The following is a 56,768-nucleotide window of genomic DNA, read 5'->3' on the forward strand; positions in this document are numbered from 1 at the left end:
CCGGATGCGGTGAGAGCCGCACGTCCGGTTCGGCGGGCGGCCAAGGGAAACGGATTCGGAGCAATCCGGACACCGCGCCCTTGGCCGACCCGACTGTACTTACAGCCCTGACCTACCGGACCTCATCGACCACCACCGGGTAGCCCAGTTCGTAGAACTTGGGTGCGGATTGCCGCACACACCCAACATCCACGACATCGCCGCGGACCGCATCGACTCCGCCCGCACGCTCTACATCGACAACGACCCGATCACAACAACTCAGAAGGAGCCCCGTGCCCATCGAGCACGAAGCGAAAATCCTCGACATCGACCCCGACATCATCGACCGTCACATCCTGGACAAAGGCGGCCGCAAGCTCGGCGAGCGATTCATGCGCCGCTACGTCTACGACGTCACCCCCGGTGTCAATGGCAAGTGGATCAGGCTGCGCGACAACGGAAAACGGACGACGCTCGCGGTCAAAGAGATCGCCAGCGACGCCATCGACGGCACACATGAGGTGGAGGTGAGCGTCGACGACTTCGCCGCTACCAACGCCCTGCTCGAGATGATGGGATTCTCTGCGAAGTCGTACCAGGAAACCAAGCGGATCAGCTACACGCTCGACGGCGCAGAGCTCGAACTCGATAACTGGCCCAGGATCCCGTCGTATCTCGAGATCGAAGCCGCCACCAAAGCCGACGTCATCCGTGTCGCCGAACTGCTCGGCTACACCGAAGCAGACCTCACCGGCGAGAACACGATAAAAACCTACGCACGCCACGGAATCGACCTCAACACGATACGAGAACTGCGCTTCTGACGCTGTCCATACCTCGCCGCGAGCTGCCCGAACAGCAGAACAACGCCAAGGTGATCGGTGCGGGCATGGCGCAACCTCGTCACCGACCGCACGGACCTCGTCAGCGCCGAGCAACCCAGATGGCGGGATTACAGTTCAGTGGATGAGTTTCAGAATCGCGGCCTACGCCGTCTGCCTCGAACGGGGGCGGGTGCTGCTCACTCGTCACGTGGCTGCAAGCGGCGAAACCACGTGGACACTTCCAGGCGGTGGGGTCGAGCATGCGGAGGATCCCTTCGATGCGGTGATCAGGGAGCTCTCCGAGGAAACCGGCTACAGCGGGGTTGTCGAACGCCTGCTGGGGGTGGATTCGAGGGTGATTTCCGCGGCCGTTGCCCATGCGGGAGTCGAGCATCAGAATGTCGGAATCTTCTACCGCGTCCGAGTCACCGGCGGTCGGCTTCGAGCCGAACTGGACGGGGCAACTGTCGAGCCCACCTGGACTCCGATCGGTGAGGTGGCTTCTCTGCGCCGATCATCGCTTGTCGAAAACGGCCTGGCTCTGGCACAGACACTTCCGGCAACCGGTCACGTCACGACCACTCCCGTCGGCGGTTTGATCCAGCACTGAATACCGGCGGCACGGCCTCGAGCCCATCGAGCGATACAACGACCACGGTGGCGGCCAGGTGGTTGATCACAGCGCAGCGGTCGGTGTCACTCTCCCCCGGTCGGCGCCGTCGCGGCGACACGGCCGACGATGCCCTTGGCGATGGAGGCGGTGACCCGGTCTGTCACCGCGCTCGTCGAGCGCAACAGCAGTTGCAGGGGCTGTTTGCCCTCTACGGCGAAGGTCCATGTCAGCCGGGTTCCTGTGGCGGTCGGGGCCAGTTCGATGTCCTCGGCGAAGCGACGGAGCCCGGGGATCGAGGCGAAGTCGACGGTAAAGGTCATGCGCTGCTGGTCTTCCCAGCGGTAGAAGCGTTCGGTCAGGGCGGCGATGCGCCCGAGGGTGACGACGCGGACCGCGCCGACGCCGAAGGGTCGCGGCGAGGTCCACCGCATTCCGGTGACCAGCCCGGACCACGACACAAGTGCGTCGTCGGCGGTCAGGGCCGCCCAGACCTCCGACGGCGGGGCGGGAATGTCGAGGATGTGGACGAAGCGGTTCGATGCGCTCGCGAGGAATTCGTCGTCGGATTCGATCAAGGCGAATGACTGAGCCATGGTTATCGGTGTTCTTCCTGTTGTCGATCCACTGTCGATAGTCCGTTCCAGCACAGGGCGGACGCGGTGTCGACCGCGTCCTTCTTCGGGATCGGCCGCCCGGCCTCCAGCCAGTGGCCTGCCGCGAGGCGGCTGAGGCCGACCAGTCCCCAGGCGTGGATGTCGGCCCTGTTCGCGTCCACACCCGCTGCCCTCAGTTCAGCGCTCACTGAGACGGCGCATTCGCGCATCGCGTTGCGCACCCGCCATTCGACGCACGGTTCGCTCGGCACCGCCGATTCGAACACCAGCACATACCCGCCCAGGTCGTGTTCGACGAAATCGAAATAGGCCTGCACCGCCCCACGCACCCGGTTTCGTGGCTCGGTGCCCGCAGCGAGAGCCGCGCGGACCCCGTCGACCATCCGGTCCAGATGAAGTTGCAGCACAACGAGATACAGATCCAGCTTGCTCGCGAAATGATCGTAGAGCACCGGCTTGCTGATCCCGGACCTGGCGCTGATCTCGTCCATCCTGGCGCCGTGGTATCCGTTGGCGACGAAGACCTCTTGCGCGGCGACCAGCATCGTCTGCCGCCGGTGGGCCCGCGCGACGGGCCCCCGAAGGTCGGCGGCAGAGGTGGCCGATCCCCCGGCACCCGGGGTCACCGGGTGCCGGGTGTCGCCGCGCATCGTCGTCATCGGAAACCGGTGCTCAACCGAGCGTTTCGCCTGCTGCGGCCTTGGTGCGCAACGACTCCGGGACCTCGAAGCGGGCGCCGTAGGCCGCGCGTAGCTGGTCGGCCCGCGCGACGAATCCGGCGAGGCCGCCCTCGTACTGGTTGATGTACTGGATCACACCACCGGTCCAGGCGGGGAAACCGATGCCGAAGATCGATCCGATGTTCGCGTCCGGCACAGTGCGGAGCACACCCTCGTCGAAACACCGCACGGTGTCGAGGGATTCGGCGAACAGCATCCGTTCCTGCATGTCGATGAACGGGATGCCGTGGTCGCGGGTGTACTTCTCGGCCAGTCCCGGCCAAAGGCCGAGCTTCTTGCCGTCGGCGTCGTAGTCGTAGAAGCCGCGGCCCTCGAGCCTGCCCGGCCGGTCGAAGTCGTCGACCATCGCGTCGACGAGCGGGTAGGCCTTCGAATCGGTCCAGTCGCGGCCCTCGGCGAGCAGGTTCTCCTTCAGGCTGCGCCGGATCTTCTGGGCCAGTTTCATATTGATCTCGTCGGCCAGCGCGAGCGCGCCGACCGGGTAGCCCGCCTGGGTGGCGGCCTGTTCGACGCTGGCGGGGTGCACGCCCTCGGCGACCAGCGCGATGGCCTCGTCCATGAACTGGCCGATGACCCGGCTGGTGAAGAAGCCGCGGCTGTCGTTGACCACGATCGGGGTCTTCTTGATGGCGAGGGTGTAGTCGATGGCGCGGGCGATCGCTTCGTCGCTGGTCTGGTCGCCGACGATGATCTCGACCAGCGGCATCTTGTCCACGGGCGAGAAGAAGTGCAGACCGATGAAGTCCGCGGGTCGCTGTACGCCGGTGGCCAGGTCGGTGATAGGCAGAGTGGAGGTGTTGGAGCCGAGCAGGGCATCCGGGTTCACCAGCGCCTCGATCTCGCCGAACACCTTCTTCTTCAGGCCCGGGTCCTCGAACACCGCCTCGACGACGAAGTCGCAGCCCGCGGCGTCGGCCGGATCGGCGCTCGGGTGGATGCGGCCGAGGATCTCGTCGTACTTGTCCTGGGTCACGGCACCCTTGCTCAGCGCCTTGTCCAGCAGCTTGGCCGAGTAGGCCTTACCGCGCTCGGCCGCCTCGATGGTGACGTCTTTGAGCACGACCTGCATACCGGCGCGGGCCTGCACATAGGCGATGCCCGCGCCCATCATGCCCGCGCCGAGCACGAGGACCTTCTCCGGCGTGCGCACGGGGAAGCCTTCGGGGCGGCTGCCGCCCTTATTGATCGTCCCCAGATCGAAGAACAGGGACTTGATCATGTTGGTGGAGACCTGACCGCAGATCAGGTTGGTGCAGTAGCGGGTCTCGATGGCGAACGCGGTGTCGATGTCGACCTGCGCGCCCTCGACCGCCGTCGCCAGCACCGCGATCGGCGCGGGCATCGGCGCGCCCTTGAGCTGCTTGCGCACATTGGCGGGGAACGCGGGCAGGTTGGCTGCCAGCGCCGGGCTCGACGGGAGGCCGCCGGGGATCTTGTAGCCCTTGACATCCCACGGCTGGGCCGCTTCGGGGTTGGCCGCGATCCAGGCGCGGGCCTGCGCGAACATCTCCTCGCGGGTGGCGGCGACCTCGTGGATGATCCCGACCTGCAACGCCTTTGCGGGTTTCATCCGCTGGCCCTGCCCGACGACATTGAGCACGGCGTTGGTGATGCCGAGCAGCCGGACGGTCCGGGTGACGCCACCCGCGCCGGGCAGCAGCCCGAAGGTGACCTCCGGCAGGCCGAGCAGGCTGCCCTTGGCGTCGAGCGCGATCCGGTGGTGGGCGGCGAGCGCGACCTCGAAGCCGCCGCCGAGCGCGGTGCCGTTGATCGCGGCGGCCACCGGCTTGCCCAGCGTCTCGAGGCGACGGAACGCGGCCTTGTAGGTGTCGAGGCCGAGCGCGATCTGCGGCGCGGTCTCCGGTGTCGCGTTCATCAGCAGGTTCAGGTCGCCACCGGCGAAGAACGTGTCCTTGCCCGAGGTGAGGATGACGCCGTCGAAGGTGTCCTTCTCCGCTTCGAGCCGGTCGACGGTCGCGGTGAGGTCGCGCGCGAACGCCTCGGTCATGGTGTTCGTCGACTGGTTCGGGTCGTCGATGGTGAGCACGAGCACCCGGTCGGTGCCCAGCTCCCAGGCAATCATGTTCTCGCTCATGGTCTTTCCTCTGTATCCGGGTCCGGCGCTCAGACGCGCTCGATGATGGTGGCGATACCCATGCCGCCGCCGATGCACAGCGTGATCAGCGCGCGGCGCGCTCCCCGGCGCTCCAGCTCGTCGACCATGGTCCCGGTGATCATGGCGCCGGTGGCGCCCAGCGGGTGGCCCATGGCGATGGCGCCGCCGTTGACGTTGATCTTCTCGTCGGGCACGCCGAGCTTCTTCTGGAAGTTCAGCACCACCGAGGCGAAGGCCTCGTTGAGTTCGAACAGGTCGATGTCGTCGACGGTGAGACCCGCGACGGCGAGCGCCTTCTCGGTCGCCGGGACCGGTCCGGTCAGCATGATCGTGGAGTCGCTGCCGCTCACCGCGGAGGCGATGATCCTGGCGCGCGGGGTGAGACCGGCTGCGCTGCCCGCGGATTCGCTGCCGATGAGCACCAGCGCCGAACCGTCGACGATGCCGGAGGAGTTACCGGCGTGGTGCACGTGGTTGATCTTCTCGATGTGGTGGTAGCGCTGCAGGGCGACCGCGTCGAAGCCACCCATCTCCCCCATCGCCGCGAACGACGGTGTCAGCCCGGCCAGGCTGTCCACGGTGGTGCCCGGCCGCATGAACTCGTCGTGGTCGAGCAGCACCGCGCCGTTGATATCACGCACCGGAACAACCGATTTGGCGAAGTAGCCGCCCGACCAAGCCGCTGCCGCCTTCTGCTGTGACCGGACCGCGAAGGCGTCGACGTCCTCGCGGGTGAAACCCTCGATCGTGGCGATCAGGTCGGCGCTGACGCCCTGCGGCACGAAGTAGGACTGGTAGTTCGTGATCGGGTCGAGCGCCACGCGCCGCCGTCGGAGCCGAGCGGAATCCGCGACATCGACTCCACGCCACCGGCGATGACGAGCTGCTCCCAGCCCGACCGCACCTTCTGCGCGGCGGTGTTGACCGCTTCCAGGCCCGAACCGCAGAACCGGTTGAGCTGCACGCCGGCGACGGTGTCTGGCAGTCCGGCCGCGATCGCGGCGGTCTTGGCGATGTCGGCGCCCTGGTCGCCCACCGGCGACACCACGCCGAGCACGATGTCATCGATCGCGGCGGGATCGAGGTCGGGATGGCGGGTCTTCAGTTCATCGATGAGCCCGACCACCAGGTCGAGCGGCTTGACGCCGTGCAGGGCGCCGGTCTTCTTGCCGCGGCCGCGCGGGGTGCGGATCGCGTCGTAGATGTATGCCTCGGTCATGGTTCCTCGAAAAGTGTGTGGGGTGATGCCGGGTCAGCGATGGGTGAAGTTCGGTGGCCGCTTGTCGACGAAGGCGTTCATGCCCTCGGTCTGGTCCTCGATCGCGAACAGCGAGTGGAAGACGCGGCGCTCGAAGCGGATTCCCTCGGCGAGGGTGGTCTCGAAGGACCGGTTCACTGCTTCCTTGGCGATCATGGTGACCGGCAGCGACTTCGCCGCGATGGTCTCGGCCACCTCGGCCGTGACGTCGAGCAGGTCGTCGGCGGCCACGATGCGCGAGACGAGGCCGGCGCGTTCGGCTTCCTCGGCGCCGATGGTGCGTCCGGTCAGCACCATGTCCATCGCCTTGGCCTTACCCACCGCGCGGGTGAGTCGCTGGGAGCCACCGATGCCGGGGATCACGCCGAGCTTGATCTCGGGCTGGCCGAATTGCGCGGTGTCGGCGGCGATCAGGATGTCGCAGAGCATGGCGAGCTCGCAGCCGCCGCCCAGGGCGTATCCCGCGACCGCGGCGATGGTGGGCTTGCGGAACTGCGCGAGCCGGTCCCAGCGGGCGAAGAAATCGTCCATGAACATGTCCATGTACGACTTGGGCGCCATCTCCTTGATGTCGGCGCCCGCCGCGAATGCCTTGGCGGAGCCGGTGATCACGACGGCGCCGACCTCGTCGTCACGCCCGAGTTCGTCGAGCGCGGCGACGATGTCGTCGAGCACCCCGGTGTTGAGTGCGTTGAGGGCCTTTGGCCGGTTCAGCGTGATCCAGCCGACGCGGTTCTTGGTCTCGACCAGGATGGTTTCGTAGTCGTTCACGCGGTGGCCTCGCCGGATCGGTCGCGGATGTCGGTGACGATGGCGGAGAAGTCGCGGTGTGCGTCGGTCTGGTTGAACCGCGCGTAGATCGCGGCGGCGAGTTCGCCGAGCTGTCCGTCGATCCCGTTGGCCTGCAACGCGTTCGCGGCCAGGGTGAGGTCCTTCGACATCAGCGCGGTGGCGAAGCCGGGCAGGTAGTCGTTGTTGGCAGGGCTGGCGGGCACCGGGCCGGGCACCGGGCAGTAGCTGGTCAGCGCCCAGCTCTGGCCCGATGCGGTGGACACCACGTCGAAGAACGACTGGTGGCTCAGGCCGAGTCGCTCACCGAGCACCAGCGCCTCCGACAGCCCGATCATGGAGATCCCGAGCAGCATGTTGTTGCAGATCTTGGCGGCCTGACCGACCCCGGCGTCACCACAGTGCACCACCTTGCCGCCCATCACCCCGAGCACCTCGCTCGCGTCGGCGAAGTCGGCTGCCGCGCCACCCACCATGAAGGTGAGGGTGCCCGCGGTGGCCCCGGCGACACCACCGGAGACCGGCGCGTCCAGCGGGCGGTGACCCGCCGTGACGGCCAGTGCCGCAGCTGCTTTCGCGTCGGCGACGTCGATGGTGGAACAGTCGATGAACAGCGTGCCCGGCGTGGCGGCGGGCAGCAGCTCGGCGTAGACGTCGAGGACGAGTTTGCCGTTGGGCAGCATGGTGATCACCACGTCACGGTCGGCGGCAGCCGCGGCGGCGGTGTCCACCACGGTCGCGCCGTCGGTGCGGGCCTGTTCCTGCGCGGCGGGCACCGGGTCGTAGGCGAGCACTTCGTAGCCCGCCCGCACCAGGTTCGCCGCCATCGGGCCGCCCATGTGTCCGAGCCCGAGGAAACCGATCTTCTTGCTCATCGCTGCGCCTTCGCTGTCGTCGAACCCAGTTCCGCCGCACCGAGATCGGCGAAGTAGGCCGCCACCTGGTCGTCGGTTACCTCGGCGAGCGTTGCCGGCCGCCACTGGGGATTGCGGTCCTTGTCGATCACCTGGGCGCGGATGCCCTCGACCAGGTCGTGTGAGCCGAGCGCGGCGATCGAGACCCGGTATTCCTGGTCGAGCACCGCCTCGAGGCTGGTCAGTTCGCGCGCCGCGCGCAGCGACCGCAGCGTGACCTTCAGCGCCACCAGCGATTTGGCCAGCAGGTCGTCGGCGGCCTTCGCGGCATCGGGTGACTCGTGGGCCCGCAACCTTGCCGCGATCTCCTCGACGGTGTCCGCGCTGTAGCAGGCATCGATCCAGCTCTGCTGGGCGAGCAACTCCGAAGCCGGTGCGGCCGTGGCGAACTGCGCGATCGCCTCGTCGGCATTCGCCGTGCGCAGCGCGTCGAGCAGGCCGTCGAGATCGCCGGAAGGCACGTAGTAGTCGGCGAATCCGGCCGCGATCGCATCGCCCGCGCCCATGCGGGCGGTGGTCAACGCGACGTGCGTGCCGAGCTCACCGGGCGCCCGCGAGAGCAGGTAGGTGCCGCCGACGTCGGGGATGAAACCGATACCGACCTCGGGCATCCCGATCTTGGACCGCTCGGTGACGACGCGGTGGCTGCCGTGCCCGGACAGACCGACCCCGCCGCCCATCACGATGCCGTCCATGATCACCACATACGGCTTGGGATAGCTGCCGATCAGCGCGTTGAGATGGTACTCGTCGCGCCAGAACCGCCCGGTCGGCGAATCAGCGCCGGCCGTACCGCCTTTCGCGTCGGCGTGGATGGCGACGATGTCGCCGCCCGCGCAGAGCCCGCGCTCGCCCGCGCCGGTGAGCACGACGGTGCGCACCGCGTCGTCGTCGGCCCAGGACCGCAGTGCGTCGGTGATGGCAAGGGTCATCGCGTGATTGAGCGCGTTGATGGCCTTGGGCCGGTTCAGGGTGATCAGGCCGAGACCGTCACGGACGGTGATCAGGACTTCGGGCTCGTCGGTCATGCTGCTCCGATCAGTGAGCGGGCGACGACCACCCGCATGATTTCGTTGGTGCCCTCGAGGATCTGGTGCACTCGCAGGTCGCGCACGATCTTCTCCAGGCCGTATTCGTGCAGGTAGCCGTAGCCGCCGTGCAATTGCAGTGCCTTGTTGGCGACCTCGAAACCGGTGTCGGTGGCGAATCGCTTCGCCATCGCGCACAGGGATACCTTGTCCGGTGCGTCGGCGTCCAGCGCGGCGGCGGCCCGCCACAGCAGGGTCCGTGCCGCCTCCAGCTCGGTGCCCATGTCGGCCAGCTCGAACTGCAGAGCCTCGTTGCGCACCAGCGGTTTACCGAAGGCGTGGCGTTCGGTGAGGTAGCGGACCGTCTTGTCGAGCGCGGCCTGCGCGCCGCCGATCGAGCAGGCGGCGATATTGAGCCGCCCGCCGTTGAGGCCGTTCATCGCGATCGAGAAGCCGTCGCCCTCGGCCCCGAGGCGGTTGGCGACCGGCACCCGGGCGCCGTCGAGCAGGACCTGACGGGTCGGCTGGGCATTCCAGCCCATCTTCTTCTCATTGGGACCGACCGTCAGACCCGGTGTGTCGGCCGGGACGATCAGCGCCGAGATACCGCGCGGGCCGTCCCCGCCGGTGCGCACCATCATCACGTACACGTCATTGGCGCCCGCGCCGGAGATGAACTGCTTGGCGCCGGTGAGGATGTAGTCCTCGCCGTCGCGAACGGCCTTGGTACTCAAGGCCGCCGCGTCGGAGCCGATGCCCGGCTCGGTCAGGGCATAGCTGCCGAGCAGCTCCATCGACGCCATCCCCGGCACCCACCGCTGCCGCTGCTGCTCGGTGCCGTAGGCATCGATCATCCAGGTCGCCATGTTGTGGATCGAGATGTACGCCGCCACCGAGGGGCACCCGGTCGAGAGCTGTTCGAAGATCCGGACCGCGTCCAGCCTGCGCAGTTCGGAGCCGCCGACGTCGCCGCGCACCGAGATGCCGCCGAGCCCGAGGGGGCCTGCCTTGCGCAGCACATCGACCGGGAAGTGTTTGCGCTCATCCCAATCCAGCGCGTTCGGCGCCAGGAACTCGTCGGCGAACTGGCGCGCGGTCTCACCGATCGCGCGCTCGTCCTCATCGAGGGTGAACATCACCGCATCAGTCCATCGTCGGGATGACGAACGCGTTGGACTCCTTGAGTCCGGCAGGCCAACGCTGGGTGACAGTCTTGGTCTTGGTGTAGAACCGGATCGAGTCCGGGCCGTGCTGGTTGAGGTCGCCGAAGCCCGAGCCCTTCCAGCCACCGAAGGTGAAGTAGGCGATCGGCACCGGGATCGGCACGTTCACGCCGACCATGCCGACCTGCACGCGGGCGGAGAAGTCGCGGGCCGTGTCACCGTCGCGGGTGAAGATCGCGACACCGTTGCCGTATTCGTGCTCGTCGACCAGCCGCAGCGCCTCTTCGTAGTCCCCCGCGCGCACCACGGTGAGCACCGGGCCGAAGATCTCTTCTTTGTAGATCCGCATGTCGGCGGTGACGTTGTCGAACAGGCTCGCACCGACGAAGAAGCCGTCCTCGGCGCCGTCGACGGTCAGTCCGCGACCGTCGACCAGCAGCTGCGCGCCCTCGTCGACACCGATCTGCACGTAGTCGTTGACCCGGTTCACACCGTCGAGCCCGACCAGCGGACCGAAGTCGGCGCCCGGGTCGTCGGAGCGGCCGACATTGAGCTTGTGCACGCGCTCGGTGAGCTTCGCGACCAGCCGATCCGCGGTCTCCTGACCCACCGGCACGGCCACCGACAGCGCCATGCAGCGCTCACCCGCCGAGCCGTACGCCGCGCCGATGAGCTGATCGGCGACATCGTCGAGGTCGGCGTCGGGCATCACGACGGCGTGGTTCTTGGCTCCGCCGAAGCACTGCGCGCGCTTGCCGTTGGCGGTCGCGGTCTCGTAGATGTACTGGGCGATCGGGGTCGAGCCGACGAAGCCGACCGCCTTGATCCGCGGGTCGTGCAGGATCGCGTCGACGGCTTCCTTACCGCCGTTGACCACGTTGAACACGCCCGGCGGCAGACCCGCCTCGAGGAACAGCTCGGCCAGGCGCAGCGGCACCGAGGGATCACGCTCGGACGGCTTGAGCACGAAGGCGTTGCCGCAGGCCAGCGCCGGGCCCGCCTTCCACAGCGGGATCATCGCCGGGAAGTTGAACGGGGTGATCCCGGCGACGACACCGAGCGGCTGACGCATCGAGTACACGTCGATGCCGGTGCCCGCGCTGTCGCTGTACTCGCCCTTGAGCAGGTGCGGAATGCCGATGGCGAACTCGATGACCTCGAGTCCGCGCTGGATGTCGCCCTTGGCGTCGGCGATGGTCTTGCCGTGCTCGGCCGAGAGCAGCGCGGCCAGGCTGTCCATCTCGTCGTTGACCAGGTTCACGAACTTCATCAGCACCCTGGCGCGCTTCTGGGGGTTGAACGCCGCCCACCCCCGCTGGGCCTCGGCCGCGTTCGCGATCACCGCGGCCACCTCGGCGGTGTTCGCCAGCGGAACCCTGGCCTGGACCTGTCCGAGGTTGGGATCGAAGACGTCGCCGAAGGCGCCGGAAGTGCCGGTGACGTGCTTGCCGCCGATGAAGTGCGTGAGTTCGCGAACCATGCCAGTCCTACTCCGTTGATGTCGGTTGCGCGGTGCGCGCAGTTGGAGGTTATCCAATAGTTGGATGTCCAAGCAATTGGAACCTTCGCAGTACGGTTGATGTTTGTCAATGCCCTACCCTCACTATTGACAGATTGCCAACAGAGTGTCCACTCTGGTGCGCAGTCCATCGAAACAAGGAGAGGAACTCGATGAGCACCGTCGACACCGACGCCGAGTCGGAGCTGCAGGGCCTGGCCGAGCTGGCCCGCAACTTCTTCGTCAACACCGTCGCGCCGCACCGCGAGGAGTTCGCCGCGCAGGGTTACCCCAGCCGTGAGGTCTACCGGCAGGCCGGTGAGCTGGGCCTGCTGTGCATGTCGGTTCCCGAGGAATACGGCGGCGGCGGTGGCACTTTCGCGCACGAGGCCGTGCCGTTCACCGAGCAGGTCAAAGGCGGCGACTCCGCGATGCAGCTGGGTGTGCACACCGGCATCGTGCCGCACTACATCCTGTCCTACGCCTCGGAGGAGAACAAGAAGCGCTGGCTGCCCAAGCTCGCCTCCGGCGAGTGGATCGGCGCCATCGCCATGACCGAGCCGGGCACCGGCTCCGACCTGCAGAACATCGCGACCAAGGCGGTGAAGGACGGCGACGACTACGTGATCAGCGGCGCCAAGACCTTCATCTCCAACGGCCGCAACTGCGATCTGCTGATCATCGCCGTCAAGACCGACCCCAGCCTCGGCGCCAAGGGCGTGTCGCTGGTGGTCGCCGAGGTCGCCGACGACACCCCCGGATTCGAGCGCGGCAGACTGCTGAAGAAGGTCGGCCAGAAGGGCCAGGACACCACCGAGCTGTTCTTCGACGGGCTCCGGGTGCCGCAGGCGAACCTGCTCGGCGACGCCGAGGGCCAGGGCTTCATCCAGCTCATGCAGCAACTGCCACAGGAACGGCTGATCTGCGGGGTCGCCGCCGCGGCCGCGATCGAGGCCGCCGTCGACGAGACGCTCGCCTATGTCAAGCAGCGCAACGCATTCGGCAAGCCGCTGTTCGCCCTGCAGAACACCCGCTTCGAGCTGGCCGACTGCGCGACGATCGCGACCGTCGTGCGCACCTTCGTCGACGACGCGGTGGCCAAGCACCTGCGCGGCGCACTGGATGTGAAGACCGCCGCGATGATCAAGTACTGGACCACCGATCAGCAGTCCCAGGTGATCGACCGGTGCGTCCAGCTGCACGGCGGCTACGGCTACATGGAGGAGTACCCGATCGCGCGCCTGTGGATCGACGGGCGCATCTCACGCATCTACGCGGGCGCCAACGAGGTCATGAAGGACCTGATCGCCCGCTTCCTCTGACGCGTCGGCCCGCGTCTACGAGCCGGTCACCAGAATCGGGACCACGTAGGCGCGGGCGAACGCCGCCAAGGCCTGCTCCGAGCCGGTATCGATGGTGCCGACCGGCTGCAGGATCAGCGAGTGCACCACCCGGCAGACCACTTCGACGCGCGCGCTGAGATCGGGGATGTCGGGGAATCGATTGCCCTCGAGCACCTTTCGGATGATCTCCGTGGATGCGGCGACCGAGAGCAGGAAGAACGACGCGCCGTCGACGGTGAGCTGCGGCAGCAGCCGGTCGGCCTCCAGGGTCAGCAGCCGCTCGACCAGTGGGTGCGCCCGCCAGCGCGTGATCACGGTGGTGAAGATGTCGACGACGATGTCGTCGAAGGTGTCGTGGCGCGCCGGGATCTCCCCCAGGTCGGCGAGCAGCCTGCGCACCTCTCGTTCGAACGCCGCGCTCACCACGTCATCGCGCGACCCGATGCGCCGGTAGACGGTGGCGCGGTCGACGTCGGCGGCCCTTGCGATGTCCTCGATCGTCGTCTTGCGCACGCCGACCCGCTCGAACTGCACGAGGGCGGCATCGAGAATTCGTTCTTCGACCGAGTCGGCGGTGGGCGAATTCCCCGAGGTCGCGGCGGTAGAGAGCACGGTTCGACGGTAGCAGGCGCGGCGAGCCACGGTCACAGACGTGGATCAGGTCACTCTGCAACATTGCGAAGATATTTGTTGCACTGTACGGTCTCTATATGGCTGATAACGGTGCAACGGCGCGCTCCTATCAGGAAGAAGCGCACGCAATTCACGCGCGGGATGTGCATTTCGACTTCACGTCGGTGCCCATGCACTACATCCCGGGCGAAGTACTCGCGACACATGTCACCAATGTGATGCATCTCGTACTTCCCGAGGGCGAACGAGCGATGGCCACGTGCCTCGCCGAGGCCCTGCCCTATATCCAGGACGAGCGGCTGCGGGAGGAGGTCACCGGGTTCATCGGCCAGGAGTCGATGCACGCCAGCAGCCACGAAGGCGCGCGGCGGCACCTGCAGTCGATCGGGCTCGATGTCGAGTCCTATGTCGCCAAGATCGCCTGGATGGTCGATCGGATCCTCGGCGACCAGGGCCTCACCGGCCGCGCCAAGGAGGAATGGCTCAAGGAACGCCTCGGCCTGTTCGCCGGGATGGAACACTTCACCGCCGTCATCGGCGAATGGCTGCTGGAATCGGATGTGCTGGCCGAGCTCGGGATGGACCCGACGATGCTCGACCTGGTGCGCTGGCACGGCGCCGAGGAGGTCGAGCATCGCAGCGTGGTGTTCGACGCGTACATGCACGTCGACGGCGGTTACGCCCGGCGGCTGCGCACCGGGCTGCTCGCCAGTGGCACCCTGCTACCGCTGTTCATCGTCTCGACCGCCTACCTGTATCGCCAGGACCCCAGCAAGAACAAGGGACGCTCCTGGGCCAGGCAGTTCGTGAGCGCGACGGTGCGCGGGGTGATCCCGAACTTCACCACCTTCGTCACCGAGATGCCGCGCTACCTGCGGCCGGGTTTCCACCCCTCGCAGCTGGGTTCGATGGACAACGCCCTGCGGTACCTGGCGCATTCGCCGGCGGCGCGCGCGTGAACCCTGTCGCCGATGTCGCGACGCCGAGCCTGCGAGCGCTCGGCGCCGCCGTCGACATCTACAAGAAGGTGTTCACCCAGCCCACGCTGTCGCCACCACATCCGGTGCGGCACAACGGCTTCGACCTCGATGTCCGGGTGGAAGCGGTGCACGCCGAGGCCACCGATGTGGTGAGCCTGACCCTGGCCCACACCGAAGGCGCGACCCTGCCGTCGTGGCGGCCGGGTTCCCACATCGACGTCTTCCTCGCCTCGGGCCGCCAACGCCAGTACTCCCTGTGCGGCGACCCGCGCGACCGGCACCGCTACCGCATCGCGGTGCGCCGTCTCGCGGACGGCGACGGCGGATCGCGGGAGATGCACGCCCTGCGCTCGGGGGACGTGCTCCGTATCCGCGGCCCGCGCAACGCTTTCACCTTCGTCGAGACCGCACCGTCGTACCTGTTCATCGCCGCCGGGATCGGGATCACCCCGATCCTGCCGATGGCGCACGCGGCCGGTTCTCGCGGACGGCTGGTCTACCTCGGTCGGTCGCGGGAAACCATGCCGTTCCTCGGCGAACTCCCCGCGGGCACCGAGCTGCGCCCCGACGACGAGACCGGCACACCCGACATCTCCGCGCTGCTCGCCACCGCGGCTCCCGGCGCGGCGGTGTACGTGTGCGGCCCTCCCCCGGTCCTCGATGCCGCCCAGCGCGGCCTGTTCGCGCGCAATCCCACCGCCTCGCTGCACACCGAACTGTTCTCGGCGCGGCCGGTGACCGACGGCAAGGAATTCGACATCACCCTCGCCCGCAGCGGGGAGACCGTGCGGGTGGGCAGCACCGAGACCGCCCTCGACGCGATTCGCCGGGCGCGCCCCGATGTCGCCTTCTCCTGCAGGCAGGGCTTCTGCGGCAGCTGCAAGACCAAGGTCATCGCGGGCGAGATCGACCACCGCGACCGACTGCTCCCCCCGGGCGAGCGCGCCGATCACCTCCTCACCTGCGTATCCCGTTCCGCCGGTGGCGCACTCACGCTGGACCTCTGACCGCGAAAGGCATGGTCCCATGACCACCTCCCTCACCTTCGACGTCCACAGTCCCGCGACCGGCGCCCTGGTCGGTTCCTATCCCCACCACGACGAGATCGGCGTCGAGGCCGCCGTCGAGCGGGCCCACGGTGCCGCGACCTGGTGGCGCACAGTGGGTTTCGACGAACGCGCCCGTCGCCTCGATCGCTGGCGCACCGAGATCACCCGCGGCCGCGACGAACTCGCCCGCATCATCGGCGCGGAGATGGGCAAACCGCACTCCGACGCCGCACTCGAGATCGTGATGGCGCTCGAGCACCTGAAATGGGCCGCCCACAACGCGAAAGACGTGCTCGGACCGCGCTCGGTCGCGCCGAGTCTGCTCACCGTCAACCAGGCCTGCCGGGTCGAATACCGCCCCTTCGGCGTGGTCGGGGTGATCGGCCCGTGGAACTATCCGGTGTTCACCCCGCTCAGCTCGATCTCGTTCGCTCTAGCCGCCGGCAACGCGGTGGTGTTCAAACCCAGTGAGTACACCCCCGGCGTCGGCGTCTGGCTCGCCGAGGCGTTCGCCCGCGTGGTACCCGAACAGCCTGTGCTGCAGGTGATCACCGGCGGCGGCGAGACCGGTGCGGCGCTGTGCCGCAGCCGGGTCGGCAAGATCGGGTTCACCGGTTCCACCGAGACCGGCAAGCGCGTGATGGCCACCTGCGCGCAACGCCTCACGCCGGTCCTCATGGAATGTGGCGGCAAGGACGCACTGATCGTCGACGCCGACGCCGACCTCGGCGCCGCGGCCGACGCCACGCTGTGGGGCGGCATGGCCAATGCGGGACAGACCTGCCTCGGCGTGGAACGGGTCTACGTGCACACCGACGTCTACGATACGTTCCTCACCGAATTGCTCGATCGGGCAGGCGATCTGCGTGCCGGGCAGGGCGCCGCGAAGATCGGTCCGATCACCATGCCCAAACAGCTCGCGGTGATCCAGCGCCACATCGAGGACGCCATCGCACGCGGCGGCCGGGCACTACTGGGCGGGCTCGACGCCATCGACGGCCAGTTCGTGCAGCCGACCATCCTGGTCGACGTGCCGCACGATTCGGCCGCGGTCACCGAGGAGACCTTCGGCCCGACGCTGGTCGTCACCCGGGTCGATTCCATGGACGAGGCGATCGAGCGGGTCAACGACTCCGAGTACGGGCTCGGCGCCACCGTGTTCGCCCGCCGCGACGGCGACGCGATCGCCGACCGCATCAACGCGGGCGGTACCTCGATCAACGCGTTCATCGCGCACGCCACCATCCCGGCGCTGCCGCTGGGCGGGGTCGGGGCCTCCGGCTTCGGCCGGGTGCACGGACCCGACGGCCTGCGCGAGTTCACCTACGCCAAAGCGACCACCCGGCAACGGTTCTCCTCGCCGCTGGCGCTCACGACATTCACCCGCAGCGCCACGATCGACAACGTCGTCGATCGCCTGGTGTCGGTGCTGCACGGAAGGATCGGCTGACCCATGCCCACAGAACACACGCACATCGTCGTGCTCGGCGCCGGATTCGGTGGGATCGGGCTGACGATCAAACTCCGCGAAGCCGGCTTCGACGACATCGTCGTGCTGGAACGCGCCGATGACCTCGGCGGCACCTGGCAGGCCAACACCTACCCCGGCTGCGCCTGCGATGTGCCCTCCCAGCTCTACAGCTACTCCTTCGCACCCAACGCGGAGTGGTCGCGCACCTACGGCAAGCAGGCCGAGATCCTCGATTACCTGCGCACCGTCGCCGAGGACAACGACGTGATCCGGCATGTGCGCCTCGGCACCGAACTGCTGGACGCGCGCTGGGACGGCGAGCAGTCACTGTGGCGGATCGAGACCTCGCGCGGCGAGCTCACCGCGGACTACTTCCTCTCCGCGGCAGGCATTTTCGCCGAGGCCAAGTATCCGTCACTGCCCGGTCTCGAGACCTTCGAAGGCACGGCCTTCCACTCGCTGCACTGGGATCACGACCACGATCTGACCGGCAAGCGCGTCGCGGTGATCGGCACCGGCGCCTCCGCGGTCCAGTTCGTGCCGGAGATCCAGCCCGAGGTCGCCGCGATGACGGTGTTCCAGCGGTCGGCGCCGTGGATCGTGCCGCGGCTCGACCGGCCGACGATCGGGCTCGAGCGTCGGCTGCTGCGCCAGATCCCGTTGGCGCAGAAGGCCGTTCGCGGCACCTGGTACTCGCTGATCGAGAGCTTCGGCCTGGTCGGTTTCGTCGACAACCGGTTCCGCCATCCCTACGAGCTGCTCGGCCGGATCCAGCTGCGCCGCCAGATCCGCGACCCGAAGCTGCGCGCCAAGGTGACCCCGGACTACATGCTCGGCTGTAAGCGGGCGATCTTCTCCGACGCCTACCTGCCCGCCCTCGACAAGGACAACGTCGATGTGGTGACCGACGGCATCGCCGAGGTCCGCGCGCGCTTCATCGTCACCCGCGCCGGGGTCGAGATCCCCGTGGACACCATCATCTACGGCACCGGCTTCACCTCCACGCCGAGTGTGTTCGACCGCATCATCGGCCGCGACGGGCACTCGATCGCCCAGCTCTACCGGAAGCGGCCGCAGACCTACCTCGGTGCGGCGGTCGCCGGATTCCCGAACTTCTTCTGCACACTCGGCCCGTTCGGTGCGGTGGGCAACCAGTCGGCGGTCTTCATGATCGAGTCGCAGATCGCCTACATCGTCGACGCGCTGACCACGCTGCGGGCCCGCGGCGAGACCCGCGTCGAGGTCCGCCCGCAGGTGCAGGAGGATTTCGTCGAGGAGATGCGCGTGCGCAGCACCGACACCGTCTGGCTGACCGGCGGTTGCGACAGCTACTACACCACCGCCGAGGGCGGCAACGCCGGGCTGTACCCGAGCTGGAGCTTCGAATACAGGCGCCGCACCCGTCGATTCGACATCGAGTCCTACGAGGTGTCGGCATGATGCGCCTGCCCGATCTCACACCGGCCGGCTGGTTCGCCCCCTCCTACGACGTGGCGGGCAAGGTCGTCCTGATCACCGGTGCGGGCCAGGGCATCGGCCGTGAGCTGGCCGCGATCCTGTCCCGCCGCGGCGCGCAGGTCGTCGTGATCGACATCGACGCCGCCGCGGCCCGCCGGGCAGCCGACGAGTTGGGAGGCGACGCCCATGGCATCGGCGCCGATGTCGCCGACCGGGCACAGATGTCGGCGGCGGTCGAGGAGGTGGTGCAGCGGTTCGGCACGCTCGACGTGGTCGTGGCCAACGCGGGTGTGACCCCGGTGCCCGCCACCGTGCGCACGATGGATCCGGCGGACTTCGACCGGGTGATCGGGATCAACCTCACCGGTGTTTTCAACACCGTGCATCCGGCGCTCGACCATATCGTCCGCGCGCGCGGACATGTCGTCGTCGTATCGTCGTGCGCGGCGTTCGCGCCGGGGATGGGCGGTTCGCCGTACATGGTGAGCAAGGCCGCGGTCGAGCAGTTGGGCCGGGCACTGCGCGTGGAACTCGCCGCGAGCGGGGCCAGCGCGGGCGTCGCCTACTTCGGCATCGTCGACACCGCGATGACCCACGACATGCTCGACGTCGACGACCTGGGCAAAGAGCTCGACGGAATGCTGCCGTGGCCGCTCAATGTGCGGATCACCGCCGAGTACGCCGCCCGCACGATCGCCGACGGCATCGCCCGCCGCGCGCCGCGGACCATCGCGCCCAGCGGCTGGGAGCCCTACGCGCTGTTGCGCGGCGCGATCAATGTCGTCCTCGATCACCGGCTCGCCGCCGACTCCACGGTGCACGCGCTGATCCGGTCGATCGAGCAACGCCGGTGACCATCGAACGCGGGTCGCTGCGGGCCCGCACCGTTCGGCAGGTGTCGGCGTTCACCGTGGGCCAGCTGGCCGCGCTCACGCCGGTGAACGCCTACACACTGCCGCCGTCGCGGCTGCTCATAGAACAGGCACTGCGGGCGGGCGCGCCACCGTTGCGCGCGACGACCACCGAGCCGGTGGACGAGGACGGGATCCGCGGCGAGTGGGTGCGTGGGCCGCGCGCCGACCGTTGCGACGCGGTCGTGCTCTACATCCACGGCGGCGGGTTCGTCGCGGGCTCGGCCCTCGGGTACCGCGGCGTCGCCTCCCGGTTGTCCACCGCGACCAGACTTCCGGTGTTCACCCTGGATTATCGACTCGCCCCCGAGCACCCGTTCCCCGCCGCTCCCGCCGATGTCGCCGCCGCGTTCCGGTGGCTGACCCGGCGCTATCGCGCCGACCGGATCGTCGTCGCCGGTGATTCGGCCGGTGGCTTCCTCGCGGCGCATCTGGCCGTCGAGAACGCCCGCGCCGGGCTGCCCGAACCGGGTGCGCTGGTGCTGTTCTCCCCGATGGCCGACCTGAGTCTCGCCATCGCCATCGGCCACGAGAACGAGCACCGCGACGGACTGCTGTCCACCCAGATCGCCAGGCAGGCGATCGCCGCCTTCACCAGCGAACCGTTCGAACTGCGGCCCGTCCCCGGAATGCGGTTGCCGCCCAACCTGATCCACGCCAGCGACACCGAGTACTTCGGCGCCGACGCGACCGTGCTGGCGAGTCGCTGGCGCGACACCGGAGCGCACTGCGAACTGCAGGTGTGGCCGGATCAGATGCATGCCTTCCAGACGCTGCCCATCGTCGTCCCCGAGTCCAGAACGGCCTATCGAGCGGCGGCTCGCTTCGTCGCCGCTCATCTCGACACCGCACCCGCGGTCATGACCCAGAAAGTGCCTGCCTCGTGAGCATTCCCCGTTTCGACACCCTGCCCGCAGCTTTCCAGCACACCGCATCGATCGACCCCGCGGCGGTCGCTCTGCGTACCCCCGGTGACGCCAAGACGATCACCTGGGGCGAGTACGCGGCCCAGGTCCGCGCGGTCGCCGCCGGACTGGCCGGTCTCGGCGTGCGCCGCGGCGACACCGTCGCGTTGATGATGAGCAACCGGGTGGAGTTCTATCCTCTGGAAGTCGGCGCGCAGCATCTGGGCGCCACCTCGTTCTCGGTGTACAACACCCTCTCCCCCGAACAGCTCGCCTACGTGCTCGGCAATGCCGAAGCGCGCGTGGTGATCTGCGAGCCGCAGTACGCCAAGCTGATCGCCTCGTCCGGTGTCGAACTCGATCACATCGTCTGTGTGGACGAGGCACCCGAGGGCACGCTGTCGGTGGCCGATCTGGTCGAAGCGGGCCGCGACGATTTCGACTTCGACGCCGCTTGGCGTGCGGTGCGCGGCGATGATGTCGCGACCCTGATCTACACCTCGGGCACCACCGGCGCGCCCAAGGGCGTCGAGACCACCCATGCCGCGCTGCTGTTCCAGGTGCACGGCATCGCCGGCATCCTCGGCATCGAATTCGGTGACACCATCACCTCGTTCATGCCGACGGCCCATATCGCCGACCGGCTCACCGCGCTCTATGTCCAGGAGGTGCTCGGCACCCAGGTGACCTGTGTCGGCGACCCCAAGCAGATCGCCCCCGCCCTCGCCGACCTGCATCCGACCATCTGGGGCGCGGTACCGCGAGTGTGGGAAAAGCTCAAGGCCGCCATCGAATTCAAGGTCGCGGCCGAACCCGACGAGACCCGCCGCCAGGGTATGGCGTGGGCCATGTCGGTCGCCGCGGCGCGCAGCGCCCACCAGCTGGCCGACGAACCGGTGCCCGCCGAGCTCGCCGCCGAATGGGCGCGGGCCGACGACCTGGTGCTCAGCAAGCTGCGCGCGGCCCTCGGCCTGGACCGGGTGCGGTGGGCCATGTCGGGTGCTGCCCCGATCCCGCCCCAGACGCTGGCCTTCTTCGCCGGTCTCGGCATCCCGATCGCCGAGATCTGGGGCATGTCGGAGCTGTCGTGCATCTGTAGCGTCAGCCATCCCAGCGAAGCCAAGCTCGGCGCGGTCGGAAAGTTGTTGCCCGGCATGGAGTCCCGGCTCTCCGACGACGGTGAACTGCACGTGCGCGGGCCACTGGTGATGAAGGGCTACCGCGGCCTGCCCGAGCAGACCGCCGAGGCGGTCGACGCCGAGGGCTGGCTGCACACCGGTGACATCGTCAACATCGATGACCAGGGTTACCTCCGCGTCGTCGACCGTAAGAAGGAGATGATCATCAACGCGGCGGGCAAGAACATGTCGCCCACCAACATCGAGAACGCGATCAAGGCCGCCACCCCGCTGATCGGCGCCATGGCCGTCCTCGGCGACGGCAGGTCCTACAACACCGCCTTGATCGTGCTCGACGCCGAATCCGTCGAGCCCTACGCTCGCGAGCACGGCTTGTCCGACGCCTCCGCCGCCGCGCTGGCCGTCGATGCCACGGTGCTCGCCGCGATCGAAGCCGGTGTGGCCGTGGGCAACAGCAAGCTCTCGCGAGTGGAGCAGGTCAAGCGCTTCCGCGTCCTGCCCACGTTCTGGGAGGCGGGCGGCGACGAGGTCACGCTCACCTTGAAGCTCGAGCGCAAGGTCATCGCCGAGAAGTACACCGCGCAGATCGATGAGCTCTACGCCGAGAACCCACCCGCCCACATCGTCAACGCCGGGTAACGCGTCACCTCAGCCGAAGAACGAACAACCCCAGCCGATCCCAGCTGGGGCTGTTTCGGTCACTGTTTCACACCGACGAACAAGCCGAGGCCGAACGGCTCCGGCCGTACGAACTCCGCCGGACACCCCGCAGCCGCGAACGCCGCGAGGTACTGCTCGCGGGTGAAGAGCGCCAGCCGATGTCGGTCGGTGAGGTGGCGGATTCCGCGCTCCGGAGTCGCGACCAGGTAGTGCACGGTCATCACGACCGCGTCTTCTTCCCGCACGGCATGGGAGAAGCGGGTTACCGCACCTTCGTCGTTCTGAATCAGATCCGTGGCCAGGTCGTCGACAGCGACAGAGTCCGGGAACGCCCACGGCTCGATCACCAACACTCCGCCGGGGTCGAGGTGCCGCCCCAGAGTGGCCAGCGCCCGCACCAGGTCGGGGTAGTCGTCCGTGTAGGCGATGCAGCTGTACATCACCGTGACGACGTCGAACGTGCGCCCGAGATCGAAGTTCCGCATGTCACCCTGGTGCATGGTGATCTCGGGTATGTGCCGCTCGGCCACCGCGATCATTTCCGGCGACTGGTCCAAGCCGGCCGCGTCCGGGAAGTCCGCACGTAGATAACGCAGGTGGCTACCGGTCCCTGAGGCAACGTCCAGTACGGACTCTGCCTCGGGGTTGCGGGCCCGGACGAGATCCGCGACAAGCCGGGCCTCACCCGCATAGTCCTTGCCTCGGTCCGCCTGGACGCAGTCGTAGATTTCGGCGAGCTCGCCCTCGTACATCTCGGCGTTCCTCTCGATAGGCGTCGACCAGCGAGAACAAGTCGGTCCGGTCCGGCTACTGCTTCCCAGTAGCCGGACCGGACCCGCAGATATCGGGACTGCTAGAGACAGCCCTCGAGTTCGGCTGCTGCTGTCGCCGAGAGTTCGGTGCTCCCGCCCAGATTGCGGGTCAATTCGACAATCGTTTCATTGGACACGCCTGCTTCGAAAGCGCAACCCAATAGTTCACCGGTCACCTCGACGGTGGCGGCCTGCGCCATTCCCGCCCCGAAAACCGACACAGCGGCAAAGGCGACAGCGAAAGCACTTGTCTTGACGAACCGCATGTAATGCTCCTCAAATTCGTAGTCGTGTACTACATTTCGGAGACTGCATACTTGCGGCATAAACTTAACACGATGCCGAATAGGGTCAGCTCCTATTTTCTGTGAATTTCTGGCCACATAGACATAACGTAGCGAACAATGAAAACATCCACGACTCCATTCCTGGCGGCATAACCGACGAAGTGGCCGAAATTCGGCCGAAATCCTCACCAATCGACCGGGATTGCGGCGGGCATGATCGCCATCCGGTTGGGATGCCATGGCACCTCCGACACCGGCACCGTCAGCCGGATGCCGGGCAGGCGGTCGAGCAGGACCCGGAATGCCGTGCCGGATTGGCAGCGGACCAAATGCGCACCCGGACAGTGATGACGGCCGTAACCGAAGCGCAGATGCGGGTTGGGCGAGCGCGTCGCGTCGAAGACGCCGGGATCGGCGAACGCGGCCGGGTCGACGTTGACCGCGTCCAGCGACAACAACACCAGGTCGCCTTCCTCGACGGACACCGAACCCAACTCCGCGTCCCGGGTGACGTAGCGCGGGATCGCATTGCCCAGCACGACGCTGTACCGCAGCAGTTCCTCCACGCACTGCGGCATTGTCTCCGGTCGGGCCCGTACCGCCCCGATCACCTCGGGCCGCTGCAGGAGGTTGAGCGCCCCTACTCCCAGAAAGCCCGCGAAATCCTCATAGCCGCTGACGAACAGGACCACGACGATGTTCGACAACTGGCGATCGGTCAGCCCGTGCTGTCGGGCGTTGAGATCGGCGAGGCGGTCCGCCAGGCCGCGCGGCTCGCCGGGGCGGCGGGCGGCCATGTGCGCCTGCATATAGGCGCGGATCTCCTCCCAGTTGCGGGCGAGCTCCTCCTGGGAATACGTCACCATCGTCAGGTCCGTGTCGGCTCGTTCGGCGAGCCACCTGTGGTCCTCGAAGGGCAGGCCGAGCAGTCGGCACAGGCACTGCCCGGCGACCCACTCCGCGAAGTAGCGCTGCAGATCGCCCGGAGGGCCCTCCTCGACCATGGCTTCCAAGCCGTCCCTGGTGATCTCGGCGACCCAGGCGGCGGGTAGATCGGGCTGGTTGCGGCCGAGCGCCCGCAGCACCTCCTCGCGCAGCCCGGCCCGCTCGAGGTGGTGCATCACGTCGAGCAACTCGGGCGCCAGAACCGGAGTGTCCTGCGCCGGACTGTCGGCCTCGGCCAGCACGGAGCGGGCGAACGCCCGGTCGCGCAGCACGTGCTTGGTCAGTTCGTAGCTGGTGACCAGCCATGCCTCGCCACCGGAGTTGGTGCCGACCCGGGCTACGGGACATCGGCTCTGTAAGTCGGTGAGTTCCGGGGCGATGCGGTCGCCCTTGGTGCTGAACGGATAGCGGGAATCGACGCTTCCCGCAGGACGTCCTCGGTCGGATTCGGTCACGGTGGGCAGGCCTCTCTCTCCTGAAATCGTTGACGGTCGTTCGACCGGTCACCAGCGCACAGGCAGCCGTGCCGGAGCGCGCAGCGGGGTCGACTCGTCCCAGGGAATCGCATCGACCGGCACCGCGAGCTCGATGCCGGGCAGCCGCTCCAGCAGCACCTGGATCGTGGTGGCGAGCTGAAGCCGCGTCAGGTGGCCACCGGTGCACATGTGCGGTCCGTGCCCGAACGCGACATGCGCGTTGGGCGACCTGGTCAGGTCGAGTCGGTCGGGTTCGGCGAACGCCGAGGGATCGCGATTGGCCGACGCGGGCACGGGGACGACCGCGTCACCGGCGCGAATATGCTGATCGTGCAACGTGAAGTCCTCCTTCGCGACGAGGATGTTGATCGCGTTCATCAGCGGCACATACCGCAGCAACTCCTCCACCGCCGTGCCGATCCCCGACGGCTCCGCGCGCAGCCGCCGCAGCGCACCGGGGTGGGTGAGCAGGGCGAGCAGGGCGTTGCCCGTGTGCTGCATGTTGGTCTTGTAACCGGCCATGAGCATCGTGACGACGAAGCTGACGACGTCGTCGCGAGTCAATTCGCTACCAGGGGAACGGCTTTCGGCGAGTAGCAGAAGGATGTAGTCCTCGCCCGCACCCTCCTGCTCCTTGCGTGCGATGAGCGCGGTCGCATAGTCCTGCAGCGCGTACAGCGCCGCCAGTACCTCCGCCATCGGCACCCCCGACGCGCCGAGCAGGGTGAGGGTGTGCGGCAGGTAGATGTCGCGGTCCTCGTGCGGCAGTCCGGTGGTCTCGCACAGCACCCGCAGCGGGAGGGGCTCGACGTAGGAGGCGACGAGATCCGCGGTACCGTCCGCGGCCCCCGCCACCATCGTGTCGATCAGTTCCTCCGCCATGGCCCGGATCCGCGGTCCCATGAACTCGAGCCGCCGCCGGCCGAACAGCGGCAGGACCGCGCGCCGCACCCGCTCGTGGTGCGCTCCGGTCATCTCGAGGAACGTCGGCAGGCACGGCGGTGGCGCCGGGTCCCCCTCGCGCAGCGGCCACGCCGACAGTAGCGGCCGTTCCAACCGGGGATCGGCGAACGCGGCACGCACATCGGCATAGCGGCTGAGCAGCCAGCCACTCTCGCCGTTGGGCAATTGTGTTCGGACGACGGGCTTTTCGATGCGCAGCTCGGCATACTCGCACGGTGGTCCGGCGGTGCCGGGCTCGACGGCCGGTACTCCGGCAACCGCCTCACTCATGCGCTGGTCACCGAAGGCTCCGCGGCGGGGCGCGCCAGGAAGCCGGAGGTGAACAGGTACTCCAGGTAGCGGTCCAGCAGTACGGAATCCACTGGTGGACAATGCAGTCCGCTGCCCGATAGTGCCGCCTCGGTGTTGGCCCGCCCCAGTTTGGGGAACGTGTTCTCGAGGTACATCTCCTTGACGGACATGTCCGCCGTGCGGCTGCGGTCGACGCACAGGGACACGAACGGGGCTGTCGCGCTGGTCGGATGCTCGGCGACATGGCGCACCAGCTCGCCGACCCATTGCTCGTAGGGCAGCGTCCGCAGCACGAAGCCGGCCGCTCGCATCCGGTCGAGGACGTCCGAGAGCATGGCCCGGCGGGCATTGGTGAGGTGATGGACCCGACCCTCGGCGGGCTGGTGGGTGGCGATGTGGACGACGGCCTCGGCGAGGTGGTCCACTGGCACGAAGTCCATGGGCAGCTCGATGTCCGGGGCGAGCCCGGTCTCGGCGATAGTCTTGAACAGCGAGCAGATGGCTGTCTCGGTGTTGCACACGCCGTGTGTCCGGTCGCCTGTCACCTCGTACGGCCGGTACACCGCCACCGGCAGACCCTGCTCCGCCGCCTGCCGCAGCAGGCCCTCGGCGACCCACTTGCTCTCCGCGTAGCCCATGGTGAGTCCGTCCGCGTGGGCCAACGGCAGATCCTCGGCCACTTCGCGGACCCCTGCCGCGCCGAACCCGGCGACGACGGCGACCGTCGAGATGAAGTGCACCGGCACCCGACGTGGCGCCGCGATCCGGACGACCTCGCGGGTGCCGTCCACATTCGCCGCGCGCAACTCCGCGTAGGGATAGAGGAAGTTGACGTGGGCGCCGTTGTGCACCACCAAGTCCAGGGTGCGGGCCAGCTCCTGCGCGTGCGCCTGCGACAGGCCGAGCAGTGGCTCGGTCAGGTCGCCGGGAAAGCACTCCACCCGATGCCACGCCGCCGCCTCCGGACGCAAACCATAACGGGCGAGCGCCGTGCGCACCCGCTGCTCGGCGCGCGCCCGGCCGACCGCTCGCACCGGACAGTGGACACGCGCCGACGTCGAACGCAGTAGCCGGTCGAGGAGGAAGGCACCGACGAAACCTGAAGCGCCCGTGAGCAACACCTCCCGAGGTGCGTGTGGGCGCGGGTCCGGGCCATGGGCCGAGGGCAGGTCGAAGCCGAGCTCGGTCTCCCTCGCGAAGTCGACGACCTGCTCGGCGGCCGCGATGGTGCCGTCGCACACCAGGCCGACGGCAGCCGCGTAGCCCTCCAGCGTGCGTGCGCTCAGCAGCGCCCGGATCAGGGCGGAGCCTTTGGCGGCGTCGAGGTTCAGGACGGCGAGGGTGCGGGTGACGGCCTCGGAGGCGAGCAGGGAGTCGCCGCCGAGGAGGAAGAAGTCGTCGCGCGGCGTGGGGCGCACGCGCAGCACCTGGTGCCACACCTGAGTGAGGACGCCGAGCACCCCATCGACCGCTGCCTGCTCCGCCGTCTCCACCGCGGCGGCACCGGCCAGCAGCCGGGCACGGTCCACCTTGCCACCGCTGGTCACCGGGAAACGGCCGAGGGGCACCAGCACCGGCACGGCCTGCGGCGGCAGCCACTGCGCGCAGTACGAGCGCAACTCCTGCAGCGGCAGTGCGCAGCCCGGCCGTGCGGCGGTGACGTATGCGGTCAGCGCCCCGTCCGCGGCCTCGACGACGGCCTCCCCGACCGCCGGGTGCGCCCGCAATCGGGCCTCCACTTCGTCGAGTTCCACACGCGCGCCGCGTAACTTCACCTGACGATCCAGCCGCCCACGAAACTCCAGCAGACCGTCAACCCACACCGCCCGATCGCCGGTCCGGTACAGCAGCTCACCGGGTTCCACCGCGGGCAGCCGCACGAATCGCTCGGCCGTCAACTGCGGGTCGCCGAGGTAGCCGAGGGCCAGCCCGTCCCCGCCGACGTAGAGCTCACCCTCTTCCCCGGGCGCGGCGACCGAACCATCGGCCCGCACGACGTGACAGGTGGAGGCGCCGAAGGGGCGCCCGAGAGGAACGTGCGTCGCGTCCTCGGGCAGCGGGTGCAGCACGTGGGCGGTGGAGACCACCGAATTCTCGGTCGGCCCGTAGAAGTTGACCACGGTGGTGCCGGGGCAGGCCGCGAGGACGGCATTCGCCAGCGGCGGGTCCATCGCCTCCCCGCCTGCCGAGACGAACCGCAGCCCGGCCAGCGCCTCGGGGCGGGTGCGGGCGACGAGATGGAAGACGCTCGTCGTCAGGTACGCGAACGTCACATCCCGCGCGCGAAGTAGCTCCGCCAGGGCGGTGGGCGAGAGCAGTTCTTCCCGGTCCGCGATGACCAGGCACGCGCCGGTGAGCAGCGCGCTCCAGATCTCGATCGTCGAGGCATCGGAGGACAACCCGTAGGCGTGCAGGACTCCGTCGCCGGGCCCGGGCGAGGGCAGTCGGTGGTCGGACAGGACGAGCCGGACCACGCCCCGGTGCGGAACGGCCACCGGCTTGGGGCGACCGGTTGTGCCGGAGGTGAAAACGACGTAGGCGGGATCAGCGGCGGAGGCGGCACGGACTTGCCTTCGCCGCGGTGCGCGAATGTCGCTGCCCGGCGCGTCGTCGTCGAGCCGGATGCTCACGCGCAGCCCGCGCACGCGACGCGCGCTGCCGGGGAGGACGACGGCGGCCCGCAGTCCCGCATCCTCGGCCATGGCCCGCAACCGAGCCGGTGGTAGGTCCTCGTCGAGTGGTACGTACACGCAACCCGCCGCGAGGATGCCGAGCAGCGCGACCAGTGCCTCCAGTGAGCGGCTCCCGCAGACCCCGACCAGCTCGCCCGGCTCGATGCCCTGAGCGAGCAGCCGCACGGCCAAGTCCTCGGCCCGGGCGGCCAGCTGCCCATAGGTCAGGGCGCGCCCACGGTGCCGGGCCGCGGGCGCGTCGGGTCGGAGGGCTGCCTGCGCCTGGAACAGCTCCGGTATGCACGCGTCGCGCGGATAGGCGGGCAACGGTCCGTCGGCCGGGGTCGGGGATGCGTCACGCCGGCGTGACGCATCATCGATGTAGGTCACCAAGTCCTTCTCCGTTCGTACGGCTTCGGTTGCTCGGTGCGTGCGGTGTGCTGTTCAGCCGGTGCGGTCGTCGCGACCCGCTTCGGCGCCGACTTACGCGAAGTCGGCTGCGAAAGCGGCGAAGTCGGCGGTGCGCCAGCGCTGCGGGCGCATCCGGATGGCGATGTCTTGCTCGAGCTGGTCCGCGGTCGCCGCCAGATAGGCCCGCGCCTGCTCAGGGTCCAGATAGCGCTGGGCGAGGGCCTCGCGCACGTCCGGGTCGATCGGGTCCTCGACGGCCGTCACGGGTCCCTCGACACTGACATACCGGTACGGCGGCCGCTCGTCCTGCACACAAAGGCTGAACCGACCGGCGGCACGCAGCAATTGGGCCTTGATCGTCTCGCGGCCTATCTCGACCACGATCTCACCCGTCGGCTCGTAGCCGTACCAGACCGGTATCACCAGAGGAGCACGGGCGCCATCTCTGTGGTCGGTGACTCCGAGAATGCCGACGCGGGGGGCGGCGAGGAATTGTTCGCGCTCGTCGTGGGACATGGCAGGCAGCATTTGTCGGGGGCTCCTGAGGTGTCATTTTCCGGTGGCGGCGCCAACGATCACAATTAATCAACGACTCATCGAACCGGTCAGGATGGTGACATTACTGGAAACCGTTTCGATCATGCCATACGAACGAATCACCATTTGCTTGCGAAACGGCGGCGCGCCCGAAACACGAGCACCTTTCGACGAAACGTCGCTGTGGCGTCGCCGGTTGTGGCAAATCATTGCGTTGATCTGGCGATTCAGGCGGTGCGGTGCGGGTCGCCGACGATCGCGAATGCGAATTGTAGTCGAACTTCGGCGGCGATTACTTTGTGCGTGTTCGCCCCGAAGGAGGCTCCATTGTTCATTTCCCGGTCCCAGCGATCCCGGCGCCCCGGCCTGATTCGCGTACTCGTCGCCGGACTCGCAATCGCGTTGTCGATCAGCGTGTCAGGCCAGGCCGCAGCGCAGACACCAGCCCAATTCGTCGCCGAGAACGAATCCAGCCACAGCAAGCAGATGGAATGGTGGTACGTCACAGCGCATTTGAAGGGCAAAGACCCGAGCGGGAATGTCCGGGAGTACGGCATCCAGTCGACATTGTTCAAGAATCACCCAGCCTGGGGACTCGACGGCTACGCACACCACATGGCCGTCACCGACCTACAGCGCGGCACCTATCGAGCCGAACGGCAAGACGACCGAGCTGGCCGCGAGCGAGCTGTCGATGACACCGATCGGCTCGTGGAAGAGCTGGCGCAGATGGTCGAGGATGTAATCCAGGTGGTAGCGCTGGTTTTCGCGATAGACGGTGTAGTCCTGCACCAGGGCGATCAGCGGATCGAACACGGTCCGGCGGACCCGGCCGAGCTCGGCCCTGAGGCGACGCTCCTCGTCCATCCGGCGCGCTTGCGCGGCCACCTCGAACTCGGCGGGATCGGGGCTCGGCGCCTCCCCCGCACGTGGGCTCGCACCAGCGCCAGCACTACGTCGGGCTGCTCGTGCCAGGTGCGCTACGTCCTCAGCCGTCCACCGATCTCCCGCGAGACGGTGCTGAACGGGCTGGCCGACCAGATCGGAGCCTTGGCCGGGCACGGCGGACAAGGCGCTGGCAGGTGATCTAGTCCGCGTGCAGGAGCACCGGAACGGTGGCGTGCCCGTTGGAGATGAAACTGGGCACCGGCGCCAACTCGTCCGGGCTAGTGGCCAGGCGCATGTGCGGGAATCGGTCGAACAGCGCAGGCAACGCGACAGCGGCTTCGAGGCGGGCCAGCGGTGCGCCGAGGCAGTGGTGTGCTCCGTGGCCGAAGGCGAGGTGCTGCTCGCGGGTGGCGCGGGTGGGGTCGAACTCGGCAGCGTTGGCGCCGTGCACCTTCGGGTCACGACTGGCACCCGCATAGGAAGCCAAGATGGCCTCACCTTTGCCGATTCGGTACCCGCCCGCGATGTCGATGTCCTCGACCGCGTACCGCAGCGGCAGGTGCGCCACCGGCGCCTGGAAGCGCAGCGTTTCTTCCACCACGTCCGCCCATGAGACCTCGCCCGTGGCCACCGCGGCACGCTGCTCGGGATGGGTGAGCAGGGCGACGATCGCCTGGTCGAGCAGATTGACCGTGGTCTCGTGACCGGCGTTGATGACCAGCATCAAGGTGTCGACGAGCTCCTTCTCGGACAGATGGGAGTCGTCCTCGTCGCGCGTGGCGATCAGCACACTGGTGACGTCATCACCCGGATGCGCACGACGGTAAGCGACGAGTTCGCTGACCAGCCGGTACATTTCGAGGTAGTTGGCCTGCGCCTGCTCGGCCGTGAACGAGCCGTCGAAGAAACCGTCGACACACTTGTGCATCGCAGGCCCCAGATCATCGGGCACACCCACCAGCTCGGTGATGACCCGGATCGGCACCGGGTAGGCGAAGCGGTCACGCAGATCCACCGGCGCGCCGGCAGGTGTGGCGGCCAGCCCGTCGAGCAGGCCCTCGGTGATCTCGGCGATCCGCGGACGCAGTGCGGTAGTGCGGCGATGAGCGAATGCCGGGGAGACCAGCCTGCGCAGCCTGCGGTGATCGACGCCGTAGGCGGTGAACATGCTGTCGACGGCCACCCACGGCAGCAGCGGCCACGCCTCGGTGATCTCGCCGTTGATGAACGACATCCAGTGCTGGCGAGGGTCCTTCGACACCCGAGGGTCGGCGAGCAGGCTTCGCAGGATCGCCTGATCGGTGACCGACCAGGCGGGCACGCCACCGGGCAGCTCGACCAGCGCCACCGGGCCGCGCTGCTGAATGCGCGCCGACTCGCCTTGGATGTCGGCACCGGTCGAATCCAGCACGATCGGTTTCATGACATCCTCCTCGATACCGGGGACCCCTGTCCCGTAATCGACAGTACCGCAACATGTTTCACCATTGGTGGGAAAACCGACCCTGGATCGCCGGGCTGCCTCAGGGGACGACAGTTCGAACCGGTCAGTGCTCGAGCGACGGATCCCAGCGGTTGGCGAGCAGTTTGAAGCTCGGGAAATCCGCCAGCGAGGTCAAGGCCTCGTAGATGCGCTCGTACTGCGTCGAGGAGATCCGCCACGCGCCGTCCGGGTCGCGGCGATAGGTGTCGACGTAGTACCCGCCGCCACGGATCTGGATCTCGGCGCCCGGCACGAGGACGGTGTCCTCGAACGCCCAGGAACCCCTCGCGGTGTCACCGTCGACATCGATCTCGGGATGGTTGGCGATGTGGACCGTGACGATCCCGGGACCGAGGTTCTGCTCCATGAACGACACGACGTCGGCCCGATTGTCGTAGTGCAGCGGTTTGTCCATGGCCTGGGTGCCGTAGCGCGCGGAGATGTCCTCGGCGAGGCAGTCCGCGAACTCGTCCCACAGCTTGAGGTCGAGCGTGCGGAAGTAGCGGTGCTTGAGGCGCTTGATCTCCTCGATAGCGACAAGGTCCATCGCCGAATTGTAGAACGTGTTCTAGATCTGGCGTGGTGGTTACGGGATCGCCCTAAGGGAAGGTTAGGAACCGCCCGCGCGGCTTCCGTTCGGCTTGTGACAGCCGACACAGTGGTCTCCGACGGCGCATTGCCGCGCCGATAGAGGAGAGTCCAAGGTGACAACGACACAGGCCGGTGGTGAACGGCGAGTAGTGGCGAACGTGCTGCGCGGTTCGATCGGCAACCTCGTCGAATGGTACGACTGGTACGTCTACGCCGCGTTCAGCGTGTACTTCGCGAAGGCGTTCTTCCCGGACGGCGACCCCACAGCACAGCTGCTGTCGACAGCGGCGGTGTTCGCGGTCGGGTTCATCATGCGCCCGATCGGCGGCTGGGCGCTCGGACGCTACGCCGACCGGTTCGGCCGCCGCTCCGCCCTCACCCTCTCGGTGACGGTGATGGCCGCGGGTTCGCTGATGATCGCGGTGACACCCAGCTTCCAGACCATCGGCATCGCGGCGCCGGTGTTGCTGCTGATGGCGCGGCTGCTGCAAGGACTGTCAGTCGGCGGCGAATACGCCACCAGCGCCACCTACTTGTCGGAGGTGGCGTCACCGGGCAAGCGCGGCTTCTACTCGAGCTTCCAGTACGTGACGCTGGTCGCGGGCCAGCTCGTCGCGCTCGGGGTGCAGATCGTGCTGCAGCAGATGCTCTCGTCCGAGCAGATGTACAGCTGGGGCTGGCGCATTCCGTTCCTGATCGGCTCCGGTGGCGCGATCGTGGTGATGCTGCTGCGACGCGGCATGGATGAATCGGACTCGTTCAAGGCCGCCGCGGCCGAGAACGGGACCGCCGAAGCGGCCACGAGCAGTTCACGCGGTTCGCTGCGGGTCCTGCTGCAATACCCCAGGGAATGCCTGCTGGTGGTCGGCCTGACCTTGGGCGGAACCGTGGCCTTCTACACCTACACGACCTACATGCAGAAGTTCATGATCAATACCTCGGGCATCTCCAAGGACACCGTGGCCTGGATCAACTTCGTCGCGCTGCTGATCTTCGTGGTGCTCCAGCCGATCGCGGGTGGTCTGTCGGACCGGATCGGGCGCCGCAAACTGCTCATCTTCTTCGGTGTCTCCGGCACCGTGCTGACGGTGCCGATCATGACGATCCTCGCGAAAACCTCCAACGCGTTCGCGGCCTTCGGCCTGATGATGCTCGCACTGGTGATCGTCACCGGCTACACCTCGATCAACTCGATTGTGAAGGCCGAGCTGTTCCCCACCAAGATCCGCGCGCTCGGTGTCGGTCTGCCGTACGCGCTGACCGTCGCCATCTTCGGTGGCACCGCCGAGATGATCGCCCTCGCGCTGAAGAAGGCGGGCCTCGAGTCCCTGTACTTCTTCTACGTCGCCGGATGTATCGCCATCTCGCTGATCACGTACTACTTCATGCGAGAGACCTCGGCCGAGTCGACCATCGACGCTGAAGTCGCCGTCGATGCCGATGCGGTCGAGCCGGAGCGGGCGATGGCCACCGTGCGTGCCTGACCGTCCGGAACACGGGCCGATCCTTCCGCTGTGGGAGGATCGGCGCGTGCGGCTGGCGGTAGTCGAGGACGACGACGGAGTGGGCGATGCCCTGGTAGAGGCGCTCACCGCGCGCGGCTACCGGGCCGAGCGCATGCGCCGTGGCGCCGACTTGCTCATCGCCCACCGAGGCTACGACGCCGTGCTCCTCGACCTCGGCCTGCCCGATGCGGATGGGTTGCAGATCCTGCGTCAGCTGCGCGAGGTCAGCACCATCCCGGTGCTGATCCTCACCGCCCGCAGCGATGAACGCTCCATCGTGCGCGGCCTGCGCGGCGGAGCCGACGACTATGTGGTCAAGCCACCGCGGATCGCCGAGCTCATGGCGCGGCTGGAGACGGTGCTGCGCCGCGCGGCAGCCGTCGCCCAGCAGGCCAGGACCGAGGTCGTCACCGGTGATGTCCGGGTAGATCTGCGCGCCCGGGTGGTCGAGGTGGGCGGCGCCCCGATCGCGCTGACCCAGAAGGAATTCGAGCTCGTCGAGGTGCTGGTGGAACGGCCCGGCGCCGCCGTGAGCAGGCAGCAGCTGATGGACCGGATCTGGGGCGATGCGTTCGTCGCGGTCTCACGATCGCTCGACGTCCACATGACCGGACTGCGCGCCAAACTGAACCGGCCAGGACTGATCACCACCATTCGCGGCTACGGCTATCGGTGGGGCGCGTGAGCACCGGAGGACGAGCATGCGCCGCAGACTGCTGACCGCGCTCACCGTCTTCGCGGCGCTCGCGGTGCTGGCCTTCGCGATTCCGTTGTCGCTGACCGCCGCCACCAGCCGGACCCAGCAGCTCGTGCTCGGCCGTTCCGGTGACGCCGACCGTTTCGCGACCCTCGCCGACGCGGCCGCGTCGGCGGGCGGCGGGCGGGCGCTCGCCGACGAGGTCGGCCGCTACCACGAGCTGTTCGGGGAGAACGTGCTGGTCGTCGACGCGCGCGGGGCGCCGATCGTCAACTCCGGGGTCGAGATGAGCGATCCGCGGATCAGCGCCGCGGTGGCCGCGGCTCGCCGTAATCAGCGCCCGCAGCAGGTGAATCGGCTGACGCCGTGGAGCGCACCGGTCATGCTCATCGCGCGTCCCGTCGGCACCGGCGTGCAGGTGAACGGCGCTGTCGTCATCGAGGCGTCGACCGCTGCGGCGCGCGCGGCGATCGCCAGGGTGTGGGCCGTGATCGCGCTGGGCGCGCTCGGCGCGATGGTCGTCTTCATGCTGCTGGCGCTGGTCCTCAGTCGATGGGTGCTGCGCCCGCTCGCCGCGATGTCGGACGCGGTCGCCGAACTCACCGCGACACTGCCCAAGCCGCGCGGCCGCACCCCCGCACCGATCACCAGACGATACGGCGGCCCACCCGAAATCCGGGCCCTCGCCGAATCCGTCGACGCCATGGCCACCGCCGTCGCCGATTCCGCCGACGCGCAACACCAGCTCGTCGCCGATACCGCGCACGCCATGCGAAATCCCCTCGCCGCCTTGTCGATTCGACTCGACTCGCTGGAATACGCCGTCCCCGACCGTGCGTCGACGACCTTTCGCGGTGCGACCGCGGAAGTGGAACGGCTGACCGCGCTCCTCGACGATCTGCTGGAACTGGCCGTGGCACAGGCGCCCGCGTCCTTCGGTACCGCGGCATCCACCGAGGAACACTGTGACCCGGCGCAGGTAGCGGCCGACCGCATCGACGCATGGGCATCAGCGTTCGACGAGGCCGGAGTTCGGCTGACCTCGGCACCCGCCGACCACTCCCCCGAGCCCGGCGATGACGTCTCGGCGACGCCTGTTCACACACTGCCGCCGAGCAACGAGACAGGTACATGGGCCGCGATCAGTTCGGCGGCTCTCGCCCAGATTCTCGATGTGGCGCTGAGCAATTCGTGCCGGTACGCGGGATCCGGCGCGCACACGGTCGTCGGTGTGACGGTCGAGCCGGGATGGGTGACGGTCCGGATCGCCGATGACGGGACAGGTGTCCCGCCGGAGGAACTCGACAAACTCACCGCCCGGTTCTTCCGCGGCACGACCGCGGCCGCGGGCGGAACGGGGCTGGGACTGTCGATCGCGCAGGCGTTGGCCAAGGCGCGGGGCGGGACTTTGACGGTCGAGGCGGTGCGGCCGCACGGCCTCGCCGTGGCAGTCGGTGTGCCCATGGTGGCACGATGAAGGACGGCTCGCCGATGTCACGTCGCCGGATGCTGGCCCTGGCCGCGCTCGCATCGGCGGGCGTGTTCGGTTGTGGCACAAATGATTCGGTGACGGTGCGCCTGGCCTCGGGCGAGGACGGCGGCTTCTACTACGCCTTCGCTCGACTCCTGGCCGCCGCGGCCGCGAACGAAACCGGCACCCTGCGCATCGAGCCGGTGGAAACCGCTGGATCGCAACAGAATCTGCGGATGGTCGCCGACGGCGATGTCGACATGGCACTCGCCCTGGCGGATTCGGCAAGCGACTTCGGGGGTCGAGTGGTGGCCCTCGGTCGCGTGTACGAGAACTACCTGCAGCTGGCGGTCCGCACCGAGAGCCCGATCCACGAGGTCACCGACTTGCGCGGACGCCGAGTCAATCTCGGCGCCGCGGGCTCGGGCGCCGCGGTCACCGGTCGGCGGCTGCTGGCGACTGCCGGTCTCGATCCCGCCGCCGATGTCGTGGTCGAGCATCGTCCCCTCCGTGACGCCGCACAGGCACTAACGGACGGCACCATCGACGCGTTGCTGTGGGCGGGCGGCGTGCCCACCGCCGCGCTCACCGTGCCCGACCCGATGCGACTGATCGACCTCGGCGCCCTCGCCTCGCCGATGCGAGAACAGTACGGCCCCGTCTACGACCGGGTCGCCATCCCCGCCGACGCCTATCCAGCAGGCCCGGCGATCCACACCATCGGCGTCGCCAACCTGCTGCTCGCCGCCGCGACCCTGCCCGACGAGACCGCATCCGCCATCGTCGACCTGCTGGTCGGGCACGCCGACAGCCTCGTCCCCGCCGAGGCCGCAGGCACGCAGTTCCTCGACGGCCGATTCCTGATCGGCACCGGAACCGTCCCGCTACACCCGGGCGCCGTCGAGGTCTATCGCCGTTGGCACGGTTGAACCGAATCTCCGTGGCGGTCAGAGGGTCGCGGCCCGTACTGCGATGAGGACGATCGCGACAATCGCGAGGACGGCCGCCGGGAGCGTGCCCTGGTAGTCGCTGACGCGCAGGTGTGTGGCGACCGCGCCGATGAAGTAGAGCGCAAGGCCCACCGCGGCGGCTATCCCGAGCGGCCCCCACCAGAGTCCGATGACGAGGCCGCCCGCACCGGCGATCTGCGCGACGCCGAGCAACGGCAACATGCGGTAGGGCAGGCCGAGGGTGGACATCTGGTCGACGAGCCGCTTCGGCCGGGTGAATTTGGCACCGGCCGAGGCCAGTAGCACCACCGACATGAGTACGGCGACAACGGCATAGGTGATGAACATGGCGAAACCTCAACTGTTCGACGAGACGTTTGCAGAGTGCTCTGCATCCCTCCGACGCTAGGCAGCCGATAGGTACCTATTGGTACCTTTCGACTCATGAGCCTTCGCCCCGGAACCGTCCTCCTCGCCGACTGCCCCGCCCGGCTGGCCATCGAGATCATCGCCAGCAAATGGGCCGTGGTCACGCTCTTCGCGCTGATCGACGGCCCGCTACGGCACGGCGAGCTGGTCGAGTTGATCGGCGGCGTCTCGCGCAAAGTCCTCACGCAGACGCTGCGCAGGCTCCAGGCCAACGGACTGGTCGAGCGGCACACCTACGCCGAAGCCCCACCACGGGTGGAATACAGCCTGACCGAGTTGGGGCGCACCCTCGAGGAGCCCATCACGAAACTGACCGAATGGGCGAGATCCCACGGTGAAGCGATCGTTGACTTCCATGAAGCGGCTGAAGCGAACGGCGCCTAGCGCGACAGCGGTACGGACACTTCGCCATCGATGAGGCGGTCGGCAGGGATGGACAGTGGCCAGATCACCATCTGCGTTGGCGCACAGCATCGTAGGCCAGCGGCAACGCCTCGCCGGAATTCAGCGCCAGCAGCGCTTGATGCAAGTTGGTGCGCTCGTCCGGGTCGAGACCGTCGAGCAGGTCGTTGTTCAGCGTGCGGACGAGCTCGTCGGCCTGCTCGACCGTGCTCATCCCCTGCTCGGTGATCTCGATGAGAAACCGCCGGCGGTCGCGGTGATCGCGAATCCTGGCGGCGAGCCCGGCTGCCTCCAGATGGTCGATCGCGGCAACCATCGTGGTCGAGTCGATCCGCAACCGCGTTCCGAGTTCGAGCTGAGAACTCGCCTTGTCGCCCGCCAGCACCTTCAAGATCATGAAGTGCCTCGTCCGCAGACCCAGTGTGGCGAGCCGATCCTCGCTCACGCGGAACATCACCTGCCCGAGCTTGATCAGCAGGCAGGTGGTGTGGTCGGCGACCATCTCCGGGATCAACGGTTCGGTCACTGGCGGAAACCTCGATTTCTGGACTGGACAGCAGACCGATAGTAGTCGGGACCACACCCTCCATCGACAACCACAGTCCCCGATAATCGTAACCAGTAATAGTTCCTACTACTGATAGTCTGCCCGGCATGGAGTCAGAATTCATCCAGAAGATCGACTTGACCGACAAGGTCGTCGTCGTCGCAGGCGGCACCAGCGGCATCAATCTCGGTGTGGCCGAGGACTTCGCGCGGGCGGGTGCCCGGGTCGCGGTACTCAGCCGCTCCGCCGACAAGGTCGACGCGGCGGTCGAACGGCTTCGCGCACTCGGCGCCGAAGCGCTCGGCGGTAGCGCCGACGTCCGCGACTACAGCGCGACCGAGGCAGTCCTGGAATCGGTGCATCAGCAGTTCGGCGACTTCGACGTGATGATCTCCGGTGCGGCGGGCAACTTCCCCGCCGCCGCCCTCGGCATGTCCGCCAACGGGTTCAAGTCGGTGGTCGACATCGACCTGCTCGGCACCTACAACGTCCTGCGCGCGAGCTACCGATTCCTCCGCAAGCCGGGCGCCTCGGTCATCAATATCTCGGCACCGCAGTCGGAGTTGCCGACGATCACCCAGGCGCACGTGTGTGCCGCCAAAGCAGGCGTCGACATGCTCACCAAGGTCCTTGCGCTGGAGTGGGGCCCGTACGGGGTTCGCGTCAACGGTGTGATTCCTGGCCCGATCGATGGCACCGAGGGAATGGCCAGATTGGCGCCGACCGAGCAGGATCGCGCCCTGGTCACCAACAGCGTGCCGCTGCGCCGCTACGGAACTCCCCGTGACGTTGCCAATGTCTGTCGATTCCTCGCGTCTCCGCTCGCCGACTTCATCTCCGGCGTTGTGCTGCCCGCGGACGGCGGGTGGGTGCTCGGTGGGGCATCGCAAGCGATGGGTGTCATCGGACAGCCGCTGCTCGATGCCGCACATCAGGATTCCTGATCACACGATCGCGCTCGGCGGCGTGCCACCTGACCGTGGCTCGCCGCCGAGACCGCCCGCTCAGCCCTCCTTGACCAGTTCCGGCGTCTCCTCGGCCATCACCGCTTCACCGCGCGCGACCATGCCCGCTTCGTCGGAGAGCTTCAGGTGCGGGATGAACAACGCGAGCCCGAACGCGAGCACCGCACCGGGGATCAGGTACCAGAACCCGGGGACCAGCGCGTCGACGTAGGCGCCGACGATCGCGTCGTGCAGCTTGTCCGGCAGGTTCTTGACCACCGAGGGGATCAGCGCGCTCGGGTCGATTTTCGCCGCCATCGCTTCCTGCCAGTTCGCCTGGAACGCGCCGGTGAGATTCTCGGTCAGCCTGCTGGTGAAGATGGAACCGAAGATCGCGATGCCCAGCGCGCCACCCATCTCGCGGAAGTAGTTGTTCGCGCTGGTCGCGGTGCCGATCTGGTCGGGCGCCACCGCGTTCTGCACCACGAGCACGATGATCTGCATGATCAGGCCCAGGCCCGCGCCCATGACGAACAGCATGGCCGAGACCAGCCACATCGAGGTGTTCGCGTCCAGGCGGGTGAGCCACAGCATGTCGATGCCGATGAGCGCGGCGCCGATCGGCGGATACACCCGGTAGCGGCCGGTTTTGGTGATCGCGTTCATCGAGGTGATCAACGTGAGCATCATGCCGACCATCATCGGGATGAGCAGCAGGCCCGACACCGAGGCGGAGGTTCCGCTGGCCATCTGCAGGTAGGTCGGGATGAAGCCGATCGCCGCGAACATCACCAGGCCGACGAGGAATCCGATCAGCGAGGTCAGCACGAAGGTGCGATTGCGGAACAGCCACAGCGGCAGCATCGGCTCCGCGGCCCGCGACTCGACGAAAACGAAGGCCGCGACCACCACGACGAAAGCGGCGATCATCGACACCATCACCGTCGAGCCCCACTCGTACTGCTTGCCGCCCCAGTCGGTGATCAGGATCAGCAAGGTGGTCGCGCTCGACATGAGCACGATGCCGAGGTAGTCGGGCCTGAACTTGGGCCGGTGGCTGGGGATGTTCAGGTAGCGGAAGGCGATGAACAGCGCGGCGATACCGATCGGCACATTGATCCAGAAGCACCAGCGCCAGTCGAGGTGGTCGGCGAACAGGCCGCCGAGCAGCGGTCCGGCGACCGAGGTGATGCCGAAAACGGCACCCATCGGAGCCATGTACTTGCCGCGGTCCTTGGCGGGCACCACGTCGGCGATGATGGCCTGCGCCAGGATCATCAGCCCACCGCCACCGACACCCTGCAGGCCGCGGAAGGCGATGAACTCCCAGAACCCGGTCGAGGCGGCGGCGCCGATCGACGCGGCGGTGAAGACGGTGATCGCGAACAGGAACAGCCAGCGCCTGCCGAACATGTCGCCGAGTTTTCCGTAGATCGGCATCACGATGGTGGTGGCGAGCAGATACGACGTGGCGGTCCAGGCCATGTGGGAGACCCCGCCGAGTTCGCCGACGATGGTCGGCATCGCGGTGCCGACGATCATCTGATCGAGGCTGGCCAGGAACATGCCCGCGATCAGCGCGGAGAAGATCAGCCAGATCCGCTTCTGGGTCAAGACGATCGGGGTGGGCGGCGAATCGGCCGTCGTGGTCATCGAAGCATCTCCCTTGTGCTGTCGTCCGGCCGATCGAACAGCCGGGCGGCCATGGCGCAGTGCTCGTGCAGCGCTGCGGCCAGCGACCCGTTCGGGTCCGCGGCCAGCGACATCGCCGCCCGCGTCGTGATGGTCGTCATGATTCCCGCGGTGAGCGAGGCGAATTCGGGGGCGACATCGGCCCCGAGCCGGGCCGAGAGGAGCTCGGCGGTGGCGGCCTCCATCCGGGCACCGGAGGCGATGAACGCGGCGAGCACCCTCGGCTCGGCCATGACCAGTTTGGTGACCAGCGAGATCCCCTCGCGCACTTCGCTTTCCGGCTGGAAGCCCGCGGCGTGCAGCCAGGTGAGATCTTCGATGAGCACGCCGGTCGGACCGCCTGCGACGAATTGCCGCCGGGCTTCGGGCGTGCCTATCTCCTCGATCGGGCCGACCACCGCGTCGAGCTTGGTGTCGTAGTAGTTGAAGAAGGTGCGCGAGGAGACACCCACCGATTTGGCGATGTCGTCGACATTCGTCGCATCCAGCCCGTGCTCGACCGCCAACCGCCGTGCGGCGAGGCAGAGGTCGAGCAGGGTCCGTCGCTTCTTCTGTTCGCGCAGACCGACCGCGGCCTGCTCGACCGTATCCCGAGTCACACCTGAAAAATTAGCACAAACTGCAATATTTCAGAAACTGCAATCATTGCGGGCTGAGTAGTCGGCGCAGCGCGACAGGAGTGTGGCCGAGGTGCTCGCGGATGGTCCGGGTCAGGTGGGGCTGGTCGGCGAAACCGAGGTCGGCGGCGAGATCGGCGAGGCCGGTTTCGCCGCCGGTGAGCCGATCGATGGCGTGGCCGACGCGTACTCGGTTGCGGTAGTGGGTCAGTGAGACGCCCATGTGTTGCGAGAACACCCGGCTCAGCCGGTACGGCGAGACCATGAGCAGCCCTGCCAGCGACCGCAACCCTGCGGCTTCCGGCGTACCGGCGAGGATCGCGTGGCGCGCGGCGGTGACCATCGCCTGGTCTGCCGGACGGGGACGCGGGGCCGACCGGCCGGTGGCCACAGCGACGAGCCGGAGCAGTTCCTCGGTCAGCGCGTAGTCGATATCGCCGACGGCGGCGGCGCCGAGCAGCCTGTGGTGGGCGAGCTCGACGCGCGCGTCGATGTATACCGATCGCGCGGTCGCCGGTCCTTCCCAGAACTCGGGCGCGATGCTCACCGAGGTGCAGATGTCGCCACCGGCGGGGTGTGCGAACCGTTCTTCCTCCCCGGGGGCGCCGAGATAACCGAGGGTGGGGTCCAAGTCGGCGTCGACCCCGTCGGCTCGACGCCGGAACCTGCCGCGCCGCACGAGAACGAGGCGGTGATCACCGCACGCCTCCGGCGCCGACCATCGGGTGTGGTCGGCATGGCAGGTCACGGTGGTCACGGTGAAGTCCGGCCGGGCGGCAAGGGGAACGGCGCACAGCATGGGCCGACCGTACGCCGGGGCTACGACACGTCGACCCCGCAAAGATCTTCAAGACCGGGGCATGGTCCGGACTGAATGCTGAGTGGGCAACAACTCACACCGGACATCGACCCGCCCCGCAGAACTCACGGTCCTCGCCGAGGACCCACCTGTTCTGTATCACCGCAGCCTGACCAGGAGAACACCATGGCATCTGTTCACAAAGAATTTCTCGTCGACGCCACACCGGACCAGGTCTGGGATGTCTTGCGCGACTTCGGCGCTGTGCACGAGCGCCTCGCTCCGGGCTTCGTCACCGACACCCGACTCGACGCCGACACCCGCACAGTCACCTTCGCCGACGGCACCATCGTCGCCGAACGGCTCGTCGACCTCGATCCCGTGAGCAGGCGGGTCGCCTACACCGTGGTCGGGGGAAGTCTGCATCCATCCCATCACCATGCGTGGATGCATGCCCTACCGGAGGCCGAGGGCAGGACGCGTTTCATCTGGCACATCGACGTTCTGCCCGAACCTCTCGCCGCACCGATCGCAGAATTCGTCGAACACGGATCGACGGTGATGCGCGCGGCACTGGAGGCGGCGGCAACACGGTCGCCTCGTGTGGACGAACCCGTGCACGAGACCGCTCGATAATCCGAAGGGCGGCGCGGAACAGTCCGCGCCGCCCCCGGACGACTACCGCTCGACGCGGGCAGCGGCCACCCTCGCGGCAGCATCATGTCCGCCGACCGAACCGGATCCTCCGGCCTCGCCGCGCGTCCGGTCGGCCAGAGCGACCATGCCTGCCGCGGCTGTGGCCCCTGCGGCGGCAGCGACCAGGCCAGACCAGCCGAACCAGCCGACTGCAGAGGCCCCGAACGCCGTGCCCAGACTGCCCCCGACGAAATAGACGGACATATACGCGCTGTTGAAGCGGGCCGGTGCCGACGAATCGATGGCCAGTACCGTGCTCTGATTCGCGACTTGCGCCGCGAACAGCCCGGCATCGAAGAGACCGAGACAAACCAATGTCACCACGGTGTTCGACAGCGCGACCGCCAGAACCACTGTCGAGGCGAAGGCGAGCGCGAGCCCGACCAGGATCACCTTCCTCGCACCGACCCGATCGGTCCAGCTTCCGGCGATCCGCGTCGCGACGACACCGGCCAGTCCGGCACAGGCGTACAGACCGATCCGTTCGGGCGAATACGAGTACGGAGGCTGCGACAACGCCACCGCGAGACCCGCCCAGATCGCACAGAACGCGAAGAACCACAGCGCACCCCGCGCCGCCGCCCATCGCAGCGCCGCGAAGCGAGCGAAGAGCCCGGGAATCCCCCGCACCGTATCCAGATATCCGGCACGCGCGCCGCCGCGTACTGCCGGCAGGACGGAATACGCGATCGCCGCCACCGCGATACAGGGCACCGCGAAGACCACAAGCATTGCGCGCCAGCCGATCACCTCGGTGAGCCAGCCGCCGACGATGCGACCGGCGAGAATTCCGGCCGAAATCCCCGCGGTGACGATCCCCAGCACGGTGGCCTGACGGTGAGACCCCGCGAAACGCCCTGCCACCGAACTCAATTGAGCGCCGACGGCCGATCCCGCCCCGACCACGCCGACGGCCGTTCCCAGCACCCACACCGAACCCGCAATCGCCCCGGCCGCCGAAGCGACAGCCAGTGCCGCGAATTGCGCCGCCACCACTGTCCGCGGCGCGAACCGGTCCACCAGCGGCACCAGCAGCACCAACCCCGCCAGATAGCCGATCGGCCCGAATGCCAGCGCGGTGCCGATCGCCGCCGCCGAGGTGTCCAGCGATCCGGCGACCTCGGCGACGGCCGGATGCAGCAGGTAGACACTGGCGGTTGCGAGCGCGGCCGCCGACGCCATGAACCACACGATCGGCGCGCGCAACACCGTGCCCGAAATCTCCGGAACCCGTTTGTTTTCCATGGCATCGACGTTAGAAATCCCGGGGCCACGGATCCGGCGGAAAACGGACTACACCGTCAGCCCGGCGCATCCTCGCCGGGCGCGATGGCCGCGGTGACCCGGTGCGCTAGCGCGCGGAGGTGGTCGATGAGTTCGGGTGGCTCGTGTACGCGGAAACCGAAGCCGAAAAGCCCGGTGTAGACGGCTATTTCGTCGAGCGAGTTCGATCCGGTGTGCAACAGACAGTGCTCTTCGTCGATCGCTTCGATGACCCCGACAGTCGGCGGGATGCGATCCGCCGCCACGGCGGCCGATACCTCGAGCGTGATGCGGGCCTGATAGCGGTAGGCGGCGCTGCTGACACCGCGCGACACCCAGCCGGCCAGGTCGACCTCGGGCGCCTCGCGCGGGGTGAAGCGTGGCCCGTTGGGGATGCGCGGACGGAGGCGGTCCACACGGTAGGTGCGCCAATCCTGCTTCTCGACGTCCCAGCCGACCAGATACCAGCGCCGTCCCGTGTGCACGAGTCGATGAGGTTGCGCTGCTCGCCGGATCTCGGCGCCCTCGTGGGTGCGGTAGTCGAAACGGAGCTGTTCGTGGTCACGGATCGCGGCGGCGATCGCGGTCAGTACGTCCGGGTCGACCGTCGCGGCCCCGGCGGGCATGGTGACGGTCGCGGCCTGCAAGGCCGAGACGCGATGTCGCAGTCGTGACGGCAGGATCTGCTCCAGTTTCGCCAGCGCCCGCAACGAACTCTCCTCGATCCCGGTGACCGATCCGCCCGCGGCCGTGCGCAGCCCGAGCACGACGGCGACCGCCTCGTCATCGCTCAACAACAGCGGTGGCAGCTTGGCGCCCGCGCCCAGCCGGTATCCGGCTGTGCCCGCGACCGCGTGCACCGGGTAGCCGAGAGTGCGCAGCTTGTCGATGTCACGGCGGACCGTGCGAGCGTCGACCTCGAGGCGCTCGGCCAGGTCGGGGCCGGTCCACACCCGGGGTGTCTGCAGCAGGGACAGGAGTTCGAGGAGGCGAGCCGAAGTTTCCAACACACTTCGTATTCTCCCCCATTGCTAGGGCAGTACCTGTCCTAGCTGCCTCGTAACGTGGTTCTCATGAGCGAAGCAATCACTCCCTTCCGCATCGACATCCCGCAGTCCCAGCTCGACGACCTGCATCGGCGCCTCGACGCCACCCGCTGGACCGACGGCGTCACCGGAGTCGGCTGGGCGCAAGGCATCCCGCTCGACTACACCCAGGAGCTGGTGCGGTACTGGCGCACCGGCTACGACTGGCGGGCACAGGAGGCACGCCTCAACGCGTTCCCGCAATTCCGCACCGAGATCGACGGCCACGATGTGCATTTCCTCCACGTCCGGTCGGCCGAACCCGGTGCCATGCCTCTGATCCTCACCCACGGGTGGCCCGGATCGATCGTGGAGTTCCTCGAGGTGATCGGACCGCTGACCGATCCGGTCACGCACGGCGGCCGGGCCGAGGACGCGTTCGACGTCGTCGTGCCGACCATTCCCGGATTCGGGTTCTCCGGCCCCGCGGTCGGCTGGTCGACGAGCCGGGCCGCGCGGGCCTGGGCGGAGCTGATGCGCAGGCTCGGCTACGAGCGTTACGCCGCACACGGCGAAGACACCGGCGCGGCCATCTCACGGGAACTTGCGGTGATCGACCCCGACCATGTCGTGGCGTTGCACCTGACGATGATCGCCTCCGCCACCGTCACCCCCGAAACGGCCGACCTCGACAATCCCGCCGAGAAGCGCGCCCTGCAGCTGGCACAACGGGCCCAGTACGAACTCAGCGCGTACGCGCTGCTGCAGGCGACCCGCCCGCAGACGCTGTCGTACGCGCTCGCCGATTCCCCGGTGGGTCAATTGGCGTGGATCGTCGAACGTTTCAAGGACTGGACCGACTCGACCGACGTGCCGGAGGAAGCCGTCGACCGTGACGCGATGCTGACCAACGTCATGATCTACTGGCTCAACGCCACCGCCGGTTCGTCGGCCCGCTACTACTACGAGGGCGCCGCCACCTGGGGCAAGCCCGAACCGGAGACCGATGTGCCGGTCGCGGTAGCGGTCATGCCGCAGGATCTCGGCGTTCCGGTCCGCCGCATCGCCGAACGCAACCACAACATCGTGCGCTGGACCGAGTTCGATCGAGGCGGCCACTTCGCGGCCATGGAGGAACCCGACCTCATCATCGATGACCTGCGTGCCACGTTCCGCGCATACCGGCGACAGGCCCGACTCGCCGCGGCGGGGTGATCGTCTTATAGGTTCTGTCCATGAGTCGCACCACGGCCGTCTTCGACAGCATCCACATCGCTGCGGACCCGGTGTCTGTTTATCAGCAGGTCAGCGATCCGACCCTGATGGGTCGGTGGAGTCCGGAGAACCGCGGAGCGAAGGTCACCCAGCCGCGCGAGTCCACTTATGTGGGAATGGAATTCGAGGGGTTCAACAAGCGGGGCTTCGCTCGCTGGGTGACCCGCTGCGTGGTGATCACGGCCGAGCCGGGCAAGCGATTCGCGTTCCGCGTAGAGGCGATCGGTGTCCGCAGTCCGTGGATCCGCGGAGGTATCGCGACCTGGGAGTACCGATTCGAGCCGGACAACGGTGGCACCCTGGTCACCGAGACCTGGCACGACGATCGCAAGACCTGGCCGAATGCGGCGGTTCAGGTCTTCGACCGGATCGCCACCGGCGGCAACACCTTCGTGGAATTCCAGCGCAAGAACATCCACCGCACCCTGCGCAACCTCAAGCGGCAACTCGAGTCGACGGACTGAACGGGTCTCAGTCCTTGACCGGCGAGGGATCCGGTATCTCGCCGGGCCGGTAGTTCGGCAGCCGACCTGCCGGGACGATCGCGGTAGCGCTGATACCGGCCAGGATGAGCAACCCGAGTTTGAGCGTGCGCAGACGGGCGTCTTCGTTGATTTCGACGGCGGCGTCGACCTGTTCCGGTGTCGCGTCGGTCCGTTCGAGAATCTCGTGCAGGCGGTCGTTGCTGACGAAGTTCACATTGTCGAGGTCGACCTGGGCGATCAGCGCATCAGGCAGATCGAGGTTGCTGACGATCGCCTGGCCGACGGTGAAGCTCAGGATCGTCACCAGCATGGCTCCGACGACCGCCGTGCCGACGGCTGACGCGAGGTTCTGCGTGGTGCCGCGGATCGATCCGACGTCCCCGGCGAGGTTCTTGGGCGCCGAGGTCACCAGGACGTTGAACACGAGGGTGACGAGTGCGCCCTGGCCGATGCCGAACACGATGAGTCCGGCGATCGTCGGCAAGGTCTCCCAGTTGTTGTTCACCACGTAGGCGAGCCAGATCAGGGCACCGGTGGTCAGCGTGAACGAGAAGATGCCGATGACGCGGGCGCTGTAGTGCTTGTAGAAGCGGACGACGAGGGTCGCGGTGACGAAGACCGTGAGGTTGAACGGCATCATCGCCAGCGAGGTGTCGAACGGTGACCGCCCCTGCACGATCTGGATGTAGAGCGGGACCGTGAAATTGAGTGCGGCCTCGAGGGCGACGACGATGAACATCGCGTACACGGCCGCTCGCTCGCGGGAACTGCCGAGCACCGACAGGTCGACCAGCGGTGCCTTGCCTGCCCGCATCCGCTGTCGCGTCCACAAGAAGAAGGCCTGGCCGAGCACGATGCCGACCACGATCAGCACGGGAGCGGGTGAGAGACCGAGCAGGTCGAACGGCGCCGCCGGGTCGGCGAAGAACAGGCCCCAGGCATTGAGATTGTTGAAGCCCAGGGTGAGCAGCACGATCGCCGCGCCGATCAGCACCGCGGCGGTGAGGTCGATGTCGATGCCGGCGGCGCCGTGGTCGGAGCGCAGGGTGAAACTGAAGGCGAACACGATCACGGCCAGCACCAGCACGATCCCGAACACCGGTCGCCAGCCGACGAGCGAGCCGAGTGCGCCACCGATGAAGAACGCGCTCACTCCGGAAATGGCTCGCGCCGACCCGAGCGAACCGATGGCTGTCGCCTGCTGCTCACCGTGGTAGTTCTCGGCGATCAGAGCCACCAGCGCGGGAACGATGATCGCCGCCGAGGCACCCGCCAGCGCTTGTCCGGCGATCGCCCACGACACCGACGGGGAGAAGATCATGATCAACGCCGAACCGGCGAACGTCGCGACAACGACCCGGAAGATGCGTAGCCAGCCGACGCGTTGCCCGAGTTTCGCGCCGACCATGACCAGTGCCGCCACGGCGAGGCCGTAGACAACGATCGTCGAACTCACCACCGTCGGCGCGGAGCCGAAGTCTTCGACCATGCCGCCGAGCGAGACGGGTAGCGCGGCGACGTTGAACGACATCAGCACCTGCGCGAAGAACAGACCGACCATCGGCAGCCATGACGTCCGCTCGGAATATGTTGTCGTCGAACTGGATTCAGCGGTCATTGCTGATCACTCCCTTGCTCCGAGTAGGCGTCCGACGCGAACAGGTTCAGCCCGAGCGTGCGGGAAAGGTACGCGGTCGCCCGCTGGCCACGCACGCTGTTACCGGCCGAATCCAGTCGAGGAGAGTACGTTCCGATCGCTCCCTTTCCCGGCGCGACGGCGACGATTCCGCCCGCGACACCGGATTTGGCAGGCAGCCCGATCTCGAAGAGCCACTCACCGGACCGCTCGTACATTCCGGTCGCGGCGAGAACCGAGAGGGTGTCGCGGCAGACGCCTGCCGAGACGACTCGCTGCTGGGTCAACGGGTTCACCCCGCCGTCGGCCAGTGTCGCGCCCATGACCGCGAGATCACGGGAATCCACGAGCAGCGAGCACTGCCTGGTGTAGACATCGACGACCTCCAGCGGATCGATATGGATGCGCCCGTAGCTTTCGAGCAGTGCCGCGATCGCTCTGTTGCGCTGGTTGGTCAGCATTTCGGATCGGTAGACGCCACCGTCGAGTTCGAGCTGACGGCCGGCGAAACGCGACAGCCCGGAACGGATCTGTTCCCACTGCTCGGCGGCGGTGGCACCGGGGATCATCGCGGTGGTCGCCATCGCGCCGGCATTGACCATCGGATTCATCGGGTGGCCGTCGTTCAGCTCGATCGCGATGACCGAGTTGAAGGCCAGGCCGGTGTTGTTCACGCCGACACGGTCGCGCACCCCGTCGTGCCCGAGTGCCTCACACACCAGGGCATGGACGAACGCCTTGGCGATCGACTGGATGCTGAACACCGCTGACGCGGTTCCCGCGGCGTGCAACTCGCCGTTGACCTCGGCGACGGTGATGCCGAACGCCTCGGGATCGGCCTCGGCCAGCGCGGGAATGTAATCGGCGACGACCCCGGCCTGATGGGATCGGTACCGCTCATAGGCCGCGCCGACGTGTGATTCGACGTCGTCCCAACCGGGCAGTGCACCGGTGGAGACCGCTTGTTCGACATTCCCCACATCGAGGTCCATCTTTCCGCCGGATGTCGGTGTGGACACAGAGATCCCTCACTTCTGATATAGCCGAGCACTGTCATTTGTGGGCGCGACGAGTGGTGAGAACTCCGGCAACCCAGCCGACGACGAACATCGCCAACAGGATCAACCACATCGGGGAACGGACCGAGATCAACAGGAATTCGATGGATACCTTTCCTCTGTTCTCCACCACGAAAACGACGGCGACGATGCTCAACCCGATGGCGATCCATTGGGTTGGTGAGACGCGACTCAGCAGGGACCGCTTACCGGCGGCATCGTTCATCAGAGTCCTCCTTTCGACGGGTGGCGTTCACTCGGCGCCACGCAGGATCTCTCGCAAACGCTCGGTGTCGGCGACGGTCCAGCCGGCGGGTTCCAGGATCGCCACCCAGGCATCGGCGATAACCGCCTGGAAGGTGTGGCCGTGCCCGTCCGGCACATCGACCGAAACGGCCATGTCCGCGGACACCTGTAGAAATGTCACCACCGGGATCCAGCGGGTGCTCGGCAAGACATCGCGGCCGCGTTCTTCGCTCAGCCAGTCGGGTTTCTGGAACAGCAGTCGCGGTGTCCACCAGGTGATCGGGTCGGAGGCGTGCTGGAGGTAGACCACTTTGGGTGCGGTCCACGCGGTGTCGGGGCGGGCGAGATCCGGTGCGTCGGCGACGAATCGCACTGTGTGCCCGTCACGGTAGATCGGCAGCCACTGCGGGGAACCCGGGTCGCGTCGTGCGGTGGCATCGCGCCATACCGGATTGGTGGCGGTGGGACCGACGAACAGGACTCCGTCGGTGCGGGCCGCCATGTCCTGGATACCGGAGAAGGCCGCCTCACCACCGAAGGATCCGAGGCTCTCCCCGAAAACCACCAGCTTCGGCCGGCGATCGACCGGCAACAGGTCCCACTCGGCGTGCACCGCCTCGAACAATGCTTGACCGGCCTGTCGAGCGCGTTCCTGGTCGACGACGAAGGACAGCCAACTGGGCAGGTAGGAGTACTGCATACTCACCAGCGCACTGTCACCGCCCGCCAGATACTCCAGCGCCGAGGCAGTCGACTCGTTGATCCACCCGGTACCGGTGGTGGTCGCGATCCCGAGGACCGCTCGTTGGAAGCCACCGGCCCGCCGCAACTCGGCAACCGCGAGATCTGCTTCGGCCCTGATCGTCTCCGCGGAATCGAGGCCGGTGTAGACGCGAATCGGCTCGCGCGCGGGCTTTCCGCTGAATGCCGTCAGTTCGGCCGCGGTCGGACCGTTGGACACGAAGATTCGCCCCTGCCTGCCCAGCGAGTCCCAGCTCACCAGCGAGCCGGGACCACCGGAACGCTCCGCGAGGACGGGCTCCTCGGTATCGGGCGAACTCTCCTGGTTGACCGCCTTGAAGGTCTCGTTGAGCATCGACATCGCCACGTCGGCCACCACCCCGTTGACCGCGGCGACAGCTAGGGCGGCCACCACCACAGCGCCGAGCACCGCCGCGACGCGTGTGGGCAGCACCCGCCCCAACAGCCCACCGACCCATCGCGACAATGCCCAGCACAGCCGCGCCACCGCGAGCAACACCGCGAACACCACGACAGCGATCGCCACGATGATCGGATAGGCGTGCCAGGGAAGACCGCTCACTCCCATGAGTGACCGCAGATCCCTTTGCCACTCGGCATACCAGGCCAGCACGGCGACCGATCCGAGGCAGGCCACGACGCCGAGCCCCCACCACAACACCGACGGCGTCGGCCGAGGCTGCCGTTGCAGCATCCACCACAGCAGCGCGGCGACTGCGACACCGAGTCCGTACCCGAAGACCGCCGCGGCACCGGTGACGACCCCTTGGAACAACGGACCTCTGGGCAGCAGCGACGGCGTCAATGACAACCACACCAATACCAATGCCCCCACCGCGCCACCGAAATGGAATCCCCGGCGCCGAAAAGTGGGTTCCGCGACCGGCCGTGCGGACGAATTTTCCTGGCGGGTGCCCGCCGCGATCTCGGGAGGTGGGGGATCCTGGGAACTCGCGTCGGTTCGGTGTGCGCCGAACGTCCACCGTCGACCGTCTCCGCGCGTGGAATTCATTTGTTCCCCTGTGTTTCGCCCAACGATCCACCGGTGCACGCATTTCGCTGTCGAGTGTCAACTCGATGCGGTTCGTTCAATGTGGAACTATACGACCCGATCTCACCAGAACACCGGAATAGGGCTTTCGACACCAACAATGTGATCTAACCGCAGGTCAGAACTGGTGACTCCGTTCGGTACAACCACCGGTCAGTGCGAATAGTTGCCGATTGTTCAGGGAACCGTCGGTGGGCGCTCGGGGACCAGTAGGGCACCGATCGCTGTGCCGATGCCGACGGCATTGTTCTGGTTGGAATCGGAGGCCGGGCCGAGGGTGGCGTAGACGACAACGGTTGTCCCGGTTTTCGTGTCGTAATAGGCGACGCCGTCGTAGCCGCCGTAGGACGGGTTCATGAACAGCCAGTCGGCGAGGTGGACCACGCCGAAGGCGAAGTATTTCTCTGTGGTGAAGGGGCCAAGGCCCGCGGTGGAGGGGCCCATCATCTGCTGGAACTGGTCGGGGGTGAGTCGTTCGCCGGTGCCGAGGGCGCGGACCCAGCGGCCGACGTCGGCGACGGTCGAGTTCATGTTGCCGCTGTGCAGGAAGGCGGTGGGGTTCCAGAAGGTGGAGTCTTCGAAGACGTTTCGTTCGTTGGTGTAGCCGTGCAGGATCGGTTCGTCGACCTGTGGGGTGAGTACTACTTTGCTGTCGTGCATCCCCAGCGGTTCGGTGATGTGTTCGGCGATCAGCTCGCCCAGTGGCTTGCCCGCCGCCTTCTGCAGCACTTCGCCGAGGACGACCAGATCGCTGTGGGCGTAGGCGAACCTGGTGCCCGGCTCGAACAGCGGTGGGCGGGCGTTGGCGCGATCGAGCAGTTGCTGCGCGGTCCATTCGCGGATCGGGTTCTCGCCGAAGATCTTCAGGAACTCCGGTTCGGTCACGTAGTCGGAGATGCCGGAGGTGCTGTCGGCGAGCATTCGCGGGGTGATCTTGTCGGCGCGCGGGAAGTCGGGCAGCCAGCGGGCGATGGGTTCGTCGAGTTTCAGCACGCCCTGTCCGTCGAGTCGCCACAGCACGGTGGACAGCATGGGTTCCATGGGCTGGCCGACCCGCAACCGCATATCCGCTGTCGCGGGGACACCGAGCGGTGATCCGCCGAGCGCGCCGAGGGCGATCTGTTCGGTACCCCGCCATGCGCCGTAGACCGCGGAACTGAGGTCGAGTTCGGTCATCTTCGCGCGGACGATGTCAGCGATCTTCGACGCTTCGGGACTCTCGACCTGCGACGACGAGCCCGTGGACGGGGAGTCGGCGGACTTCTCCTGCGCAGTGCAGCCGCCCGTCGCGATGGCGAGCACGACCGCGAACACCGCACATGATCTGCGATATCCGCGAAGCGGGGGCGACAAACTCATGACGGCGATCCCTTCGTTCAGAAGAACTCACGATCAGCGGCGATGTCGAATCTACGCGCCGACGGCACTCGACCGGCTGAGACTCGCGAGCTACTCGAGGCCACATGGTCATACTCGAAGGACCTGGCAGCGACGACACCGAGGAACACCGATGGGATTCGAGGACGAGGAGTTCGACTGCGACCTCCCGCCGATGGCCTTCTCCCCCAACGACGCCCGCCGGTACTGGTTCGAGCACCGCCACCACGATTGCGGGCTCGGTGCCGCCGCGTGGGAGGTCCTGGCCGGATCCCGTGGCCTCCCATGGCCGGACGCACACGAACTGCGGAACACCCGGGACTGGACGAATGCCTACCGACACCGAGGACTACCGACCGAAATCACCGCCGACGGTGCAGGCGTGGAGCTGGTATGCGACGACACGGTCACCGCGCTACTCGTACCCGCCGGACTCGCCGCCGCCACTTACGACCGCAACGCTTTGGCAGTACCGACACTCGCGACGTCGCCGCCCTATGTTCCGCTGCACCGGTGGGCGATGCTCACCCGGTCCGCGTCCCTGTCCGACGACGCCGCCGGAGTTCTCACCGATCTCCATGTCACCGTCCTCGTGCCCGGGGATCGGCTGCGGCTCCCCACCGGACCCGGCACCTGCCTCGACCCACCGCACTATTGGCATGAATGGCCCCGCCGGTCCCATCCCGGCAAGCCCTACCTCGTGCTGTTTCTCCAAGTCGCCAACATGCTGCTGACCAGCAGCAGAGCTGGGTGTTCGCTGGCCTCGGCCAACGGTCGGCTCGAGGTCCTGCGCCACCGGTGATCGCACGGCGAAGGGGCCTCGACCGCTAGTTCACGAGGGACAGCATCCTGGTGAGGGTTGCGAGCTGCTCGTCATAGGAACCATCGAGCTTGGCGAGAAGCGTGGTGATGCCGACGCTCTCGTAGGCGCGGACGCGTTCGGCGATCATGTCGGGCGTGCCGATCAGGTTGGTGAGCCGGCCGAGGTCCAGTGGTACTTCGCGACGCGCGGCCTCGTGATCGCCTGCGTCCCAGCGCTCACGAACGGTCGCGATGGCGTCCCCGTAGCCCAGTCTGGTGAACGCGTCGTTGTAGAAATTGCGGCCGCCCGCACCCATCGAACCGATGGTGAACGCGTATCCGTCGGCGTGCTTGCGGCTTGCGACGGTCGCCGACGCCTCGTCTTCGGTGAACTCCACCGCGACCGGTGCGACGAGGTCCAGATCAGCCAATGTGCGGCCCGATAGTTCGGCGCCCTCGCGAAGGGGGCCGAGGAAAGTCTCGGCAGCCTCGGGGATGAAGGCGTTGCCGAGCCAGCCGTCCGCGGCCTCGCCGGTGAGGCGCAGATTGGCCGGACCCATGGCCGCGATGTAGACGGGTACGTGGCGGGGACGCACGAGCGGACGAAGAGCTCGTCCCGCGCTGTCGGGCAACGGAAGTGGATAGATCTCGCCGGCGTGCTCGAGTCTGTCGCCGCGACTGACAGTCCGGATGATCTCGATCGTCTCGCGCGTGGTCTGCACCGGCTTGCGGAAGCGAACGCCGTGCCAGCCTTCCATGACGCGCGGACCCGAAACACCGATGCCGAGGTCGAAACGGCCGCCCGACAGCTCCTCGAGGCTGAGCGCGGACGTGGCGAGCAGAGCCGGTGTGCGCGAGCCGAGTTGGACGATGAAGGTGCCCAATCGAATCGTGGAGGTCCTGGCGGCGAGGTAGGCGAGCCCGGTCAGCGCGTCGTAGCCCCAGACTTCGGGAACCCACAACGACGAGACGCCGATCCGCTCGGCCGCGAGAGCGAAATCGGCCGCACCGGGCAGCCGCGGTTCGATCATGACACCGATCTGCACGTTCACGCTTCCTGTGGGCGGATGGAATTCGCGAGGATCACTTCCAGCTCGCAGAGGACGTCGTCGAGCGGAGCGGTCGAGCGCGCGGCCCGGCACAGGATGACCGCGCCTTCGATGGCGGCGATGGCCATCGTGGCCAGCCGGGAGGCGCGAGCCTGCTCCACGCCCTCCGCTGTCAACGAGCGGGTCACCGCATCCTGCCACCGCCGGAAGATGTCGGCGACGGCTGGGATCAGCCGCTGATCGTCTTCCGATCCGCCGACCGTCACCGATACCACCGGACATCCCGCCGCGTAGTCGCTCTCATGGAGGATCTGCGTCCAGAACGCGCCGAATCGCCGGAGGGCACCGACCGAACCCTCGCGCACGGATTCGTCGATGATCGCCGTGATGGCGTTGCCCGCGAGTTCGACTGCCTCGGCGATGATCTGGTTCCGGCCACCGGAGAAGTGGTGATACACCGAGCCGCGGGGTGTCCGACTGCGCGTCAGGACGGCATCGACGGTAACCCCCGCGGCTCCACGTTCCCGCAGGAGTTCTACCGCGCCGTAGAGCATCTTCTGCTTGGTCCCGCTTCGTGCCGCCACGTCGTCCCTCCACATCGAGGGCGCGAAGTTAGCCACCCTGACATAGAGCATAGTAGGGCGGGCTCTCACGCCCAGATCCCCCGGCAACAAGGCCATGGCATCTCAACTGACACCGGCTTCGGTGTTCAGATACATCACGAGATCGCGGGGCAGCCCGTGTGTGTCGTGCAGATAGCGGTAGTCGTCGTCGGTCAAGGGCCCGGTGAAACGGCGGTGGGACAGGACCTTTCGACCACGCTGGAGCAGCACAGCGAATTTGCGTTCCTCATCGAGCAGGATGGTGCGCACCTCGTCGGGGTGAACGGATTGCCGGAAGTGCCCGAGGGTGTGTTCGACAAGCTCGATCGGCAGATCGAACAGGGTGCGGGTCGGATCGTCGCGCCACAGCGTGGTCAGGGTGCGGCGGATCAAACGGCGGAGGATATGACCGCGACCGGACGGGGATGGCGTGACCCGGTCGCCGAGGACGACGATGCCCGATCGCAGATGGTCCGACAGCAGTCGCAGCGTCCGATCGTCGCGTGTGCCCCAGATTCGGGGCAGGGTGGTCAGCCAGGGCTCGAAAACGTCGATCTCGAAGACGGACCGCGTGTTCCGCAGGATTCGCACCAGTCGTTCCACACCGAGGCCGGTGTCGATGCCGGGCGTGCGCATCGGTTCGAGGCTGCCGTCGGGATGCCGGACGTAGCGCATCATGACGTGATTCCACACCTCCACCCACCGGCCATCGGAGGTCGGTGTGCCCTGCGGCGGTCCGTCCCCGGTCCAGACGAAGATCTCCGAATCGGGCCCGCAGAGTCCGGTCGGGCCGTTGGACCACCAGTTCTCGTCCGTGGTCGGCTCGACCGGTAAGCCCAGCTCATCCCATGTGCGCCACGACTCGTGGTCGGGCTCGATCTGTTCGTCACCGCCGAATACGGTGACCGACATCCGGCCGGGGTCGATACCGAAGCCGTCGCGCAG

At 67.5% G+C, this 56,768-nt stretch carries 53 protein-coding genes and 3 pseudogenes (1 of these 56 running past the window's edge); 22 read left to right on the plus strand and 34 right to left on the minus strand.

Going from position 1 to position 56,768, the window contains the following annotated elements; all coding sequences use genetic code 11:
• Positions 1 to 94 (minus strand): annotated as a pseudogene (locus ACFWPK_RS20095) (hypothetical protein); the annotation flags it as partial.
• Between the two features lie 30 nt (positions 95 to 124).
• On the opposite strand from ACFWPK_RS20095, the pseudogene ACFWPK_RS20100 reads away from it, so the two are divergent.
• From ACFWPK_RS20100 to ACFWPK_RS20110, 3 genes and pseudogenes are all read left to right on the plus strand, one after another.
• A pseudogene (locus ACFWPK_RS20100) lies at positions 125 to 253 on the plus strand (SAM-dependent methyltransferase); the annotation flags it as partial.
• Between the two features lie 22 nt (positions 254 to 275).
• On the plus strand, positions 276 to 806 hold the full coding sequence (locus ACFWPK_RS20105) for a class IV adenylate cyclase (protein WP_378917881.1): 531 nt from the start codon (positions 276 to 278) through the stop codon (positions 804 to 806).
• A 142-nt stretch (positions 807 to 948) separates the two neighbouring features.
• Complete coding sequence (locus ACFWPK_RS20110) at positions 949 to 1,416, plus strand: NUDIX hydrolase (protein WP_378917883.1); 468 nt, start codon at positions 949 to 951, stop codon at positions 1,414 to 1,416.
• Between the two features lie 86 nt (positions 1,417 to 1,502).
• On the opposite strand, the gene ACFWPK_RS20115 is transcribed toward ACFWPK_RS20110, so the two are convergent.
• The 9 genes and pseudogenes from ACFWPK_RS20115 to ACFWPK_RS20155 form a co-directional block, all read right to left on the minus strand.
• Entirely contained in the window at positions 1,503 to 2,012 is a 510-nt protein-coding gene (locus ACFWPK_RS20115) for an SRPBCC family protein (protein ID WP_378917885.1), read from the minus strand.
• Between the two features lie 2 nt (positions 2,013 to 2,014).
• Entirely contained in the window at positions 2,015 to 2,692 is a 678-nt protein-coding gene (locus ACFWPK_RS20120; RefSeq protein ID WP_378917887.1) for a TetR/AcrR family transcriptional regulator, read from the minus strand.
• A 13-nt stretch (positions 2,693 to 2,705) separates the two neighbouring features.
• Entirely contained in the window at positions 2,706 to 4,868 is a 2,163-nt protein-coding gene (locus ACFWPK_RS20125; protein ID WP_378917889.1) for a 3-hydroxyacyl-CoA dehydrogenase NAD-binding domain-containing protein, read from the minus strand.
• 29 nt (positions 4,869 to 4,897) lie between these two features.
• Positions 4,898 to 6,108 (minus strand): annotated as a pseudogene (locus ACFWPK_RS20130) (acetyl-CoA C-acetyltransferase).
• Positions 6,109 to 6,141: 33 nt separating this feature from the next.
• Positions 6,142 to 6,918, minus strand: a complete 777-nt coding sequence (locus ACFWPK_RS20135; RefSeq protein ID WP_378917891.1) for an enoyl-CoA hydratase — start codon at positions 6,916 to 6,918, stop codon at positions 6,142 to 6,144.
• Positions 6,915 to 7,811, minus strand: a complete 897-nt coding sequence (gene mmsB / locus ACFWPK_RS20140) for a 3-hydroxyisobutyrate dehydrogenase (protein WP_378917893.1) — start codon at positions 7,809 to 7,811, stop codon at positions 6,915 to 6,917. Before mmsB ends, ACFWPK_RS20135 begins: the two co-directional genes overlap by 4 nt.
• The gene (locus ACFWPK_RS20145) at positions 7,808 to 8,878 is read right to left on the minus strand and encodes an enoyl-CoA hydratase/isomerase family protein (RefSeq protein WP_378917895.1); all 1,071 of its coding nucleotides are present in this window, start codon (positions 8,876 to 8,878) and stop codon (positions 7,808 to 7,810) included. Before ACFWPK_RS20145 ends, mmsB begins: the two co-directional genes overlap by 4 nt.
• A complete protein-coding gene (locus tag ACFWPK_RS20150) occupies positions 8,875 to 10,014 on the minus strand; it encodes an acyl-CoA dehydrogenase family protein (RefSeq protein WP_378917897.1) in 1,140 nt (379 codons plus the stop codon). Before ACFWPK_RS20150 ends, ACFWPK_RS20145 begins: the two co-directional genes overlap by 4 nt.
• A 7-nt stretch (positions 10,015 to 10,021) precedes the next feature.
• Positions 10,022 to 11,521, minus strand: coding sequence for a CoA-acylating methylmalonate-semialdehyde dehydrogenase (locus ACFWPK_RS20155; RefSeq protein ID WP_378917899.1), 1,500 nt, complete (start codon positions 11,519 to 11,521; stop codon positions 10,022 to 10,024).
• A gap of 191 nt (positions 11,522 to 11,712) precedes the next feature.
• Between ACFWPK_RS20155 and ACFWPK_RS20160 the strand changes: the two genes are divergently transcribed.
• Positions 11,713 to 12,861, plus strand: a complete 1,149-nt coding sequence (locus tag ACFWPK_RS20160) for an acyl-CoA dehydrogenase family protein (protein ID WP_378917901.1) — start codon at positions 11,713 to 11,715, stop codon at positions 12,859 to 12,861.
• A gap of 15 nt (positions 12,862 to 12,876) precedes the next feature.
• On the opposite strand, the gene ACFWPK_RS20165 is transcribed toward ACFWPK_RS20160, so the two are convergent.
• Positions 12,877 to 13,494, minus strand: coding sequence for a TetR/AcrR family transcriptional regulator (locus tag ACFWPK_RS20165; protein ID WP_378917903.1), 618 nt, complete (start codon positions 13,492 to 13,494; stop codon positions 12,877 to 12,879).
• 98 nt (positions 13,495 to 13,592) lie between these two features.
• On the opposite strand from ACFWPK_RS20165, the gene ACFWPK_RS20170 reads away from it, so the two are divergent.
• From ACFWPK_RS20170 to fadD11, 7 genes are read left to right on the plus strand one after another with little or no spacing between them, the layout of a single operon-like run.
• Positions 13,593 to 14,474, plus strand: a complete 882-nt coding sequence (locus ACFWPK_RS20170; protein ID WP_378917905.1) for a metal-dependent hydrolase — start codon at positions 13,593 to 13,595, stop codon at positions 14,472 to 14,474.
• Positions 14,471 to 15,502, plus strand: coding sequence for a PDR/VanB family oxidoreductase (locus tag ACFWPK_RS20175; RefSeq protein WP_378917907.1), 1,032 nt, complete (start codon positions 14,471 to 14,473; stop codon positions 15,500 to 15,502). Before ACFWPK_RS20170 ends, ACFWPK_RS20175 begins: the two co-directional genes overlap by 4 nt.
• Positions 15,503 to 15,521: 19 nt before the next feature.
• Positions 15,522 to 16,994, plus strand: a complete 1,473-nt coding sequence (locus ACFWPK_RS20180; RefSeq protein WP_378917909.1) for an aldehyde dehydrogenase family protein — start codon at positions 15,522 to 15,524, stop codon at positions 16,992 to 16,994.
• 3 nt (positions 16,995 to 16,997) lie between these two features.
• Complete coding sequence (locus ACFWPK_RS20185) at positions 16,998 to 18,455, plus strand: flavin-containing monooxygenase (protein WP_378917911.1); 1,458 nt, start codon at positions 16,998 to 17,000, stop codon at positions 18,453 to 18,455.
• Positions 18,455 to 19,327: a short-chain dehydrogenase/reductase gene (locus ACFWPK_RS20190; protein ID WP_378918139.1), complete on the plus strand. Its 873-nt coding sequence runs from the start codon at positions 18,455 to 18,457 to the stop codon at positions 19,325 to 19,327. The genes ACFWPK_RS20185 and ACFWPK_RS20190 overlap by 1 nt, the downstream gene beginning before the upstream one ends.
• On the plus strand, positions 19,324 to 20,271 hold the full coding sequence (locus tag ACFWPK_RS20195; RefSeq protein ID WP_378917913.1) for an alpha/beta hydrolase: 948 nt from the start codon (positions 19,324 to 19,326) through the stop codon (positions 20,269 to 20,271). The genes ACFWPK_RS20190 and ACFWPK_RS20195 overlap by 4 nt, the downstream gene beginning before the upstream one ends.
• Positions 20,268 to 22,067: a fatty acid--CoA ligase FadD11 gene (gene fadD11, locus ACFWPK_RS20200; protein ID WP_378917915.1), complete on the plus strand. Its 1,800-nt coding sequence runs from the start codon at positions 20,268 to 20,270 to the stop codon at positions 22,065 to 22,067. The genes ACFWPK_RS20195 and fadD11 overlap by 4 nt, the downstream gene beginning before the upstream one ends.
• A gap of 59 nt (positions 22,068 to 22,126) precedes the next feature.
• On the opposite strand, the gene ACFWPK_RS20205 is transcribed toward fadD11, so the two are convergent.
• From ACFWPK_RS20205 to ACFWPK_RS20230, 6 genes are all read right to left on the minus strand, one after another.
• The gene (locus ACFWPK_RS20205) at positions 22,127 to 22,840 is read right to left on the minus strand and encodes a class I SAM-dependent methyltransferase (RefSeq protein ID WP_378917917.1); all 714 of its coding nucleotides are present in this window, start codon (positions 22,838 to 22,840) and stop codon (positions 22,127 to 22,129) included.
• Between the two features lie 101 nt (positions 22,841 to 22,941).
• Entirely contained in the window at positions 22,942 to 23,166 is a 225-nt protein-coding gene (locus ACFWPK_RS20210) for a hypothetical protein (protein ID WP_378917919.1), read from the minus strand.
• A gap of 206 nt (positions 23,167 to 23,372) precedes the next feature.
• Complete coding sequence (locus ACFWPK_RS20215; protein ID WP_378917920.1) at positions 23,373 to 24,587, minus strand: cytochrome P450; 1,215 nt, start codon at positions 24,585 to 24,587, stop codon at positions 23,373 to 23,375.
• A gap of 48 nt (positions 24,588 to 24,635) precedes the next feature.
• On the minus strand, positions 24,636 to 25,841 hold the full coding sequence (locus tag ACFWPK_RS20220; protein ID WP_378917922.1) for a cytochrome P450: 1,206 nt from the start codon (positions 25,839 to 25,841) through the stop codon (positions 24,636 to 24,638).
• The gene (locus ACFWPK_RS20225) at positions 25,838 to 28,924 is read right to left on the minus strand and encodes an amino acid adenylation domain-containing protein (protein WP_378917924.1); all 3,087 of its coding nucleotides are present in this window, start codon (positions 28,922 to 28,924) and stop codon (positions 25,838 to 25,840) included. The genes ACFWPK_RS20220 and ACFWPK_RS20225 overlap by 4 nt, the downstream gene beginning before the upstream one ends.
• A gap of 93 nt (positions 28,925 to 29,017) precedes the next feature.
• A complete protein-coding gene (locus ACFWPK_RS20230) occupies positions 29,018 to 29,461 on the minus strand; it encodes a pyridoxamine 5'-phosphate oxidase family protein (RefSeq protein WP_378917926.1) in 444 nt (147 codons plus the stop codon).
• A gap of 348 nt (positions 29,462 to 29,809) precedes the next feature.
• On the opposite strand from ACFWPK_RS20230, the gene ACFWPK_RS20235 reads away from it, so the two are divergent.
• Positions 29,810 to 30,568: a lipocalin-like domain-containing protein gene (locus ACFWPK_RS20235; protein ID WP_378917929.1), complete on the plus strand. Its 759-nt coding sequence runs from the start codon at positions 29,810 to 29,812 to the stop codon at positions 30,566 to 30,568.
• 1 nt (position 30,569) lies between these two features.
• Here ACFWPK_RS20235 and ACFWPK_RS20240 read toward each other — a convergent pair whose 3' ends face one another.
• Both ACFWPK_RS20240 and ACFWPK_RS20245 read right to left on the minus strand, forming a co-directional pair.
• On the minus strand, positions 30,570 to 31,793 hold the full coding sequence (locus ACFWPK_RS20240; protein WP_378917930.1) for a cytochrome P450: 1,224 nt from the start codon (positions 31,791 to 31,793) through the stop codon (positions 30,570 to 30,572).
• A gap of 124 nt (positions 31,794 to 31,917) precedes the next feature.
• A complete protein-coding gene (locus ACFWPK_RS20245; RefSeq protein WP_378917932.1) occupies positions 31,918 to 32,400 on the minus strand; it encodes a nuclear transport factor 2 family protein in 483 nt (160 codons plus the stop codon).
• A 157-nt stretch (positions 32,401 to 32,557) separates the two neighbouring features.
• Here ACFWPK_RS20245 and ACFWPK_RS20250 point away from each other — a divergent pair, with 157 nt between their 5' ends.
• The 4 genes from ACFWPK_RS20250 to ACFWPK_RS20265 are packed head-to-tail and all read left to right on the plus strand — an operon-like array spanning position 32,558 to position 37,046.
• Complete coding sequence (locus tag ACFWPK_RS20250; RefSeq protein ID WP_378917934.1) at positions 32,558 to 33,928, plus strand: MFS transporter; 1,371 nt, start codon at positions 32,558 to 32,560, stop codon at positions 33,926 to 33,928.
• A 46-nt stretch (positions 33,929 to 33,974) separates the two neighbouring features.
• Entirely contained in the window at positions 33,975 to 34,634 is a 660-nt protein-coding gene (locus ACFWPK_RS20255) for a response regulator transcription factor (RefSeq protein ID WP_378917936.1), read from the plus strand.
• A 16-nt stretch (positions 34,635 to 34,650) separates the two neighbouring features.
• Complete coding sequence (locus ACFWPK_RS20260; RefSeq protein ID WP_378917938.1) at positions 34,651 to 36,123, plus strand: sensor histidine kinase; 1,473 nt, start codon at positions 34,651 to 34,653, stop codon at positions 36,121 to 36,123.
• Positions 36,120 to 37,046, plus strand: coding sequence for a TAXI family TRAP transporter solute-binding subunit (locus ACFWPK_RS20265; protein ID WP_378917940.1), 927 nt, complete (start codon positions 36,120 to 36,122; stop codon positions 37,044 to 37,046). Before ACFWPK_RS20260 ends, ACFWPK_RS20265 begins: the two co-directional genes overlap by 4 nt.
• 18 nt (positions 37,047 to 37,064) lie before the next feature.
• On the opposite strand, the gene ACFWPK_RS20270 is transcribed toward ACFWPK_RS20265, so the two are convergent.
• Positions 37,065 to 37,415 (minus strand): DoxX family protein, encoded by a 351-nt coding sequence (locus ACFWPK_RS20270; RefSeq protein WP_378917942.1) that lies wholly within the window; start codon positions 37,413 to 37,415, stop codon positions 37,065 to 37,067.
• A gap of 96 nt (positions 37,416 to 37,511) precedes the next feature.
• On the opposite strand from ACFWPK_RS20270, the gene ACFWPK_RS20275 reads away from it, so the two are divergent.
• Positions 37,512 to 37,880, plus strand: coding sequence for a winged helix-turn-helix transcriptional regulator (locus ACFWPK_RS20275; protein WP_378917944.1), 369 nt, complete (start codon positions 37,512 to 37,514; stop codon positions 37,878 to 37,880).
• Between the two features lie 64 nt (positions 37,881 to 37,944).
• Here the strand turns inward: ACFWPK_RS20275 and ACFWPK_RS20280 are convergent, their stop codons facing one another.
• Complete coding sequence (locus ACFWPK_RS20280; protein ID WP_378917947.1) at positions 37,945 to 38,424, minus strand: MarR family winged helix-turn-helix transcriptional regulator; 480 nt, start codon at positions 38,422 to 38,424, stop codon at positions 37,945 to 37,947.
• Between the two features lie 128 nt (positions 38,425 to 38,552).
• On the opposite strand from ACFWPK_RS20280, the gene ACFWPK_RS20285 reads away from it, so the two are divergent.
• Positions 38,553 to 39,389: an SDR family oxidoreductase gene (locus ACFWPK_RS20285; protein WP_378917949.1), complete on the plus strand. Its 837-nt coding sequence runs from the start codon at positions 38,553 to 38,555 to the stop codon at positions 39,387 to 39,389.
• Positions 39,390 to 39,449: 60 nt separating this feature from the next.
• On the opposite strand, the gene ACFWPK_RS20290 is transcribed toward ACFWPK_RS20285, so the two are convergent.
• The 3 genes from ACFWPK_RS20290 to ACFWPK_RS20300 are packed head-to-tail and all read right to left on the minus strand — an operon-like array spanning position 39,450 to position 42,497.
• Complete coding sequence (locus ACFWPK_RS20290) at positions 39,450 to 41,042, minus strand: MDR family MFS transporter (RefSeq protein WP_378917951.1); 1,593 nt, start codon at positions 41,040 to 41,042, stop codon at positions 39,450 to 39,452.
• A complete protein-coding gene (locus ACFWPK_RS20295; RefSeq protein WP_378917954.1) occupies positions 41,039 to 41,680 on the minus strand; it encodes a TetR/AcrR family transcriptional regulator in 642 nt (213 codons plus the stop codon). The genes ACFWPK_RS20290 and ACFWPK_RS20295 overlap by 4 nt, the downstream gene beginning before the upstream one ends.
• Before the next feature lie 43 nt (positions 41,681 to 41,723).
• The gene (locus ACFWPK_RS20300; protein WP_378917956.1) at positions 41,724 to 42,497 is read right to left on the minus strand and encodes a helix-turn-helix domain-containing protein; all 774 of its coding nucleotides are present in this window, start codon (positions 42,495 to 42,497) and stop codon (positions 41,724 to 41,726) included.
• Between the two features lie 186 nt (positions 42,498 to 42,683).
• On the opposite strand from ACFWPK_RS20300, the gene ACFWPK_RS20305 reads away from it, so the two are divergent.
• Positions 42,684 to 43,133: an SRPBCC family protein gene (locus tag ACFWPK_RS20305; RefSeq protein ID WP_378917958.1), complete on the plus strand. Its 450-nt coding sequence runs from the start codon at positions 42,684 to 42,686 to the stop codon at positions 43,131 to 43,133.
• Between the two features lie 42 nt (positions 43,134 to 43,175).
• On the opposite strand, the gene ACFWPK_RS20310 is transcribed toward ACFWPK_RS20305, so the two are convergent.
• A complete protein-coding gene (locus tag ACFWPK_RS20310) occupies positions 43,176 to 44,438 on the minus strand; it encodes an MFS transporter (protein WP_378917960.1) in 1,263 nt (420 codons plus the stop codon).
• A gap of 56 nt (positions 44,439 to 44,494) precedes the next feature.
• Positions 44,495 to 45,466, minus strand: a complete 972-nt coding sequence (locus ACFWPK_RS20315) for a helix-turn-helix transcriptional regulator (protein ID WP_378917962.1) — start codon at positions 45,464 to 45,466, stop codon at positions 44,495 to 44,497.
• Positions 45,467 to 45,529: 63 nt separating this feature from the next.
• Between ACFWPK_RS20315 and ACFWPK_RS20320 the strand changes: the two genes are divergently transcribed.
• Together ACFWPK_RS20320 and ACFWPK_RS20325 are read left to right on the plus strand one after the other, a co-directional pair.
• Complete coding sequence (locus ACFWPK_RS20320; protein WP_378917964.1) at positions 45,530 to 46,696, plus strand: epoxide hydrolase family protein; 1,167 nt, start codon at positions 45,530 to 45,532, stop codon at positions 46,694 to 46,696.
• A 20-nt stretch (positions 46,697 to 46,716) separates the two neighbouring features.
• On the plus strand, positions 46,717 to 47,220 hold the full coding sequence (locus ACFWPK_RS20325; protein ID WP_378917966.1) for an SRPBCC family protein: 504 nt from the start codon (positions 46,717 to 46,719) through the stop codon (positions 47,218 to 47,220).
• Between the two features lie 7 nt (positions 47,221 to 47,227).
• Here ACFWPK_RS20325 and ACFWPK_RS20330 read toward each other — a convergent pair whose 3' ends face one another.
• From ACFWPK_RS20330 to ACFWPK_RS20350, 5 genes are all read right to left on the minus strand, one after another.
• Entirely contained in the window at positions 47,228 to 48,859 is a 1,632-nt protein-coding gene (locus ACFWPK_RS20330) for an MFS transporter (RefSeq protein ID WP_378917968.1), read from the minus strand.
• A complete protein-coding gene (gene glsA / locus ACFWPK_RS20335) occupies positions 48,856 to 49,896 on the minus strand; it encodes a glutaminase A (RefSeq protein WP_378917970.1) in 1,041 nt (346 codons plus the stop codon). The genes ACFWPK_RS20330 and glsA overlap by 4 nt, the downstream gene beginning before the upstream one ends.
• 34 nt (positions 49,897 to 49,930) lie before the next feature.
• Positions 49,931 to 50,161: a hypothetical protein gene (locus ACFWPK_RS20340; RefSeq protein WP_378917972.1), complete on the minus strand. Its 231-nt coding sequence runs from the start codon at positions 50,159 to 50,161 to the stop codon at positions 49,931 to 49,933.
• 27 nt (positions 50,162 to 50,188) lie between these two features.
• Positions 50,189 to 51,955, minus strand: a complete 1,767-nt coding sequence (locus ACFWPK_RS20345) for an alpha/beta hydrolase (RefSeq protein WP_378917974.1) — start codon at positions 51,953 to 51,955, stop codon at positions 50,189 to 50,191.
• 216 nt (positions 51,956 to 52,171) lie between these two features.
• On the minus strand, positions 52,172 to 53,353 hold the full coding sequence (locus ACFWPK_RS20350) for a serine hydrolase domain-containing protein (protein ID WP_378917977.1): 1,182 nt from the start codon (positions 53,351 to 53,353) through the stop codon (positions 52,172 to 52,174).
• A 151-nt stretch (positions 53,354 to 53,504) separates the two neighbouring features.
• Here ACFWPK_RS20350 and ACFWPK_RS20355 point away from each other — a divergent pair, with 151 nt between their 5' ends.
• Positions 53,505 to 54,173, plus strand: a complete 669-nt coding sequence (locus ACFWPK_RS20355; protein WP_378917979.1) for a hypothetical protein — start codon at positions 53,505 to 53,507, stop codon at positions 54,171 to 54,173.
• A 25-nt stretch (positions 54,174 to 54,198) separates the two neighbouring features.
• Here ACFWPK_RS20355 and ACFWPK_RS20360 read toward each other — a convergent pair whose 3' ends face one another.
• The 3 genes from ACFWPK_RS20360 to ACFWPK_RS20370 form a co-directional block, all read right to left on the minus strand.
• On the minus strand, positions 54,199 to 55,224 hold the full coding sequence (locus ACFWPK_RS20360; protein ID WP_378917981.1) for an LLM class flavin-dependent oxidoreductase: 1,026 nt from the start codon (positions 55,222 to 55,224) through the stop codon (positions 54,199 to 54,201).
• On the minus strand, positions 55,221 to 55,805 hold the full coding sequence (locus tag ACFWPK_RS20365; RefSeq protein ID WP_378917983.1) for a TetR/AcrR family transcriptional regulator: 585 nt from the start codon (positions 55,803 to 55,805) through the stop codon (positions 55,221 to 55,223). Before ACFWPK_RS20365 ends, ACFWPK_RS20360 begins: the two co-directional genes overlap by 4 nt.
• A 102-nt stretch (positions 55,806 to 55,907) precedes the next feature.
• Positions 55,908 to 56,768 carry the 3' portion of an alanine--tRNA ligase-related protein gene (locus tag ACFWPK_RS20370; RefSeq protein WP_378917984.1) on the minus strand. 324 nt of this gene lie beyond the right edge of the window, so 861 of the gene's 1,185 nt are visible here — the last part of the coding sequence; the start codon falls outside the window, past its right edge; its stop codon occupies positions 55,908 to 55,910.

Origin of the sequence: Nocardia sp. NPDC058519 (assembly GCF_042719755.1) — a bacterium.
Lineage (GTDB): Bacteria > Actinomycetota > Actinomycetes > Mycobacteriales > Mycobacteriaceae > Nocardia.

Excerpts from the sequence above, each read along its gene's own strand:
- ACFWPK_RS20150 (WP_378917897.1), bottom strand. The coding sequence starts at position 10,014 with ATGTTCACCCTCGATGAGGACGAGCGCGCGATCGGTGAGACCGCGCGC.
- ACFWPK_RS20230 (WP_378917926.1), bottom strand. The coding sequence starts at position 29,461 with ATGTCCCACGACGAGCGCGAACAATTCCTCGCCGCCCCCCGCGTCGGC.
- ACFWPK_RS20185 (WP_378917911.1), top strand. The coding sequence starts at position 16,998 with ATGCCCACAGAACACACGCACATCGTCGTGCTCGGCGCCGGATTCGGT.
- ACFWPK_RS20320 (WP_378917964.1), top strand. The coding sequence starts at position 45,530 with ATGAGCGAAGCAATCACTCCCTTCCGCATCGACATCCCGCAGTCCCAG.
- ACFWPK_RS20155 (WP_378917899.1), bottom strand. The coding sequence starts at position 11,521 with ATGGTTCGCGAACTCACGCACTTCATCGGCGGCAAGCACGTCACCGGC.
- ACFWPK_RS20120 (WP_378917887.1), bottom strand. The coding sequence starts at position 2,692 with ATGACGACGATGCGCGGCGACACCCGGCACCCGGTGACCCCGGGTGCC.
- ACFWPK_RS20345 (WP_378917974.1), bottom strand. The coding sequence starts at position 51,955 with ATGAATTCCACGCGCGGAGACGGTCGACGGTGGACGTTCGGCGCACAC.
- ACFWPK_RS20325 (WP_378917966.1), top strand. The coding sequence starts at position 46,717 with ATGAGTCGCACCACGGCCGTCTTCGACAGCATCCACATCGCTGCGGAC.
- ACFWPK_RS20300 (WP_378917956.1), bottom strand. The coding sequence starts at position 42,497 with ATGCTGTGCGCCGTTCCCCTTGCCGCCCGGCCGGACTTCACCGTGACC.
- ACFWPK_RS20190 (WP_378918139.1), top strand. The coding sequence starts at position 18,455 with ATGCGCCTGCCCGATCTCACACCGGCCGGCTGGTTCGCCCCCTCCTAC.
- ACFWPK_RS20125 (WP_378917889.1), bottom strand. The coding sequence starts at position 4,868 with ATGAGCGAGAACATGATTGCCTGGGAGCTGGGCACCGACCGGGTGCTC.
- ACFWPK_RS20220 (WP_378917922.1), bottom strand. The coding sequence starts at position 25,841 with ATGAGTGAGGCGGTTGCCGGAGTACCGGCCGTCGAGCCCGGCACCGCC.
- ACFWPK_RS20350 (WP_378917977.1), bottom strand. The coding sequence starts at position 53,353 with ATGAGTTTGTCGCCCCCGCTTCGCGGATATCGCAGATCATGTGCGGTG.
- ACFWPK_RS20340 (WP_378917972.1), bottom strand. The coding sequence starts at position 50,161 with ATGAACGATGCCGCCGGTAAGCGGTCCCTGCTGAGTCGCGTCTCACCA.
- ACFWPK_RS20290 (WP_378917951.1), bottom strand. The coding sequence starts at position 41,042 with ATGACCACGACGGCCGATTCGCCGCCCACCCCGATCGTCTTGACCCAG.
- ACFWPK_RS20210 (WP_378917919.1), bottom strand. The coding sequence starts at position 23,166 with ATGCGGTTCGTCAAGACAAGTGCTTTCGCTGTCGCCTTTGCCGCTGTG.
- mmsB (WP_378917893.1), bottom strand. The coding sequence starts at position 7,811 with ATGAGCAAGAAGATCGGTTTCCTCGGGCTCGGACACATGGGCGGCCCG.
- ACFWPK_RS20330 (WP_378917968.1), bottom strand. The coding sequence starts at position 48,859 with ATGACCGCTGAATCCAGTTCGACGACAACATATTCCGAGCGGACGTCA.
- ACFWPK_RS20205 (WP_378917917.1), bottom strand. The coding sequence starts at position 22,840 with ATGTACGAGGGCGAGCTCGCCGAAATCTACGACTGCGTCCAGGCGGAC.
- ACFWPK_RS20275 (WP_378917944.1), top strand. The coding sequence starts at position 37,512 with ATGAGCCTTCGCCCCGGAACCGTCCTCCTCGCCGACTGCCCCGCCCGG.
- ACFWPK_RS20305 (WP_378917958.1), top strand. The coding sequence starts at position 42,684 with ATGGCATCTGTTCACAAAGAATTTCTCGTCGACGCCACACCGGACCAG.
- ACFWPK_RS20170 (WP_378917905.1), top strand. The coding sequence starts at position 13,593 with ATGGCTGATAACGGTGCAACGGCGCGCTCCTATCAGGAAGAAGCGCAC.
- ACFWPK_RS20110 (WP_378917883.1), top strand. The coding sequence starts at position 949 with ATGAGTTTCAGAATCGCGGCCTACGCCGTCTGCCTCGAACGGGGGCGG.
- ACFWPK_RS20355 (WP_378917979.1), top strand. The coding sequence starts at position 53,505 with ATGGGATTCGAGGACGAGGAGTTCGACTGCGACCTCCCGCCGATGGCC.
- ACFWPK_RS20115 (WP_378917885.1), bottom strand. The coding sequence starts at position 2,012 with ATGGCTCAGTCATTCGCCTTGATCGAATCCGACGACGAATTCCTCGCG.
- ACFWPK_RS20160 (WP_378917901.1), top strand. The coding sequence starts at position 11,713 with ATGAGCACCGTCGACACCGACGCCGAGTCGGAGCTGCAGGGCCTGGCC.
- ACFWPK_RS20270 (WP_378917942.1), bottom strand. The coding sequence starts at position 37,415 with ATGTTCATCACCTATGCCGTTGTCGCCGTACTCATGTCGGTGGTGCTA.
- ACFWPK_RS20145 (WP_378917895.1), bottom strand. The coding sequence starts at position 8,878 with ATGACCGACGAGCCCGAAGTCCTGATCACCGTCCGTGACGGTCTCGGC.
- ACFWPK_RS20260 (WP_378917938.1), top strand. The coding sequence starts at position 34,651 with ATGCGCCGCAGACTGCTGACCGCGCTCACCGTCTTCGCGGCGCTCGCG.
- ACFWPK_RS20285 (WP_378917949.1), top strand. The coding sequence starts at position 38,553 with ATGGAGTCAGAATTCATCCAGAAGATCGACTTGACCGACAAGGTCGTC.
- ACFWPK_RS20265 (WP_378917940.1), top strand. The coding sequence starts at position 36,120 with ATGAAGGACGGCTCGCCGATGTCACGTCGCCGGATGCTGGCCCTGGCC.
- ACFWPK_RS20240 (WP_378917930.1), bottom strand. The coding sequence starts at position 31,793 with ATGAAACCGATCGTGCTGGATTCGACCGGTGCCGACATCCAAGGCGAG.
- ACFWPK_RS20310 (WP_378917960.1), bottom strand. The coding sequence starts at position 44,438 with ATGGAAAACAAACGGGTTCCGGAGATTTCGGGCACGGTGTTGCGCGCG.
- ACFWPK_RS20180 (WP_378917909.1), top strand. The coding sequence starts at position 15,522 with ATGACCACCTCCCTCACCTTCGACGTCCACAGTCCCGCGACCGGCGCC.
- ACFWPK_RS20245 (WP_378917932.1), bottom strand. The coding sequence starts at position 32,400 with ATGGACCTTGTCGCTATCGAGGAGATCAAGCGCCTCAAGCACCGCTAC.